At 68.5% G+C, this 57671-nt stretch carries 43 protein-coding genes and 2 pseudogenes (2 of these 45 only partly in view); 15 read left to right on the forward strand and 30 right to left on the reverse strand.

Features of this window, described 5'->3' with window-relative positions:
- From LJ657_RS35935 to LJ657_RS35945, 4 genes are all read right to left on the reverse strand, one after another.
- A protein-coding gene (locus LJ657_RS35935) for a ketopantoate reductase family protein (RefSeq protein ID WP_232653106.1) crosses the window boundary here: on the reverse strand, positions 1-716 show its 5' portion. The gene continues 232 nt to the left of window position 1, outside the view; the window shows 716 of its 948 coding nt (coding positions 1-716); it begins with the start codon at positions 714-716; the stop codon falls past the left edge of the window.
- Positions 713-1189, reverse strand: a complete 477-nt coding sequence (locus LJ657_RS35940) for a hypothetical protein (RefSeq protein ID WP_232653107.1) — start codon at positions 1187-1189, stop codon at positions 713-715. The genes LJ657_RS35935 and LJ657_RS35940 overlap by 4 nt, the downstream gene beginning before the upstream one ends.
- A gap of 179 nt (positions 1190-1368) precedes the next feature.
- Entirely contained in the window at positions 1369-1788 is a 420-nt protein-coding gene (locus tag LJ657_RS49155) for a 2Fe-2S iron-sulfur cluster-binding protein (RefSeq protein ID WP_372488019.1), read from the reverse strand.
- Positions 1703-3211 (reverse strand): RraA family protein, encoded by a 1509-nt coding sequence (locus tag LJ657_RS35945; protein WP_232653108.1) that lies wholly within the window; start codon positions 3209-3211, stop codon positions 1703-1705. The genes LJ657_RS49155 and LJ657_RS35945 overlap by 86 nt, the downstream gene beginning before the upstream one ends.
- A gap of 162 nt (positions 3212-3373) precedes the next feature.
- Between LJ657_RS35945 and LJ657_RS35950 the strand changes: the two genes are divergently transcribed.
- Entirely contained in the window at positions 3374-4294 is a 921-nt protein-coding gene (locus LJ657_RS35950; protein ID WP_232653109.1) for a diiron oxygenase, read from the forward strand.
- A gap of 70 nt (positions 4295-4364) precedes the next feature.
- On the opposite strand, the gene LJ657_RS35955 is transcribed toward LJ657_RS35950, so the two are convergent.
- The 5 genes from LJ657_RS35955 to fdxA all read right to left on the reverse strand — a co-directional run bounded on the left by LJ657_RS35955 (position 4365) and on the right by fdxA (position 8796).
- Entirely contained in the window at positions 4365-5324 is a 960-nt protein-coding gene (locus LJ657_RS35955; protein ID WP_232653110.1) for a quinone oxidoreductase family protein, read from the reverse strand.
- The gene (locus LJ657_RS35960) at positions 5321-6481 is read right to left on the reverse strand and encodes a pyridoxal-phosphate-dependent aminotransferase family protein (RefSeq protein ID WP_232653111.1); all 1161 of its coding nucleotides are present in this window, start codon (positions 6479-6481) and stop codon (positions 5321-5323) included. The genes LJ657_RS35955 and LJ657_RS35960 overlap by 4 nt, the downstream gene beginning before the upstream one ends.
- Before the next feature lie 133 nt (positions 6482-6614).
- Positions 6615-6995 (reverse strand): cupin domain-containing protein, encoded by a 381-nt coding sequence (locus LJ657_RS35965; RefSeq protein ID WP_232653112.1) that lies wholly within the window; start codon positions 6993-6995, stop codon positions 6615-6617.
- 31 nt (positions 6996-7026) lie between these two features.
- Positions 7027-8460, reverse strand: coding sequence for an AmmeMemoRadiSam system radical SAM enzyme (amrS, locus tag LJ657_RS35970; protein ID WP_232653113.1), 1434 nt, complete (start codon positions 8458-8460; stop codon positions 7027-7029).
- 6 nt (positions 8461-8466) lie between these two features.
- Positions 8467-8796, reverse strand: coding sequence for a ferredoxin (gene fdxA, locus LJ657_RS35975; RefSeq protein ID WP_232653114.1), 330 nt, complete (start codon positions 8794-8796; stop codon positions 8467-8469).
- 244 nt (positions 8797-9040) lie between these two features.
- Between fdxA and LJ657_RS35980 the strand changes: the two genes are divergently transcribed.
- Positions 9041-9862: a type 1 glutamine amidotransferase gene (locus LJ657_RS35980; RefSeq protein WP_232653156.1), complete on the forward strand. Its 822-nt coding sequence runs from the start codon at positions 9041-9043 to the stop codon at positions 9860-9862.
- Here the strand turns inward: LJ657_RS35980 and LJ657_RS35985 are convergent.
- From LJ657_RS35985 to LJ657_RS36050, 14 genes are all read right to left on the reverse strand, one after another.
- Entirely contained in the window at positions 9795-10580 is a 786-nt protein-coding gene (locus LJ657_RS35985; protein WP_232653115.1) for a ParB/RepB/Spo0J family partition protein, read from the reverse strand. The two genes, LJ657_RS35980 and LJ657_RS35985, sit on opposite strands and share 68 nt — an antisense overlap.
- Before the next feature lie 307 nt (positions 10581-10887).
- Complete coding sequence (locus LJ657_RS35990) at positions 10888-11505, reverse strand: LysE family translocator (protein ID WP_232653116.1); 618 nt, start codon at positions 11503-11505, stop codon at positions 10888-10890.
- Between the two features lie 1724 nt (positions 11506-13229).
- Positions 13230-13658 (reverse strand): coenzyme B12-dependent isobutyryl CoA mutase small subunit, encoded by a 429-nt coding sequence (icmB, locus tag LJ657_RS35995; RefSeq protein ID WP_232653117.1) that lies wholly within the window; start codon positions 13656-13658, stop codon positions 13230-13232.
- Positions 13659-13678: 20 nt separating this feature from the next.
- Positions 13679-15265: an acyl-CoA mutase large subunit family protein gene (locus LJ657_RS36000; protein WP_232653118.1), complete on the reverse strand. Its 1587-nt coding sequence runs from the start codon at positions 15263-15265 to the stop codon at positions 13679-13681.
- A 19-nt stretch (positions 15266-15284) separates the two neighbouring features.
- Positions 15285-16994: a type I polyketide synthase gene (locus LJ657_RS36005; RefSeq protein WP_232653119.1), complete on the reverse strand. Its 1710-nt coding sequence runs from the start codon at positions 16992-16994 to the stop codon at positions 15285-15287.
- 77 nt (positions 16995-17071) lie between these two features.
- A complete protein-coding gene (locus LJ657_RS36010) occupies positions 17072-23320 on the reverse strand; it encodes a type I polyketide synthase (protein WP_232653120.1) in 6249 nt (2082 codons plus the stop codon).
- Positions 23321-23366: 46 nt separating this feature from the next.
- A complete protein-coding gene (gene fabD, locus LJ657_RS36015) occupies positions 23367-24221 on the reverse strand; it encodes an ACP S-malonyltransferase (protein ID WP_232653121.1) in 855 nt (284 codons plus the stop codon).
- Between the two features lie 9 nt (positions 24222-24230).
- Positions 24231-25226, reverse strand: coding sequence for an aldo/keto reductase (locus LJ657_RS36020; protein WP_232653122.1), 996 nt, complete (start codon positions 25224-25226; stop codon positions 24231-24233).
- 38 nt (positions 25227-25264) lie between these two features.
- Complete coding sequence (locus LJ657_RS36025; protein ID WP_232653123.1) at positions 25265-26788, reverse strand: FAD-dependent monooxygenase; 1524 nt, start codon at positions 26786-26788, stop codon at positions 25265-25267.
- A gap of 34 nt (positions 26789-26822) precedes the next feature.
- Positions 26823-27527: an SDR family oxidoreductase gene (locus LJ657_RS36030; RefSeq protein ID WP_232653124.1), complete on the reverse strand. Its 705-nt coding sequence runs from the start codon at positions 27525-27527 to the stop codon at positions 26823-26825.
- 37 nt (positions 27528-27564) lie between these two features.
- Positions 27565-28800: a beta-ketoacyl-[acyl-carrier-protein] synthase family protein gene (locus tag LJ657_RS36035; protein WP_232653125.1), complete on the reverse strand. Its 1236-nt coding sequence runs from the start codon at positions 28798-28800 to the stop codon at positions 27565-27567.
- Positions 28797-29063, reverse strand: coding sequence for an acyl carrier protein (locus LJ657_RS36040; protein ID WP_232653126.1), 267 nt, complete (start codon positions 29061-29063; stop codon positions 28797-28799). Before LJ657_RS36040 ends, LJ657_RS36035 begins: the two co-directional genes overlap by 4 nt.
- Before the next feature lie 50 nt (positions 29064-29113).
- Entirely contained in the window at positions 29114-29776 is a 663-nt protein-coding gene (locus LJ657_RS36045) for an HAD-IA family hydrolase (protein WP_232653127.1), read from the reverse strand.
- The gene (locus LJ657_RS36050; protein ID WP_269787301.1) at positions 29773-30774 is read right to left on the reverse strand and encodes an AfsA-related hotdog domain-containing protein; all 1002 of its coding nucleotides are present in this window, start codon (positions 30772-30774) and stop codon (positions 29773-29775) included. Before LJ657_RS36050 ends, LJ657_RS36045 begins: the two co-directional genes overlap by 4 nt.
- Before the next feature lie 158 nt (positions 30775-30932).
- Here LJ657_RS36050 and LJ657_RS36055 point away from each other — a divergent pair, with 158 nt between their 5' ends.
- Positions 30933-31766: a helix-turn-helix transcriptional regulator gene (locus LJ657_RS36055; protein ID WP_232653129.1), complete on the forward strand. Its 834-nt coding sequence runs from the start codon at positions 30933-30935 to the stop codon at positions 31764-31766.
- A 228-nt stretch (positions 31767-31994) separates the two neighbouring features.
- A complete protein-coding gene (locus tag LJ657_RS36060; RefSeq protein ID WP_232653130.1) occupies positions 31995-33479 on the forward strand; it encodes an FAD-binding oxidoreductase in 1485 nt (494 codons plus the stop codon).
- A gap of 92 nt (positions 33480-33571) precedes the next feature.
- On the opposite strand, the gene LJ657_RS36065 is transcribed toward LJ657_RS36060, so the two are convergent.
- A complete protein-coding gene (locus LJ657_RS36065) occupies positions 33572-34258 on the reverse strand; it encodes an SDR family oxidoreductase (RefSeq protein WP_232653131.1) in 687 nt (228 codons plus the stop codon).
- A 234-nt stretch (positions 34259-34492) separates the two neighbouring features.
- On the opposite strand from LJ657_RS36065, the gene LJ657_RS36070 reads away from it, so the two are divergent.
- From LJ657_RS36070 to LJ657_RS36080, 3 genes are read left to right on the forward strand one after another with little or no spacing between them, the layout of a single operon-like run.
- Entirely contained in the window at positions 34493-35518 is a 1026-nt protein-coding gene (locus tag LJ657_RS36070) for a phosphotriesterase family protein (RefSeq protein WP_269787303.1), read from the forward strand.
- Complete coding sequence (locus tag LJ657_RS36075) at positions 35508-35876, forward strand: hypothetical protein (RefSeq protein WP_232653133.1); 369 nt, start codon at positions 35508-35510, stop codon at positions 35874-35876. Before LJ657_RS36070 ends, LJ657_RS36075 begins: the two co-directional genes overlap by 11 nt.
- Positions 35873-36664, forward strand: coding sequence for a thioesterase II family protein (locus tag LJ657_RS36080; protein WP_232653134.1), 792 nt, complete (start codon positions 35873-35875; stop codon positions 36662-36664). Before LJ657_RS36075 ends, LJ657_RS36080 begins: the two co-directional genes overlap by 4 nt.
- Positions 36665-36694: 30 nt before the next feature.
- On the opposite strand, the pseudogene LJ657_RS36085 reads toward LJ657_RS36080, so the two are convergent.
- From LJ657_RS36085 to LJ657_RS36105, 6 genes and pseudogenes are all read right to left on the reverse strand, one after another.
- Positions 36695-37507, reverse strand: a pseudogene (locus tag LJ657_RS36085) (helix-turn-helix transcriptional regulator); the annotation flags it as partial.
- Positions 37508-37518: 11 nt separating this feature from the next.
- Positions 37519-38268: an AfsR/SARP family transcriptional regulator gene (locus LJ657_RS36090; protein WP_232653135.1), complete on the reverse strand. Its 750-nt coding sequence runs from the start codon at positions 38266-38268 to the stop codon at positions 37519-37521.
- A 162-nt stretch (positions 38269-38430) separates the two neighbouring features.
- Complete coding sequence (locus LJ657_RS36095) at positions 38431-39708, reverse strand: MFS transporter (RefSeq protein ID WP_232653136.1); 1278 nt, start codon at positions 39706-39708, stop codon at positions 38431-38433.
- Between the two features lie 124 nt (positions 39709-39832).
- A complete protein-coding gene (locus tag LJ657_RS36100; protein ID WP_232653137.1) occupies positions 39833-40348 on the reverse strand; it encodes an AfsR/SARP family transcriptional regulator in 516 nt (171 codons plus the stop codon).
- Positions 40349-40372: 24 nt separating this feature from the next.
- Positions 40373-40603: pseudogene (locus LJ657_RS49160) on the reverse strand (AfsR/SARP family transcriptional regulator); the annotation flags it as partial.
- A gap of 191 nt (positions 40604-40794) precedes the next feature.
- Positions 40795-41616, reverse strand: a complete 822-nt coding sequence (locus LJ657_RS36105) for an SDR family NAD(P)-dependent oxidoreductase (protein WP_232653157.1) — start codon at positions 41614-41616, stop codon at positions 40795-40797.
- A 273-nt stretch (positions 41617-41889) separates the two neighbouring features.
- Here LJ657_RS36105 and LJ657_RS36110 point away from each other — a divergent pair, with 273 nt between their 5' ends.
- The 8 genes from LJ657_RS36110 to LJ657_RS36145 form a co-directional block, all read left to right on the forward strand.
- Positions 41890-42597 (forward strand): SDR family oxidoreductase, encoded by a 708-nt coding sequence (locus tag LJ657_RS36110; protein WP_232653138.1) that lies wholly within the window; start codon positions 41890-41892, stop codon positions 42595-42597.
- A gap of 1590 nt (positions 42598-44187) precedes the next feature.
- Positions 44188-45294, forward strand: a complete 1107-nt coding sequence (locus LJ657_RS36115; RefSeq protein WP_232653139.1) for an IS701 family transposase — start codon at positions 44188-44190, stop codon at positions 45292-45294.
- Positions 45291-45455 carry a hypothetical protein gene (locus LJ657_RS36120; protein WP_232653140.1) on the forward strand — a complete coding sequence of 55 codons (165 nt, stop codon included), beginning with the start codon at positions 45291-45293 and terminating at the stop codon, positions 45453-45455. The genes LJ657_RS36115 and LJ657_RS36120 overlap by 4 nt, the downstream gene beginning before the upstream one ends.
- Positions 45456-47154: 1699 nt before the next feature.
- Complete coding sequence (locus LJ657_RS36125; RefSeq protein WP_232653141.1) at positions 47155-48435, forward strand: glycosyltransferase family protein; 1281 nt, start codon at positions 47155-47157, stop codon at positions 48433-48435.
- A 149-nt stretch (positions 48436-48584) separates the two neighbouring features.
- The gene (locus tag LJ657_RS48755) at positions 48585-49868 is read left to right on the forward strand and encodes a glycosyltransferase (protein WP_232653142.1); all 1284 of its coding nucleotides are present in this window, start codon (positions 48585-48587) and stop codon (positions 49866-49868) included.
- Complete coding sequence (locus tag LJ657_RS36135; RefSeq protein WP_232653143.1) at positions 49865-51073, forward strand: MFS transporter; 1209 nt, start codon at positions 49865-49867, stop codon at positions 51071-51073. The genes LJ657_RS48755 and LJ657_RS36135 overlap by 4 nt, the downstream gene beginning before the upstream one ends.
- A 537-nt stretch (positions 51074-51610) precedes the next feature.
- Complete coding sequence (locus LJ657_RS36140; RefSeq protein WP_232653158.1) at positions 51611-56875, forward strand: type I polyketide synthase; 5265 nt, start codon at positions 51611-51613, stop codon at positions 56873-56875.
- Between the two features lie 289 nt (positions 56876-57164).
- A protein-coding gene (locus LJ657_RS36145) for an ArsR/SmtB family transcription factor (RefSeq protein WP_232653144.1) crosses the window boundary here: on the forward strand, positions 57165-57671 show its 5' portion. It continues 366 nt past the right edge of the window; only the first 507 of its 873 coding nucleotides appear in the window; its start codon is at positions 57165-57167; its stop codon lies beyond the right edge, outside the window.

A 57671-nucleotide genomic window follows, 5' to 3' on the forward strand; every position in this document is an offset into this window, starting at 1 on the left:
AGTGCCTCGGCACGGGCGGGATGCCCGCAGGCGGCGGCGACGGCCGCGCACTCCGCGACCACCCGCCCGGCGAAGTCCGCTCCGCCCGGGGCCGCGACGACCTCGCCGACCAGGCCGCGCATCAGACAGGTCACCGCGCCGACGGCTGCCACGTACACCCACTTCTCCCACATCTCCTGCCGGATGCCGGGCGAGGGCCGCGCGGTGAAGCCCACGCCGTCCAGCCAGGGACCGAGTGCGGGGAGCGCGGCCGGGCCCGGGGTCTGCCAGGGGCCATAGCGCAGTTCCTGCTGGCCGCCCAGCTGGCGGACGCCGCCGTCCGGGTCGAGGGTGGTGGTGATCAGGCAGACCCCGCCCGCGACCCGGTGGCCCCCGTACTTCTGCTCCAACAGGTGCGCGTGGCGCAGGCCGTTGAGCACGGGCAGTATCACCGTGCGGGGGCCGACTGCGGGCGCGATGTCCTCGACGGCCTGTTCCAGGGTGTACGCCTTGACCGTGAGCAGCACCAGGTCGTACGGCTCGGTCAGGTCCCGGGCGGTGACCGGCTTCGGGGCCAGTCGCACACTCCCGTGCGGGCTGCGGATCATCAGTCCGTGGGCGCTCAGCTGGGCGGCACGTCCCGGCCGTACCAGGAAGGTCACGTCACGACCCGCTTCGAGCAGCCGTCCCCCGAAGTAGCCGCCGGTGGCGCCGGCTCCGACGACGAGTGCTCTCACACCACGGCCATTCCGCGCTCGTCGCGTCGCTCCACCGGCGGCCAGGGGGCGCGCCGGGAACGGCTGAGCGTGTCGGCGGCATCGGCGACGATGTCGTCCGCCATCCGCGCCAGGAGCAGCGCGTCGTCGGCGAAGCGCTCGGGGTCGTCGATTCCGCCGACCTTCAACAGGGCGACGGCATCGCGCAGTTGCCGACCGAGCCAGTCCAGTGGATCGTGCGCCAACTCGTCGTCGTACAGGCGCTTGCGGCCCTCGCCGTTCGGCATCTCCGGGTGCCAGTGCATCCGGTCCTGGGCCCCGGGTGCTGATTCCAGCAGGTCGAAACGGCATACGCCCCGGGTGATGGAGAAGGCGCGCGAAGCGTAGATCGAACCGGGGAGCGTATCGGGCTCATTGATCCGCAGTTCGAGGCGGACGCCGCATTCACGGCCGTCCTGCAGTCGATTCGGATTGAGGAAGTCCAGCCCTTCCACACTCACACACAGCCTGTTCGCCATATGAATTCGCATGACATACAGAACAGCAGAGCAGCACCGAAAGTGTCAACGACGGCCCAGGGAAATGGAATTGGCCGGAAAATTGGAAGGCCGGTGGCGCGGCCGTGAATTCTCCACGGCCGCGCCACCGGCAGTAACTCACACCGGACATACCTTCAGGCGCGCGGTACCGGTAGCCCGTTCCGGATGCGGTGTTCCCGGAAATCAGCGTGCTGGCCCGCCACCACGCTCATCGGTGACAGCGGTCGCGCCGAACACAGCAGTGCGAAGCCTGCCGCCTCGTCGACGGGGTAGAAACGGCGCGCCGTGGAGTGCTCGGCGCTTCCTTCCTCGATGCGGGCCGCACAGGTCGTGCACCATCCTTGGCGGCATGTCCGGGGGAGTCGCATGCCGTACCGTTCGGCCGCATCGAGAAGAGATTCCCCCCGATGCGCATAGATGGTCGAGACCGTCCCCCCGTACTGGATACGTATCTCGTAACCGGGTTCGTCAGGGGTGGCCGAAGGGCTTGTTCCGGCTCCAGGGAGCGTCACCGATCTCACCTCGCTTGAAATGTCCGGACGGGCGTGCCACACCGTCCCGTTCCATGCTGAGCAATTCGATGAACCAGGCCTCGTGCTCGATCTCCTCGTTGAGGATGCGCATGGCAAGCTCGTACGTCCTGGGGTCCTTTCCGAAGGTCATGTCGCAGATTTCCCACCACGAGCGCACTGCGCAGCGCTCGGCTTCGAGAAGTACCGTGAGGATTTCCACGGAGTTCGCCGGACTCGTCGCGTCGTCACCGTCGTTCCCCCAGGTCATCCGCCCGTTGTTGGTGTTGGGCAGATAGGCGTCCGGGCAGCCGGCCCGGTCGGCGAAGTCCCGGATGTCGAACGGGATCGTGCCGCCCAGCTCGAAGATCCGAGGGGTGATCAGCTCGAAGTGCGAGCGGTCCTCCAGGCGCGCATCCTCGGCGATCGCCTTGTAGTCCTCCTTGCCCGCCAGGAAGTGGCGCAGCACGGTGTAGTAGTAGTACGTCGTGAACTCGGCGGCGGCCGCGTCGATCAGCTTCTCGCGCAGCGCGATGACGTCCACGCCGCGCTCCTCCAGTTGCTCCACGCCCGCACGGCGGGTCAGGTCGCCCTCCGCCACCCGCCCCTGGTACGGGCGCGCGCCGGCCCTGACCCCGGCCGGGCGAGCCGGGGTCAGGGCCGGAGCCGACACCTGTGCGCGCTCGGCCTGTTGGGCGGCCTTGCGCTCCCCGCAGCAGCCACTGTCGCCGCTCTGCACAGCGCGGGCCCCGCCCGGTGAGGAGCTGAGTTCGCGCTTCTCCCCGTTGACCAGGTACCGGTCGAAGGCCTCCAGCGGGCTCATGCCCGAGCGCACTGCGTCGCGCAGTGCCTCCTCCTTGACCGCCACCTCGACCGCCTCGTCCGCCACCTTCGCGGCGACCTCCCGGGGCACGATCACCACGCCCGAGGCGTCGGCCACCAGATAGTCGCCGGGGGCGATCCGCACGCCTTCGATGTGCACCGGCTCCTTGCCCCAGGTGACCCAGTCCCCACGCTGGATGAACCCCTGGGGCCGGACGAACCGGGAGATCACCGGGAAGCCCATCTCGTGCACCGAGTGCAGGTCGCGGGCACCGCCGTCGATGACCGCGCCCGCCGCGCCCCGGGCCTGCAGCGCGGTGATGGACAGATCGCCGAATATGGAGGCGTCGATGCCGTTCATCTGCACCACGGCGATGTGGTCGGCCGGCACCGAGCTCAGCATCTCGAACAGGCCCCGCGCGCTCTTGCCGTGGGACACCGCCAGCGGATTCGGCACGCACTCGACGGGGTACGCGGGCCCGACCATCCGCATGCCGGGGTCCTCGAACAGGAAGTCGCCGGAAAGGCTCTGTTTCACATAACCGAGTCCGTCGAGAATGTCGGTCAACGCCCCGGTATAGGCCTGGCGCAGTTTGTCCACAATCTCCGAGTCGACGGCCCACTGTCCGTTGGTGACATCACCCATCTTCATCAACCCCTTTGGTTCCGTAGCGGATTCTGTCGCATTTCTCGCGGACCCGGCAACATCCAGTGAGCCTTGCTCTGAATATCGACGGGCATTACTGTTCGATACATCCGAATCTCAGGCGGGAGGATTCTTATGCCTGCTGAACCTGGTTCACAACAGATGTATCGATCGAGTTTCTCCGGCTGGGAGAGGAGGTCGAGCGTCCGCGTAAAGCCCCAACGCGCCCTCGACGAACTCGAAGAGGGAAAAGTGTTCTTCCCGCCCGAGCTCGTCCCGGTGCTCTACCACCCCCTGGTCAGGGAACAGGACCAGCGGGTCATCAACAGTCTGCTGCTCCAACGGCTGCATGTGTACCTGGACTTCACCGCCGATCTGGAACAGCTGGTGGTCACGCCCGTCACCCAGCTGGTGAGCCGCCGGCGAAGCGGCTTCGAACTCCCCACGGCCATGCTCCGCGACGCCTACAAGATATGTACGGACGAATCCTGGCACGCCCAGTTCTCAGACGACCTGCAGTGCCAGTTGATCACGGCGACGGGAGAATTACCGGAGGCGGCCGGGGAGCCCTATTTCCTGACCCGCCTCGGCACCGTGAAATCGGAACTCGAACCGTCGATGCGACCGCTCGCCGACCTCTTCTTCACCGTGGTGTCCGAGACGCTGATATCCAGCATCCTTTCCGGTATTCCGAAGGACCAGCGGGTGTTCACGGCCGTACGGGAGACGATCGCCGACCACGCCGAGGACGAGGGCCGCCACCATGCGTATTTCGCGCGGTTCTTCGAATACGCGTGGCCCCAGCTGACGCCGGGCCAGCAGGACCTGGTGGGCACGCTGCTGCCCGAGTTCATCGTGGCGTTCCTGCAGCCCGACCTCGCGGCGACGAGCGTCGTGCTACGGGCCACGGGCCTGGGCCCCGAGGCCGTACGGGGTGTGATGGAGGAGACATATCCGCTCGCGCGGGTACGGGCGGACATGCGGGCGGACTCGGCAGCCACCCTGCGGCTGCTGGATCGCCAGGGGGTCTTCGAGTCGGACAAGGTGGCTGACTCCTTCTTCCGATGCGGACTGCTGGAGTGAGACGAACCGGCCGTGCGAGGGCGCGCACGGCCGGTCTTCCGCTGGTCAGGACCGCCCCGCACGGCACCGGTCACGGTGCCGTGCTCCGTACGTCGAGCAGAATCTTTCCGACCGCGGTGCGGCCGATCAAGGCGTCCAGTGCAGCGGCGACCCGGGCGAGCGGATAGGTCTCGCACACCGGGATCACCAGGTCCCCCTCGCGCAGTGCGCGCAGCGCCAGTTCGGTGCCCGCCCTGATGCGGTCCGGCGGTTCGGCGCCCCCTCCGTAACCGGCGATGACGAGGTTCTTGCGGTAGACGGTGCGCAGGGACAGCATGCTGTCGGCGCCGGCGCTGGTGCCGTACGAGACCAGCCGCCCGTACTCCGCGAGGACATCCACCGCGGCGCCCGTGAAGGCTCCCCCCAGGGCGTCGAAGACCATCGTGGGCACGAGGGGGTCCGCCGCCGCGGCGAGCTCTTTCGCGGACGCGGCGAGCAGCGGGGTGGCCCCCGTGGCGGCGACGGCCTGCAGCTTGTCGGCGCTGCCGGTCTGTCCCCACACCTGTGCGCCGGCCCCGCACGCCAGGCTGCAGACCGCCTGGCCGACCCCGCCCGCCGCGCCGAGCACCAACACCCGGTCGGTGTCCTCGATCCGGCCGACGTCCACAGTCGCCCGGATCGCGGTGGTGCCGACGACGGCAGCGCACGCGGCCGCTTCCAGGCTCACCCCGTCGGGCACCGGCACCAGCGCGTCCGGGTGCGCCACCACCTGCCCGGCCCAGGTGCCGTCCCGGACGATGCCGAGCCCCCGGCCGTGCACGACGACCGGCCGGCCTTCCCACATTCCCGCGCCCTCGACGCCCAGGACACGAGGCCGGGCGGCCTGCCCGCCGACCGCACCCTTGATGACGTAGGTGTCCAGCGGGTTGAGGGCGGCATAGTGCATGTCGACGACGACCTCGCCGTCGGACGGCTCACGCAGTTCCGTTTCGGCGACCAGGGGCGCGGCATCGAGGTCGACGAGCTGGGCGGCCAGGGTCCGTACTGTCACAGTCTCCTCCGGGAACGCGTCAGTCCTGCCCGCAGTGCGGCGATCGTCCTGGTGATGTCCGCCTCGGTCACCGAGCCCAGGTGCCCGATGCGAAAGGTGTTGCGGCCCAACGGCCGGAAGGTGCCGGCCTGCAGGAGTACGCCCTGCTCCGCGACGGCACTCAGCAGCGCGCCCTCTCCGAGCCCCTGCGGCACCTCGCCGACGGTGACGCCGTACGCCCGGTCTCGCTCCTGCGGTACCAGCAGCGGTACGCCGATGTCGGCCAAGCCCTCGTGGAGCAGGTCCCGCAGCGCGCGGTGCCGGCCGACGCGGGCCTGTCGGCCCTCCTCCAGCGCCAGCCGCAGCGCCTCGGACAGACCGAGTACGAGGTTCCCGGCCGGTGACTGGAAGTAGCCGAACTCGCCCCGCTCGGTGGCCGCCATGACGGGGAGCCAGGGGGCCAGGTCGAGGGAGTACGTGTGCGGTCGCCAGGCCCGCTCGCGCAACCGCCGCGCCGCCCGTGCGCTGAAGGCGTAGGTCGCCAGCCCCGCCGGTCCGGCCAGGCCCTTGGGCGGTCCGCCGAGATAGACGTCCAGGCCCCAGGAATCCAGTTCGATGTGTTCCGCGCCGATCGCCGAGACGCCGTCGACGAGGATCAACGCGTCGTACTTCCGTGCCAGCCGGGCCAGTTCGGGAAGGTCGGCCCGTACCCCGCTGCTGGAGTCGACATGCGCGACCAGCAGCGCCTGGTGCTCCCGGCGGGCGAGGAGCTTCTCCAACAGCTCGGGGTCGGGTGCGCGCCCCACCGGGAACCGCGGGGCCCGGACCGGGATGTCGTGCCGCAGGCAGATGTCACGCCAGCGGTCGCCCCACATACCGGTCGAGGCGACCAGGACGGGGACACCGGGCTCCAGCAGACTCGCGGCGATGCTCTCCATGCCGTGCGTGCCACTGCCCGGCACGACCGCCACCTCGGCCGACGCGGAGCCGACCAGCCGGCGCAGCCGGGCAAGGCAGCGGCCGAACTCGGCGATGAACTCCCGGTCGGTCAGCGGCGGGGCCGGGGCGCTCATCCGCTGCAGCACCGAGGCGGGCGGCCGGGTGGGGCCGACCACCATCGCCAGCGGCGCCACCGGGCTGGTGCGGCCCGCCTCTTCTCGGGTCGCGGTCCGTGTCACCGGTCTCCCCCTTCTGGGTCGGGTGTACGTTCCGGGCCGGCCGTCCCACGTGCGGAGGCCAGGGTGGGTGTGCGGCCCGAGCGCCGGGGCGGACAACTGCCCCGGCAGCCCGAGCCTGTTGGCGACGGGCGGGTCACCCGACCTCGTCGATCCACTCGGCGTAGTCCTCACGGAAGGGGGTGAAGATGTCCAGGGCGACCGACCGCTCGATCGCGTGCACCTGGTGCTCGACGCCGCCCTTCACCACGAAGCTGTCGCCCGCGACGGCCTCGAACTCCTCGGCGCCGGCCCGCACCCGGATGTGGCCCGACACGAGATAGGCGAGCTGCTCGTGCGGGTGGCTGTGCAGCGGGAACACCGACCCCTGCTCCATCACATGCTCGACCAGCATGAGCTTGTCGTTGTACGAGAGCACGCGCCGCGTCAGGTTCGGGAACGCCTCCCGGCCCTTGACATCGGCCCCCTTCACGATGACGACGTCTGCGAATTCCTCGGTCTTACCGGCCGCGGTCATGGTCATCCCTCCTTGTCGGTTCGGGCCCGGGTCAGCCGCGCGTCTCGAACAGCGGCAGGGGCGTGACGTCGGCGTTCAGTGATCCGCTGTCCGCCGCTGTGGTCGGGAAGTGCGCGCGGTCGAAGACCTGGTGCAGGGACGAGGTGCAGCCCGGCGGGATCGCGACGGCCACTCCGCGCTCGTCCAGCTCGGACTTGGCGGCGATGAACCGGTAGCTCTCCTGCGGCTGCAGTTCGAGGACCGCCCAGGGGGCCTCCTTGGCACCCAGGTGGGTACGCCGGTGGTAGACCCGTCGTACGTCGGCGGAGTCGTTGCGCACCTGCACATGCAGGGCCCGGACGTCTCCGTACCAGTCGAAGGTCGCCGTGTCGAAGCTGCCCGAGGCCGGTAGCGCGGGAACCGTGGCCGGCCGTGTACTGCCCCCGGGAATGCGTCGGATGTTGGCGTCCGCACCGCACTTGGTGCACGTGCCGTCCGCGCTGACGGCGAGGATCTCCGCGTTCAGGCCGTACCGGGTGATCTGCAGTTCCTGGCAGTTGTGGCACCGGGTGCTGGTCGAGTCGGTGTCGTAGACGTTGCCGAGGTACACATGGCGCAGCCCCATCCCGAGCCCGACCTGGCGGGCGGCCTCCAGCCGGTCGACGGGGGTACGGATGGTGTCCGTCATCTTGTAGTCCGGGTGGAATCGGACGTAGTGCGTGGGAACTTCGGGACCGAGCCTGTCGAGTACGAACGCGCCGATGTCGTGGGCGGTCTTCTCGTTGTCGCTCAGGTCCGTGACCATGAGCGTCGAAACCTCGACGTGCTTTCCCGCGCGGTACACCTGCTCGGTGCCGTCCAGAACGGGTTCGAGCCAGCCCTTGGTGATTTTCCGGTAGTACTTGGGGTCGATCGATTTGATCGAGATGGAGAAGATGTCGATGACCGGGATGAGTTCGTCGATGGCCTTTTCGGAAATAAAGAAGGCCGACTTGTAGAGGTTGACGATTCCGGCCTCTTTGGCCAGGGCCGCTGTCTCCACAACGAACTCGTGCCAGACGACCGGGTCGTTGTACGTCCAGGAGATGACGCCTATGTCGTGCCGCTTGGCGATGTCGACGACCTCTTGTGGCGTGTAGTAGAAGACGTCTTTGTCCTCGACATAACGAGCCTGCGACGTCTTCCAGTTGTGGCAGTAGTCGCAGTTCAGCATGCACCCGATGTTGCCCATCGAGAGGATGCGGGCACCCGGCTCGTAATGGAAGACCGCCTCCGTTTCGATCGTCTCCTCCGTGGCGTGCACGGAGCGGCCGTAGTTCAGACTGACCAGGCGCCCGTCGCGGTTGGCCCGCACCATGCAGAAGCCATGCTGCCCCGGCCTGATACGGCAGTTTCGGGGGCTCAGATGGCAGCGGACCACGTCGTCGGGGAGGCGCTCCTCAAGGCGTGCCGGATAGCCGAATTCCTGCCATTTCTTGTCCGCCATCTCTGTCTACCTTCCGTCCTTGGCCGTTACGGGGAGAGCGCTGACGGCGGAGTGATCGGCACCCGTGGGTCCCGTTCCCGCGGCCCCGCCGGGGGTACCCAGGTCGGCGAAGAACTCACGGTTGACCTCCGCATAATGCGACCACTTCTCCGGGAGTTCAGCCTCCGGGAAAATAGCCTCGACCGGGCAGACCGGCTCGCAGGCATGGCAGTCGATGCATTCATCGGGATGGATGTACAGGGTGCGGTCACCTTCATAGATGCAGTCCACCGGACAAACATCCAGACAGGCCTTGTCCTTGATGTCCACGCACGGTTCCGCGATCACGTAAGTCAATCGAGTTCTCCCACGAGACGGAGGGATTGAATGTGCGAGATGAAGCGGCACGAAGCGGGACCGACGCTACAGCGAATAAATTCAGCAGGCAACAGAATCCGTACGGTCATTGGCGAGCGCCCGGACGGACGTCTCTGCCACACCCGTTGGATGGCGACTAGCATGACGATTTCCTGCTCCCACCGGCTTTCCTCGTCTCACCTCGGCGAATTGAAAGAAAGACAGAAGGGATTCGGACTTGCCTGTGAACAGCCGCACGCATTTCCACCGCCCGCCGCGTATCGCGGTGCTGCAGCACGCGGGCTGGGAGAAGCCCGGCACGTTCGGCCGGCTGCTGGCCGAACGCGGCGCGACGCTGGTCCCGGTCCGGGTCGACGAAGGGGCCCTGCCGCCCCCACCGTCCTCGGTCCACGGCATCCTGGCGATGGGCGGGCCCATGAGCGTCAACGATCCACTGCCCTGGCTCGCACCGGAGAAGGACTACATCCGCACCGCCGTACGACTCGGCGTCCCGTTCTTCGGAGTGTGTCTCGGGGCCCAGCTGCTCGCCGCCGCCTGCGGTGCCACCGTCCGGCCGGCCGATCCGCACTACGGCATGCACCAAGTGCGCCTGGAGCCAGGGGCCTTCGACGACCCCCTGTTCGGCGGGCTGTCACGGAACCTGCCGGTGTTCCAGTGGCACGGCGAGAACTTCGACCGCCCGGCCGGGGCCACCGCCCTGGCCGGATCACCCGGATGCCCCTACGAGGCCATCCGAGTCGGGGCGTCCGCCTACGGGGTGCAGTTCCATCTGGAGCTCGACCCGCGGCTTCTCGCGGAATGGCTGGCCATCCCCGGCTGCGCGTCCGAGCTGATCGACCGGTGCGGGGCGGACGCGCCGCACCGGATGACCGAGGATCTGCTCAAGACGGCGGTGCGCATGGAGCGGTACGCGCGGCGGATCTTCGGCGGCTGGGCCGACCTCGTGGCCCAGCGCGCCGAGTCCCGCAGCGGGCGCTTCAACAGCGCCCGCCTTTCCGCTGTTCCAGGAGTGCGGACAACCGGTGGTAGTCCTCTGCGCACTTGAGGGCAAGCTGCGCGATCCTGCTCAGGCAGTGTTCGGGCAGGACTTCGGCGATGTGGTGCAACTGGTCGGCCGCCGCCACGTGCGCGTCCATCGCGCGCAGTACCAGGCGGCCGGCTTCGCTGTATCTCAGGGACGGGTCGGTGCGCAGGCGTTGGAGATTCGCCTTCCAGTCCGTATCGATGCGGGCGAAAGGTTTCGTCGGCACCACCTCCGGCGCCGATGGGGACACCACGTCGTTCGCCGCGGCAGGCACGATCTGGGTTGCGGTCGACGCGAAACCGTTCCGCTGATGCCGGTGTACGCCCGTTTCCCGGTGCGCGGGTGCCGCTTCGGCGCTGGGCTCCCCCACGGGCAAGGGAGAGGCCGCCCGCTCGTCCCGGCCGGAGCGCACCACCGACCGGACCCGGCCGTCGCGCCCCACCCGGGCCGCCAACTGGGGAATTTCCCCACTCGACCTGCGGATCGCACCGACCGTCTTGTGCGCGAGGCCGACCTTGGCCGCCACCGCGCGATCGGACAGGTCCGGGCGTGCCGTGACGATACGCAGTGCGGCCGCTTTGCGGTCGGCCAGTGTCAAAGGCAGGCCGTGTTTTGTATTCGTCTCGACAGCGAGGATGAAAGCCTCCTCCTCGCTGCCCTCGAAAAACCGCGCACGCACCGTACGTTCACCCCGGATCCTGGCAGCCTCCAGCCGATGCATACCGTCGATCACACGCATGGTGGGCCAATGCAGAAGGATGGGCGGTAATTCTGCGTCGGTTCCCGCAAGGAGTTGCGCATGGGTGCTGTCACTGCCCGCACTGCGCGGTGAATCAGCGGGGAGTATCACTGGGATCGGAACGTCGGTGGTCTCATGACCAGGAGGGAGCGAGAATGGACACGTCTCGGACGGATGGGGCATCTCAGGCGCGTGGACGCTACAGCCTTCAGGGTCTTTCATGGAATCCCCCTACTACTGCGGGTCCGAAGCACCGACCCGCCCCGCGATTTTCAGATCATGAAGAGTTCCCAAAGAGCTGTGCGCGTCAGGCGAGAAAGAGACGCGCAGCGAGGAAGAGGATGACGCCATTACCGATGAGCGCCGTCCACAGCCGCCCCTTCTCACTGGTGAGCACCCTGCTCACCAGGGCCCCTCCGATCGCGAGAACAGCCTGCCAACTTGCGGAGGCAGCGAATGCCGCAGCCACGAAGACCACGCTGTCCCAGGACGTCCACGCATCATTGCGCAGGCCGAGGACAAGGGCGGAGAAATAGATGATGGTCAGCGGGTTGAGGATGGTGAGCCCGAGTAGCTGGAGATAAGCACGCCCCGGCTTCTTCACTTTTACGGTCTGCGCATTTCCAGAATCTCGGGAACGCCGGATCGCCCCGGAAATACCTTTTGCCGCGATGGCCAGGAGAACCACGGCCGCGGTCCACCTCATCGGTTCTGCGACCGGCTTCAGGATATTGGCAAGAGCTACGCCGGACAACGCCGCAACAAGGGCATAAAGTCCGTCTGCGGTCGCAGTTCCCATCGCTCCGGCTAATCCGACACGCAGGGAGGTCTGAGCCGAAAGCGTAATGATCAGCACAGTGATCGCTCCGACCGGCATAGCAATTCCGTATCCAGCAAGAACGCCGGCAATCAGAGTTTCACCCACACATACCCCCCGCAACAAACCCCATTGGCCAGAAGTCACAGTACCCGCGACCGCCCCGACCGGGCGCACGCGTAACTCACTATTTACACGCGTCATCCGCGGCACCCGCCATGCGTAGATACGCGAATCACCGGAACAGCCCGACATACGAATCGGGGTGCCGACTGTCAATGCCGACGGCCATGGATCCATTAAATTGGCTGAAACTGTGCCGCCCCGAAGCACATCACATCCCTCTGTCCGGCACCTTCAGAAGCCAACAGTGTTTGTGGTCGGAGGACGACGGCCTCTGGTAGCTCGACAAGGAGATCCGCAGACTGCGGTATGCAGTGCTGTGCCCGTATGCCGCTCGTCGTCCGGCACGATTCCAGGCCATGCGCCATGGGGTCCAGGGCGTCGAGAGCACCGAGCCTGAAGAGCTGATCTCGCTCTGACATGGGCCGACGCTCCCGCATGCACCGACGGCGGCCGCTCCCTCGATGCCCTTGCCGGATCGTCTACTGCGTGCGCTCACGGCCAATCATCGCCAGGACCCGAGCCGGGCGTGAGATCTGTCCGGACCGGACAGTCCGAGACGCCTTTCATCCCATCGAAGACCGCTGGATTTCATCCATCACCCCAGCGGCGGCAAGACTCCCCTGACGGAATGTCACGCACGGCTGTCCACCGGAACCCTTTGCGCCAGCAAAATCCATCCCCACGAGCAAGGAAACGACCAGGTCAGAGCGTTAGATCGTCGAGCTCGTCAGAGAACCCAAACCTCCGACCCGCGCATTACGATGCACAGACAGGCAGTGCCCGTTTTGCCGAAATTCCAAGGTCACCCGAACCAAGAAACCCCAGGTCAAAGGCCTGACCTGGGGTTCACCGTGGAGCCGCCTTCGGGATTCGAACCCGAGACCTACGCATTACGAGCCCGACAGGGGTCATGCCGGGTTGTGCTGCGCGGTCGCACCATCTCCCGTTTTCCCAGATCAGAGCGCCTGTCGCGGTCCCGCTCTTCCCACAGGGTGTTGCACCGTCCAAAGGCGTCCGCACTCCCCTCGCGCTCCCCCATACTCTGAGGAGGCGCCATATCCGTCCAGACAGCCCGCTGCTGTCACCATGCTGGCACAGCTTGTGGAGATCGAACAGTCCGGATGGCACCCGGCGGGCGCGGGCACCTCACGCACCATGTACGCACGAGCGAGCACCGCAGCACGCACAGCAGCGGCAGTGCCCCGAGCAGGAGCGACGCTCACGCTCGTGCCGTGTCACGGTGGTCGGCTCCTCGGCTTCGGCAGGCTCCGGCACGCCGATGTGCAGCAGCTGGAGCAAGTCGGCAGTGATCACCGGGTAGGCCTTGCCCAAGCGGAGGACCGTGCACGCATGCCCATGGCCGCACCCCACAGCGCGAGCCGACCACCGCGAGAGCCACCGTGTTGGTGAACACAGGCGCCAGAACAGCTGCGCCCCAGCAGCGCGGCAAGGATCCGGGCACCAGCCCGAGAATCACCCACGCCGCCAAATCAGAGGGCCCGTCGGGAACACCGCCCCCCATGCCCTGCATACCCACCGCATCGGCGCGAACAGCACCCGCTCGGTCAAGCTATCGACCGGCGGGTGAGCACGACCAACTCGACCGCGTCCCGCTTGAGCCCGTCTTGGGCCGTCGCCGAGACACCCGGTCCCCACCTCTGTGCCGGGCCGACTCCGCCCGGAGCCGCCTGTGACGAAGGAGGAGGTCATCGGGACGTACCCTCGAATGAACTGACCGGAAGCACGTTGCTCTTGACCCAGTCGACGATCTCACCCATCGAGGTGCCCGGGGTGAACACGGCGGCGGTCCCCAGGTCCCGGAGAGCAGGAATGTCGGTTTCGGGAATGATGCCCCCGCCGAACACCGTGATGTCCATGGCGTCCGCATCCCGCAGCTCGGCCAGCACGTGCGCGAACAGCGTCATGTGGGCACCCGACAAAACAGACAAGCCGATGCCATGCGCGTCCTCCTGCAGCGCGGTGCTGACGATCTGCCGGGGGGTCTGGTGGAGCCCCGTATAGATGACTTCGAGGCCTGCATCCCGAAGTGCTCGCGCGATCACCTTGGCACCCCGATCATGGCCATCCAGACCCGGCTTCGCGATCACGATGCGGATGGGCTCTTCTGCGCTCATCGTTTCCTTTCCCCTCCGTTTCAGAACACGTCGGACGGCGCATAAGTGCCCCAGACCTCGCGCAGGGCGTTGCAGACCTCGCCGACAGTGGCGCGGGCGCGCAGGGCGTCCTTCATGGGATAGAGAACGTTGTCCGTGCTGGCAGCGGCCTTTCTCAGACCCTCCAGAGTGTCGTCCACCTCTGTCTGCACACGCCATGCGCGGAGTTTGGCAAGGCGTTCCGCTTGCCGGGCCTCGATGGCCGGGTCGACGCGGAGCGGCTCGTAGGGCTCCTCCTCGTCCAGCTGGAAGCGGTTGACGCCGACCACGACCCGCTCGCCGGAGTCGGTCTCCTGGGCGATGCGGTAGGCGCTGCGCTCGATCTCGGACTTCTGGAAGCCGTGCTCGATCGCGTTGACCGCGCCGCCCATCTCCTCCACCTTGGCCATCAGCTCGACGGCGGCCGCCTCCACGTCGTCCGTCATCTTCTCGACGACGTAACTGCCCGCGAAGGGGTCGACGGTCGCCGTCACGTCGGTCTCGTAGGCCAGCACCTGCTGGGTACGCAGGGCGAGGCGGGCGCTCTTGTCCGTGGGGAGTGCGATCGCCTCGTCGAAGGAGTTCGTGTGCAGCGACTGCGTGCCGCCGAGGACCGCGCCGAGGCCCTGGACGGCGACCCGGACCAGGTTCACCTCCGGCTGCTGGGCCGTCAGCTGGACCCCCGCCGTCTGCGTGTGGAAGCGCAGCATCAGTGACTTCGGGTTCTTCGCGCCGAACTCCTCCTTCATCACGCGGGCCCAGATACGCCTGGCCGCACGGAACTTGGCGACCTCTTCGAGGATCGTCGTACGGGCCACGAAGAAGAAGGAGAGACGCGGTGCGAAGTCGTCGACGTCCATACCGGCGGCGACCGCCGTACGGACGTACTCGATGCCGTCGGCCAGCGTGAAGGCGATCTCCTGAGCGGGCGAGGCACCCGCCTCCGCCATGTGGTAGCCGGAGATCGAGATCGTGTTCCACTTCGGGATCTCGGCCCTGCAGTACTTGAAGATGTCGGCGATCAGCCGGAGGGAGGGCTTCGGCGGGAAGATGTACGTGCCCCGCGCGATGTACTCCTTCAGCACGTCGTTCTGGATCGTGCCGGTCAGCTTGTCGGCGCTCACGCCCTGCTCCTCCGCCACCAGTTGGTAGAGGAGCAGCAGCAGGGCCGCCGGGGCGTTGATCGTCATCGACGTCGAGACCTTGTCCAGCGGGATCCCGCCGAACAGCACCCGCATGTCGTCGACCGAGTCGATGGCGACACCGACCTTGCCGACCTCGCCGTGCGCGATCGCGGCGTCGGAGTCGTGGCCCATCTGGGTGGGCAGGTCGAAGGCGACCGACAGACCCATCGTGCCGTTGGCGATGAGCTGCTTGTAGCGGGCGTTGGACTCCGTCGCCGTGCCGAAACCGGCGTACTGGCGCATCGTCCAGGGGCGGCCCGTGTACATCGACGGGTAGACACCGCGGGTGAAGGGGAACTTGCCCGGTTCACCCAGCTTCTCCGCCGGGTCCCAGCCCTCCAGAGCCTCAGGCCCGTAGACCGGTTCGATCGGCAGTCCGGACTCCGACGTCCGTCGTGAGGTCATGATGTTCCGTCTTCCCTCGTCAGTGGCGGACGCTGCTGGCGTCGGCCGTCGGCGGGTCAACAGCGAGGTGGCGGCGCTGCCAGGGGTAGGTGGGCAGCTCCACGACTCTGCGCGGCAGCGACTGGTACGGGCTCGGGGTGCTGTCGTCCCCGCCCTCCGTCACCGTCACCACGCCGATTTCGGCGCCGTCGGCGAGTGCGCGCAGTGCGGTGAGCGCCGTCGATCGGTCGGCGGCGGCGACCAGGGCCCGGTGCGGGTGGCGGGCCCGCCCCTCGGTGGCGGTGTAGGCGAAGGCCGCGTAGTCGGCGTCTTCCGTGGCGGCGAGGTGTGCGTGGTAGCGGTGGGCCAGTTCGCGCAGCGCCTGCGGGGTCTTCGCCGAGAGTTCGAACCCGCCGACGGGGACGTCCAGTTGGGGGTCCCCGGTGTTGGCATCGGGGGCGCGCAGGATCACCTGTGCGTTGGTGCCGCTGAGGCCGAAGGAGTTGACGGCCGCGTGGTCGCCGCTCGTTCCGATTTCCCAGCGCTCCAGTGCGGTGGGCATGGTGATACCGGTGCCGGAGATGTCGATGCGCGGGTTGAGGGTGCGGTAGTGCACGAGTTCTGGCACGAGGCGGTGCTTCAGGCTCAGGATCGCCTTGATCAGACCCGCGACGCCGGCTGCGGCCTCCAGGTGGCCGAGGTTCGCCTTGGCCGAGCCGACCCATAGCTTCGCCCCCCGGGCCGGTCGCCCAAGTACTTCGGTGACGGCCTCCATCTCGATCGGGTCGCCGAGGGCGGTGCCGGTGCCGTGGGTCTCCAGCAGGCCTATGTCGGCCGCCTCCAGCCCTGCGTCGTCGAGAGCCGCCTTGATCAGCTCGGCCTGGGCGAGCACGTTGGGCGCGCTGATGCTGGTGGAGCGGCCGTCATGGTTGACGGCGGACCCCTGGATCACCGCGTGGATGCGATCGCCGTCCCTGACTGCGTCGTCGAGCCGCTTCAGGACGACGATCCCGCACCCTTCCGAGCGGGTGAAGCCGTTTGCGCGGGCGTCGAAGGGCTTGCACAGGCCATCGGGCGCGAGCAGGCCGGACTGGGACATCAGTCGGGTCATGTAGGGGGAGACGATGAGGTTGACCCCGCCCGCGAGGGCCACCTCGCACTCGCCCCTGGCCAGCGCCTGGCGTGCCAGGTGCACGGTGACCAGAGACGACGAGCAGGCGGTGTCCACGGACATCGCGGGGCCGCGCAGGCCGAGGGTGTAGGAGACGCGGCCGGCCGCGAAGCACGGCATATTGCCGAGGATCCAGCTGAACTCGGGGTCTTCGTCGCGCCATTGGTCGTAGTCGTGGTTGGTGAGGCCCGCGTACAGGCCGACCTTGGCCGTCGAAAGGCGGTCCGGGGGCAGCGCGGCGTCCTCCATGGCCTCCCAGGCCACTTCGAGCAGCAGCCGGTGCTGCGGGTCGAGGCTGCGGGCCTCGTGGCTGCGGATGCCGAAGAACTCCGCGTCGAAACCCATGACGTCGTCGAGGAAGCCGCCGCGGTGCGGCAGGTCGGCCCACTGGGCCGCGAAGGGCTTCTTCCGTTCCTCGGACAGCGGGCGCACCAGGTCCCGGCCCTCGCTCAGCGCCGCCCAGTAGGCGTCGAGTCCGGTGATGCCGCCCGGCAGGCGCAGTCCGATGCCGACGACGGCGACCGGGCCGTTGCCGCGCTGCGCCGCGAGTTCCGCCTTCAGGCGCTTTATCGTCTCCATTGCCCGGGTCAGAGGTGTGGTCCCCTTCGCCGGTGCGGGTCCGAGCGAGGCGGACCCGCCGACCATGTCCTGCATGCTCACTCCGTTCCCGTTGCGGCGAGCTCCGCGGCCTGCGCGAGACGCTCGGACAGTGCCACCGAGAGGGCCCGTACGTTTCCGTAGGTCCACAGCAGGGTCGGCGACAACTTCAGTGCGAACACGCCTTCCAGGCGGTTGCGGAACTCAAGACTGAGCAGGGAGTCGAGTCCCAGTTCCTTGAACGGTGCCTCGCGCTCCACGGCCGCGGTCTCCAGGCGCAGCACGCGGCCCGCGAGCTCGCGCACCTGTGCCTCGATCAGTGGCAGACGCTCCCCGTCGGGGACAGCGAGCAGCTCCACGAGGAACTGACCCGCGCCGGCTGTGCGCCGTGTGGCGCCCGGCCCTTCGGCGAGCAGGGTGCTCCAGCTCGCCTTCGAAGCCGTGTCCGGGTAGGAGTCGAGCCACTGGCGTACATCGAGTCGTACGTACGACACCACCTGGTGACCTGTGTCCAGGTACTGGACGAGGGCGGGCCATGCCTCGTCGGTGGTGAGGCCGCCCATGCCGCGCTCCGCGAGCCGCGAGCCTCGCGCGTCCTCGCGGGCGGCCAGGCCCACATCGGAGAACGGCCCCCACTGCACGCTCAGGGCCGGCAGGCCACGACGCCTGCGCTGTGCCGCCAGGGCGTCGAGGTAGGCGTTGCCCGCGCTGTACGCGGCCTGGCCGGCGAGACCGACCAGCGAGGCCACCGAGGAGAACAGCACGAAGAAATCCAGCGGATCCTGTGCGGTCGCGGCGTCGAGGTGGCGGGCGCCGTCGACCTTGGGGGCAAGGACGCGTGCGAGCTGTCCTGCTTCGAGGGTGCGGACTGTCGCGTCGTCGAGGAGCCCGGCCGCGTGCACGACGCCGCGCAGCGCGGGCAGTTCGGCTCGTATCTGCGCAAGGGTCCGGTGCACGGCCTCGGCGTCGGTGACGTCGACGCGATGCGTGTCGACGCGGACTCCGTTTTCGCGGAGGTCCTCGATGCGCGCCAGGGCTTCGGCGTCGGGCGCCGAACGTCCCAGCAGGACCAGTGCCCCGGCGCCCCGGTCGGCCATGAACTCGGCGAGGGACAGGCCCAGGCCGCCGAGACCGCCGGTGATCAGATAGGTCGCGTCGGCCCGCAGGCGGCCCTGCCGCATCGGCTGCGGCGCCACCGCCACGGGGACGTCCGGGTCCACGGCGAGGACGAACTTGCCGATGTGGCTGCCCTGCGACATGGCCCGCATCGCCTCCGCGGCCTGCGCCATCGGGTAGCGCACGACGGGCAGCGGGGTGACGTCGCCGGCCGACACGACGCTCCAGACGTCCCGCAGGAGACGGGCGAAGCGTTCGGGCCGGCGGTCCATCATCGCGGCGATGTCGACGGAGGCGAGGCTGATGCCCTTCTTGAAGGCGGCCAGGCTGACGCGGTGTTCGGAGTAGATGTCACGCTTGCCCACCTCGACGAAGCGGCCGCCTTCGGCCAGCAGGTCGAGTCCGAGCGGGATCGCCGCTCCTGCAAGGGAGTTGAGGAGGACGTCGACGCCCTTGCCGTCCGTCGCGGCGCGCACCTCCTGGGCCCAGTCGAGTCGGCGTGAGTCGAAGACATGGCGGATGCCCAGCTCCTTCAGGTGGGCACGCTTGTCCGCGGTGCCCGCCGTCGCGATGACCTCGGCGCCGGCCAGTCGGGCGATCTGCACGGCGGCGAGGCCGAGGCCGCCGGCCGCGGAGTGGATCAGCACGGTCTCGCCCGCCTGCAGCCGGGCCACGTCCTGCAACGCGTACCAGGCCGTCGCCATGGCGATGGGCAGACTGACTGCTTCCTCGTCGCTCCAGTTGGACGGCACCGGCTGCACGTGGTCGGCCCGCACGGTGATGTGCGAGGCGTGCGCGGGAAGGGCGCAGGTGATCACGCGTCGCCCCACCGTGAGGTCGGTGACTCCCTCGCCGACGCGGGTGACGACGCCGGCGCACTCGATGCCGAGCAGGTCCGCTCCGCGCGGGTCCGGGAAGGTGCCAAGGGCCTTCATGACGTCGAGGAAGTTCAGCGCGGAGGCCGTCACTTCGATCTCCAACTCCCCGGCGGCGGGCGCGCGCCGGACCAGCGGCCGGAACATCAGCCCCTCCCACACTCCGGGGCGCTCCGGGGCCAGGTGGTAGGCCGGGTCGGGGCGCGTCCACGCGGGCAGGACGGGGGACGGCTCGGGCTCGCCGTGCGTGAGGCGGCCTGCGAAGCGGCGGCCGGCGCGCAGCGCGACCTGGTCCTCCGCATCGTCCGCGGTGAGCAGTTCGGCGACGCAGTCCTGCTGCCAGCCGGGGTCGGTGCGTACCACGTCGAGCAGCAGGGAGCGCAGCTCGGGATGCTCCTGGCGCAGCACCCTGCCGAAGCCCCAGTACAGTGCGGCGCCCGCGTCGATCGCGGCGGCGTCCGTCACCGGCTGGGCGCCCGACGTCACCACGACGAGCCGCGGCGGCACCGGCCGGGCGGCGCACACCCGGACCAGTTCGGTGAGCGCGAGCAGGCCACGGCGCTGTGCGGCGAGGTCGTCGCCGGGCGCGAGGAATGCGACGCCCGCCAGCTCGCCGGCACCACGCAGTCGCGCGTACGGCTCGCCGCCGGTCTCCTCGCTGTCGATCAGCAGTGGCTCGGGGGCGCCTGCGGCGATCAGTGCCCCGCTCAGCTCGGGCGCCGCGTCGTCGGCTGCGCCCAGGACGACCGCCCAGGTGCCGGGCGAGGGATCCATCGCGCCCCATGGCTGCTCGACGAAGTCGAGACCGTAGGTGTGCGCGCCGATCTCGTCGGGGCCGCCGGCGGTGACGGCGAGTGCCTCCATCACCAGGCCCTTCATGGTCAGCAGGGGGCGGCGCGCGCTGTCGTACAGGTGGAGGTCGACTTCGCCGTCCTCGCGCAACAGCGCGTGTGACCACACCTCGGTGACTGGTTCGGCGGGCTCCTGGAGCAGCTCGACCCGGCGCACCGACCTGGGTACCACGGTGCTGTCCTGCGGGTACAGGGCGAGGGAGACCTGCAGGGCCGCGTCCCACAGAGCGGGGTGCAGGCCGTGCGAGCGGGCGGCGGCGCGGCACCGCTCCGGCAGCAGCACGTCGCCCAGTGCCTCGCGCCCGTCGACGCGCAGCGAGCGCAGTCCTTGGAACGCCGGGCCGTAGCGGAGGCCGCGTGCGGCCTGGGCGGCGTAGAATTCCTCGACACCGACCGGTTGCCCGCCGGCCAGCCGCTCGGGGAAGTCGGGGGCGTGGTGCCCGGCAGCGGGCGGCGCGGTGTAGAACACGCGCGACCTCGCGTGGGTCGCCCAGCTCGTCGCGCCCTCGGCGAGCGACAGCAGGGTGTACGTGCCGCCGTCCTTGACGTCCTCCTGCCAGCGCACGGAGAGCCGGTGCGGCTCGTCGCCGAGGGTGAGGTCCTGGCGGAAGTCCACGTCGGACAGGACGCGTGGCGTCGCCCCTGTACGGGCGCGGGCCGTGTCGAAGGCGAGCGCCGTCATCGCCGTGGCGGGCAGCACCACCGCCTCGTACACCTGGTGGTCCTTGAGCCAGGGCGTGTCGTCGCGGCCCAGCTCCCAGCCGCCTTCCCAGCTGTCCTGCTCGGCCACCGACGGCGTGAGGGTGAAAGCCATCTCGCCGTTCGGGGTGCCGCGTCGGCGGCCCTGCTCCACCCAGTACGGGCGCCGCTGCCAGGGGTAGCCCGGCACTGGTTCCCAGGAGTGCCGGGGCAGGTTGCCGAACGGCTCGAGCCCGGCGACGTACGCCCTGGACAGTGCCGTCCTGAGGTCGTGGACGGTGCCGTTGTGGCGGCGCAGGGTGGGCAGCACGCGCGCGGGGTCGCCCTGCGACTGCGCGAGCTCCTCCACGGCGGGGACCAGGACGGGGTGGCCGGAGACCTCGATGACATGGGTGACCCCGTCGGCGAAGAGCGCCTGCATGGCGTCCGCGAACACCACGGGCTGCCGCAGGTTGTCCACCCAGTAGGAGGCGTTCATCTCGGGCCCCTCCAGGACGGCGGCCCGCACCGTGGACATCAGCGGGACGGAGCCGGCCCGCGGCTCGACCGTGCCGAGGGCGGCGAGGAGGTCGTCCTCCAGCTCGTCCATCTGCGGGCTGTGCGAGGCGTAGTCGACGTTGACGAGACGGCAGTAGACGTCGTCCGCCTCGAGGAGTTCCTTCAGAACGAGGACGGACTCCTTCTCGCCCGACAGGACGCAGGAACGCGGGCCGTTGTTGACGGCCAGGGAGACCGACTCCTCGAAGCCCTCCAGGGCCGCCCTCGCACCCTGGACGTCCAGGTCGACCGCGAGCATCAGACCCCGGCCGGAGGTACGGCGGGCCAGTGCGCTGCGCCTCGCCACGATCATCGCGGCGTCCGGGTAGGAGAGGATGCCGGCCACCGTGGCGGCGCCGACCTCGCCCTGGCTGTGGCCGACGACCACATCGGGCTCCACGCCCGAGGCCCGCCACACCTCGGCGAGGCCCACGGACACCGCCCACAGCGTCGGCTGGAGCATGTCGACGCGGTCGAGCCAGGTGTCACCCGCCTCGCCGGAGACGATGCCGATCAGGTCCCAGTCGACGTAGGGGGCGAGCGCGTCGGCGCAGCGGTTGACGGTCGCGGCGAACACCGCGTCCCGGGCGAACAGCTCGCGCGCCATGCCCGCCCACTGCGTGCCCTGGCCGGGGAAGACGAAGGCCGTGCGACCGGCCTTGCGGGCGCGCCCGGTGACCAGGCCGGGTATCTCCTCCTCGGGCTGCTCGGCGAAGCGGGCGAGAAGTTCGGCGGCCTGCTGCGCGTCGTCGGCGACGAGCGCGACCCGGTCGGCGAAGTGGTCGCGCCGCCGGGCGAGCGTGCCCGCGACCCCGTGCGGGTCGCCCGCGCCGGGGAGCGCCGCCCCCACCTCGCGGGCCCGCTGGGTCAGGGCCTGCCGTCCCTGCGCGGACAGGAACACGCTCAGCGTGTCCCGCTGCGCGGGCTCCTCGGCGGTCGTCTGCAGGGCGGGCGGCGTCCGCAGGATGACATGGGCGTTGGTGCCGCCCCACCCGAAGGAGCTGACGCCCATGTAGTACTCGGTGTCCTGCGGCAGCGGCAGCGGCTCTCGTACGACGGTGACGTTGAGGTCCTCGAAGTCGATCGCCGGGTTGAGGGTCTCGGAGTGCAGGCTCGGCGGCACCACCCCGTGCTTCATCGACAGCAGCGCCTTGACGACCCCTGCGAGTCCCGCGGTGGCCTCCAGGTGGCCGACGTTCGACTTGACCGACCCGATCGGCAGGGGGCCGCTGCCGGGCCGGCGGGCCCGGCCGAGGACACGGCCGATGGCGGAGGCCTCGACCGGGTCCCCGCGGCCCGTGCCGGTGCCGTGCGCCTCGATGTAGGCGATCTCGTCGACGGGCACGGCCGCGCTCGCGTAGCCCTGCCGCAGCAGGTCCTCCTGGCCGGCCGGGTCCGGGGTCACCAGGCTCTCGCCGCCGCCGTCGTTGTTCACCACGGAGTGCGCGATGACGCCGTGGATGCGGTCGCCGTCCCGCAGCGCACGCTCCAGCGTCTTCACACAGAGGGCAGCGATGCCCTCGCCGCGCACATATCCGTCGGCCGACACGGAGAACGCCTGGCAGCGCCCGATGTCGGACAGACCGCCGAAGTGGGTCAGCCCCACGGTGAGGTCGGGGGTGAGCATCAGGTTGGTGCCGCCGACGATCGCCGCGTCGATCTCGCCCGCCAACAGGGCTTGCGCCGCGAGGTGCAGGGCCACCAGGGACGCCGAGCAGCCCGTCTCGACGGTGAGGCTGGGGCCGCGCAGGCCCAGGAAGTAGGAGAGGCGGGTGGCGATCATGTCGTTGGCGTTGCCGAAGGCGCTGTGCTGCGTGGCCGGGGCTCCGCGGTCCTTGCGCAGCACTTCGTAGTCGTGCCAGAGCGCGCCGACGTACACCCCGGTGCGGGAGCCGGCGAGGTCCGCGGCCCGGATGCCCGCGTCCTCCAGGGCACGCCAGCCGATCTCCAGCATCAGCCGCTGCTGGGGGTCGATGCTCGCGGCCTCGCGCGGGGAGATGCCGAAGAAGGTGGGATCGAAGTCCTGTACCCCGTCGATGAATCCGCCCACGGACTGCACGGGCAGCTCGGGGTCGAGTGGCACGGAGGTGTCCCACCGGTCCTCGGGCACGGGCCGGATGGCGTCGCCGCGCTCCATGAGGAGCTTCCAGAAACTGTCCAGGTCGGGGGCGGAAGGAAAGCGTCCCGCCATGCCGACCACGGCGAGAGGCAGGTGTGGTGCGTCGGTCACGGAAGTCTCCCGTAGATCATGGGGGTTGCGGGCGGTCGTACGGCGGCTACAGCGGCGCCGCGACGGCCCGGCGGATGCGCTGCACCATTCCGGTCAGGGTGGTTCCGGGCCCGAGTTCGACGAACGTGAGATCGCCGTCCGCGAGGAGGCGTTCCACGCTCTCCCGCCACAGCACGGGCCGGGTGATCTGGGCGACGAGTGCGTCGGCCACCCGGCCCGGCTCGTGCGGCAGGGCCGTCGCGTTGGCCACGACGGGGATGCGCGGGGCGGCGATTTCGATCCGGGCGAGTTCCTCGGCGAAGCCCTGCGCGGCCCGCCGCATGTACCGGGAGTGGAAGGGGCCGCTCACATTGAGCCGCACACACCTCACGTCGGCCGCCGCGGCCACGTCGACGAGCCGGTCGACGGCCTCCTCGGGCCCGGCGAGCGCCACCTGGCCCGGCGCGTTGTGCAGCGCGACGTCGAGCTCGGTCAGTTCGCTGCGTTCCAGAAGGTCTTGGACCTCGGGCAGGTCCAGGCCGAGGAGGGCCGCCATGGTGCCCGGGGTGCCGTCGGCCATGAGCTCGCCGCGCCGCCTTACCAGGCGCAGCCCCGTGGCGAAGTCGAAGACGCCGGCCGCGAAGAGGGCAGCGTACTCCCCGACGCTGTGGCCCATCAGCACGTCGGGTTCCGGATGATCCTGCCGGTGCTGCAGGTAGGCGAGAGCCTCGACCACATAGAGGGCGGGCTGAGCGAGCCGTGTGTTCCGCAGTTCTCCCCGCGGGTCCTCGATGCAGCATCGCTCGATCGAGTAGCCGAGCTCTTCGTCGGCCTGCGCAACCAACTCCGGGTAGCGGGCGAACAGTTCACGCCCCATCCCCTTGGCCTGGGAGCCCTGTCCGGGAAAGCCGATCACCTGCACGACGGCCTCCTACTGGTCGACGGTGGAGAGCATCGGCGCGTGGAAGCGGTCGCCGGCGAAGGCGCCCTCCGGGGCCAGCTCGTCCAGTTCGGCAAGGGTCTGCGGGTCGAGAACGACGTCGGCCGCGGCCCGGTTCTCGTCCAGTTGCCCGCGGTCCATCGCGCCGGGGATCGGCACGGCGCCCTGCGCGATGACCCACGCCAGGGCCAGCTGAGCGAGGGTCAGGTCGCGGGCTCGGGCGAACTCGACCAGGCGCTCGACCAGTTGGAGGTTGCGGGTCAGCGCGTCGGGCGCGAACCGTGGCAGCACGCTCCGGATGTCGTCGCGTCCGAACTCGGCCGCCGTCAGCTTCCCGGTCAACAGCCCCCGGCTGAGCGGACCCCAGGCGACGAACCCGATACCCAGCTCCCGGCACACCGGCAGCAGGGTGCGCTGCGGCTCCCGCGTGGACAGCGAGAACTCCGACTGGAGCGCCGCCATCGGATGGGTGGCGTGCGCCCGGCGCAGGCTGTCCTCGCCGGCCTCGGAGATGCCGAGCAGCCGCGCCTTGCCCGCCGCGGCCAGCTCGGCCATGGCGCCGATCGACTCCTCCACCGGCACCTCGGGATCCACCCGGTGCAGATAGAGGAGATCGACATGGTCGGTGCCGAGGCGCCGCAGGCTCTCGTCGACGGCCGCGCGAATACGATCGGGTGTGCCGTCGATCCGTACGCCCGTATCGGTGCGTTCAAGGCCGCACTTGGTGGCGAGCGTGACCCGTTCGCGGCCGATCCGGGCGAGCGCCTTGCCGACGATCTCCTCGCTGCGTCCGCCACCGTACATGTAGGCCGTGTCGATGAAGTCGACACCGTGCTCGACGGCCCGCTCGATGGTCGCGACGGACTCCTGCTCGTCGGACGGGCCGTAGAACTCGGCCATGCCCATGCAGCCGAGGCCGAGCGCGGAGACGTCCAACCGCTCGCTCAGGGCGACCCGGCGTACGTGGGCCGGCTGTGTGGTCGTCATGGTCTGTGCCTTCTCCCTTGCGTCGTGTGTGGCGAGGGTCAGCGCGCTCGGCTCGCGGCAGGCGCGGGCGCGACAAGAGTCAGCAGCCGGGAGCGCAGCGCCGCGACGCCCGACCGGTCGGAGGGGGTGGCCGCGGCGGCGACCACCCCGTCGGGCCGGACCAGGCACAGGGCCTGGCGCGGCGCACCGAGGGCCGACGCCCCGTGCGAAGGCACCGTGACGATCCGCAGCACGTCCGGGTCGACGTCGTCCGGCAGGCCGAGGCCGGTGAGCGCGGCGGCGCCGGCGTTGCCGACGGTGAGCAGCACGTGTCCGCCGCCCAGCAGCTCGTACAGGTGTTGTCCCCGGCCGGCCGGCGGTACGTCCGGGATGCGCGAGCCGGGCCGCAGCCGTCCCGCCGCGGGTCCCTGGGCGGGCAGCACCAGGTCCAGCTGGGCCATGCGGCGCGGCAGCACCCTCTCGATGACGCCGGTGCGTACGCCCAGCGTGATACCGATGTCCCGCAGCCACCGCCGCCAGCCCTTGAGCATCCACATCCGGGTCTGCTGGTCGGCCTCGGCGACGACCTTGCGGGCGACGAAGAGCCGCTCCTCCTGCCAGGCGTCCAGTTCGGCCTCGTTCAGCCCGCGCCGTACCACTCCGGCCAGCCGCCAGGCGAGGGAACCGGCATCCTGGACACCGGTGTTGAGGCCGAGGCCGCCGGCCGGGCTGTGGATGTGCGCGGCGTCGCCCGCCAGCAGCACCCGGCCGACCCGCATCCGGTCGGCGAGCTTGCGGTGGATCCGGAAGACCCCGCTGCCCGCCACCTTCACCGAGTCCGCTCGCAGCGGGGAGTTCTCCGCCACCGCGCCGGCCACGGCCGCCTCGGCGTCCTCGACCTCCACTCCGGGCGGCACGCTCGCGAAGAAGCGGTAGAGCCCGCCGGGCAGCCCGGCCACCACGATCACGCCGGTCCGCCCCATGACGTAGTACGACTCGTCATGGGCGTATTCGGTGTCGTACTCGCCGTCGACCAGGACGAAGGACTGCGGGTAGGTGGCCCCCTCGAAGGACACTCCGGCGCCCTCACGCACCGTGCTGTGCGCGCCGTCGCAGCCCACCAGCCAGCCGGCCCTGATCTCCGTGCCGTCGGTGAGCCGGGCGGTGACGCCGTCGTCGTCCTGGGTGAACGACTCCAGGCACCTGCCGAACTCGATGCGGCCACCGTGGCGTTGGACCACCTCGCGCAGCACCTCCTCGGTGCTGGCCTGCGGCAGGGAGACGGGCACGGGGAAGCGGGTGCCCGCCAGCGGGCGCATGCGCAGCCGCCCGATGTGGCGGTCGCCGGTGTAGTAGTTCGTCGCCGCCAGCTTCACGCTGCGGTCGTACAGCTCACGGCCGGCGCCGAGCGCCTCGAACACCTCGAACGCCCGCGGCCACAGCGTGATCGCCTTGGAGTGCGGGCTGGCCCGCTCGGCCCGGTCGATGACTCGCACCCGCACGCCCCTGCTCAGCAGCCCGCCGGCGAGGGTGAGCCCACTGGGGCCCGCCCCTACGATCAGTACGTCGGTTTCCTCGGTCACAGTTCACCTCGTAGGTCTCGTGATTTCACGTGGCTCACGCCCCCATCGCGAAGCCGCCGCTGACCGGGACGACGGCACCTGTCACGAAGCGGGCCTCGTCGCCGGCGAGGAAGCGCACCACCGAGGCCACGTCCTCGGGTGCGCCCATCCGTCCCAGGGGGCTGGCGCGCAGCACCCAGTCCAGGCGCGCCGGGTCGACGGCGGCGCTCATGTCGGTCTCGACCGGGCCGGGGGCCACGACGTTGGACGTGATGCCGCGGCTGCCCAGCTCCCAGGCCAGGGAGCGGGCGAAGCCGACGAGTCCGGCCTTGGAGGCCGCGTAGTTGGCCTGTCCGGCACCGCCCATGGCGGCCACGGCCGAGGACACGAACAGCAGGCGGCCCCAGCGCTGTTCGAGCATGCCGCCGACGGCGCGGCGGGCCATCCGGAAGGCGCCCATCAGGTTGGTGTCCACGACGTCGAGGAAGTCGTCGTCGTCCATCGCCAGCACCAGACCGTCGCGGGTCGTCCCGGCGTTGGCGACCATTACCTCGACGGTGCCCTGCTCGCGTTCGACCGTGTCGAAGGCCGCCTCGACGCTCTTGGTGTCGGTGACGTCGCAGGGCACGGCGAGGAATCCCTCGGGGGGCGTGCCGGAGCGGTACGTGATCGCCACCCGGTCTCCGACCGCGGCGAACGCCTGCGCGATGGCCAAACCGATCCCGCGGTTTCCGCCAGAAATCAGAACGGACCGGCTCATGGAGGGGGGAGTCCTTCCTGGGACATGGCCCGGTGCCTCAAGCCCGGGTGAAGGCGACCACGGCGTTCTGTCCGCCGAAGCCGAACGAATGGGTCATCGCCGCCTGGAGTGCCAGCTCGCGCGGCTTGCCGGACACCACGTCGACCGTGATCTCAGGGTCCTGCTCGACCAGGTTGGCCGTCGGTGGCACCAGGCCGTTCTCCAGCGAGAGGACCGTGTACACGGACTCCAGCGCGCCGGCCGCGCCGAGCGCGTGTCCCACGACGCCCTTGGTGGAGGTGACCGCCGGTGATCCGTAGAGCCGGTCGATCACCTGGCTCTCCGTCAGGTCGTTGAGCGGGGTCGACGAGCCGTGCGCGTTGACGTGTCCGATGTCGGCGCCGGACAGGCCCGCGTCCGCGAGCGCCATGCGGATGGCCCGCTCCGCGCCGATGCCCTCCGGGTCCGGCGCCGTCATGTGATAGCCGTCCGCCGAGGCCCCGTAACCGGCGACACCCGCGCGGATGCGCGCGCCCCGCGCCCGGGCATCCGCAGCACGCTCCAGGACCAGGACACCGGCACCCTCTGCGGGCACCATGCCGTCCCGTCCCACGTCGAACGGGCGGCACGCGGTGGCCGGATCGTCGACCCGCCGCGACATCGCACCCATCTGGACCAGGCCGCTGATCACCAGCCCCGTCAAGGGGGCCTCGGCTCCGCCGGCCAGGACCACGTCGCACAGGTCGGCCTGCAGCAGCTGACGGGCCGTGCCGATCGCGGCCGGGCCCGCTGCACAGGCCGTGTTGACGACCATGTTGGGCCCGTACGCATGCAGCGCGGCCGCAAGGTAGCCGGCCAGGAGGTTCATCGGGGCCGTCACGCCGAACAGCGGCGACACCCACTCGTGGCCCTCCTCGACGTACCGGAGGTGCTCTGCCTCGTAGCTGTGCGCGGCGCCGATCGAGGTGCCCATGACGATGCCGACGCGTGCGCCGTTCCAGTCCAGCGGGTCGAGTTCGGCGTCGCCCACCGCCTCCCGGGCCGCGGCAAGGCCCAGCTGCGTGGTGCGGTCGGTGCGCCGGGCCTCCTGGGCGCCCACGACCTCGGCGGGCACGAAACCGGGTACCCGGCAGGTGATGTTCACCGGCAGCTCGGGCAGATCGGGGTCCGGTGCCGCGGTGGAGAGGCCCGCGCAGACGCGGTCCCAGTTCTCCGCCACTCCGAGGCCGGCTGCCGAGACCGCGCCGAGGCCGGTCACCACGACGTCGGGGCGGCCGTTTGCGGTGCTGCTCACGAGGCCGCCGCTTCGAGCTCGCCGAGCTTCTCGCGGGTCAGCTCCGCCACGTCGGTGACGGTGAACTCCACCCCGATCTCACCGGCGATGAACTGGACGCCGTACTTCTTCTTGATCGTGAGGCTGAGCTCCACGCCGCCCAGGGAGTCGATCCCCAGGCTCTTGAGGGTGGCCTGCTCGGTGAGCTTTGCCTCGGGCACGTCGAAACGCGTCCGGAGCATCTCGAGGACGAACAGCTCGATCTCGTTGTTCTCTGCGGTCATTGCACGTCACCTCTCGGTCAGTTGCCTGGATTGCGTGGTGGTCACCGCCGTCACGTGGTCCCCGTCGCCGTCAGCCGCGCCACCTGGGCAACGGCCGCACGGGTGTCGTTGAACTCGACCGCCCGCCAGCCCGCGGCGACGGCCCCGGCGCAGTTCGCCGCCAAGTCGTCGACGAGCAGACAGGCCTCAGGCGGTACGCCCGCGACGGAGGCCGCGTGGTCGAAGATCTCGCGCATGGGTTTGCGCACTCCGACCTGGTACGACATGACCAGTGCGTCGAAGACGCCGTCCGGTGGCACCATGGCCCGCCAGTGCCGCTCCCAGGTCGGGACCATGTTGGACAGCAGGCCGACGAAGACGCCGTGCGTCCTGAGGTCCCGCAGACACGCCACCCACGCGGCATTGGCCGGGCGGCCGCCGAACCACGCCTCGCCCGGGTCGCCGAGATCCGCGCGGACGCCGAACTCCTCGGCGAGCACCGCCTCGACGCGGCGGGCCCACTCGTACTCGGTGATCAGTGGGGTGTCCAGCAGCTCCATCGAGTCGCTCACGCCGGCGTCCTCGGTGACCCGTGCGATGGCCTTCTGCAGGAGGGCCTGCTCGACGCCGACCCGCTCGCTGAACACCCGCATCGTGTCCCGGACCGGCGGCGTGCACACGCCACCGAAGTCCGTCCACACGGCGCGCACCGGCTGTCCGTCGCCCGTCCTCATGCGGCCACCGCCTGCCACGCCGCGGACCGGTCGGCGGCGTGCAGTTCCGCCCTGACACGCACCTCGGTGAGCACGGCGCCGTTCTGCCGGAACAGCACGCTCGCCGCAGCCGGTCCGCGGCGGCCGTCGTCCGGGGGCCACTCAGTGACCCTCGCCGTGATGTGGACGTCGGCGTCCACCTCGGCGAACCGGACGAAGTCCGCGTCCAGCGCGACGATCCGCACGTCGGCGCCGTCGGCCCGGCCGTCGAGCCGGACCGCAAGCGAGGTGGCCTGCGCGGCGGCCTCCAGCAGGGCCATCGCCGGATAGTGGTCCAGCGGATGGTCGAAGATCGTCGCATGCCGTCCGGAGACCCACAGCCGGGCGGCCACGCCCTCCGCGGTGCTGTGGCCGTCCACCAGGAGCACGTTGCGCAGGTCGCGCCGCCCCACCAGATGAGGAGTGACCTGCACCCCGGTCGGATCGGCGGTGAGCGCCGACGACAGCGGCACCTGCCCGCTGCGGCCGCCCTGGCGCAGCAGCCCGTACTCCTCACGGGTCAGATAGCGTCCCTCACCCTCCATGGCGCCGACGCGCTCGCCGCCGATCGACAGCTCCAGGCGGGTGCGGACGCTGCGCAGCTGCCCGCCGCGGAACGAGGGCCGGGACTGCACCTCCAGGGTCAGCTCGCCCGGCCTGTCGCCCACCGCGAGGATGTCGGTGTGCTCCAGTTCGATGGCGGTGGAGGCCGCCAGGAACACCCAGTCGCGTGCCACCCCGTACTGGGTGTGCGCCACATAGGTGCCCGCCTGCCGGCAGCACTCGGTCAGCAGCAGCGCGTCGTAGTGGGCCGTCGGGGCGCGCTGGTCCAGGAAATACGGGTGCGCCAAAGGCAGTTGGGCGCCGATGACGCAGGTGTCGCGGTCGATCGGCACCAGGTCGGTGAGAAACACTTCGTTCACCGCATGCCGATGGACCAGAAGGCGATCGACGGTTTGCTGGAAGGAGAGATCCTCCATCGGTCCGGCCCTTCGGTCGGCGCACTGTGCGCGGTCGGTGGGAACCGGGGAGAGACTGACCCAGGGGGCGTCATGGCACCGTCATCGCCCCGTCACGCCCGTCCCGGCAGAGGCACCGTCTAGGCTGGCCGACGGGTACCAATGAAGAGGGGGATCAGGTGGCCACGCAGGAACAGCGGCGCGAGTTGGCCCAGTTCATCCGCAGTCGGCGCGAGCGTCGCAAGCCCGAGGCCGCGGGGCTGCCTGTCGTCGGCCACCGGCGCACACCGGGGCTGCGGCGCGAGGAGGTCGCCACACTCGCCGGCCTCAGCATCACCTGGTACACGTGGCTGGAGCAGGCAAGGGAGATGCGGGTCTCCCGGCAGGTGCTCGGCAGCCTCGCGACGGCACTGGGCCTCGATCCGGTCGAACGCGACCACCTGTTCCGGCTGGCCGGCGAGGTGCCGCCCAGCGACGCACCGTCGCGCCCCGAACTCCCCAAGCAGTACGAGCTGTTGCTCACCCACCTGAACCCGAATCCGGCGTTCATCGTCAACCGGCGCTTCGACATCCTGGCCTGGAACCAGGGGTGCGAGCTGCTCTACGGCGACCTGAACGCACTGCCCCTCGAACGCCGCAACGTCCTGTGGCTCACCTTCACCTCCCCCGACGTCAGGGCGATGTCGCAGAACTGGGAGGAGGAGGCCTCACACACCCTCGCGCTGTTCCGGACCCAGGTGGGCGAGCGCATCCTCGATCCCGACGTCGTCGAACTCCTCGACGCTCTGGAGGAGTCCAGCCCGGACTTCGTCCGGCTGTGGCAGCTCAAGGAGCTGGCGCCGTTCGTCCCGAAGCCGCGCACGGTCAACCATCCGAGACTCGGTGTGATCGAGCTGGAGTACATCAAGATGCATGTCGCGGACGACGACAAGACCCTCGTGTCGTATCTCGTGAAGCCGGGTTCCGATCTGGAGCAGCGCCTGGGCGAGCTACTGCGGGAACGCGCGGACTGATCCGCCGCTGGCGTGGCTCTGGCGGGGATGCGCCACGCTTCTGGATCGCATTGCCACACTCGGGACCGTCCATGATCCCTTCCGGTCCGTGACGTGCGGCCGACCGCCGGGGCGGACCGCACGCACGATGGGTGTGCTGCGCAAATGGCCGGAATCCTCGATGGCACGACTGCCCCGAACATCTCCCCGTACCCGCATGGTCACAGGGCCCCGGCGCCGCCCGGAAGGGTGACCGTCACTCCGGACGACCCCCGGTACGACTACCTCGGCGACCGCGGCTGCAATCGCCGGCTCGTCTCCCGTCCCGAGGTGATCCACCAGGTGTTCACGGCGCAGCAGACGGAACAGGCCGTGGCCGAGTCCGTCGCTGCGGGCCGGCGCATAGCCGTGCGCAGTGGCGGACACTGTCTGGAGTCCCTGGTGGACCGCCCCGACGTAGCCTCCCTCATCGACGTCTCACGACTGAACTCCGTGTACTACGACCCGGAGCACGCTGCCTTCTCGATCGACTCCGGGGCGCAGCTCGGCGACATCTACAAGCAGCTGTACCTCGGCCACGGGGTGGTGATACCCGGGGGCACCTGCCCGACGGTCGGCATCGCGGGGTACACGCAGGGCGGCGGCTTCGGCGCGCTCTGTCGCGAGCAGGGGCTGATCGTCGACCACCTGTACGGCGTCGAGGTGGTCGTGGTGGACGGCACGGGCCGTACCCGTACGGTCCTCGCGACCCGGGAACCCGACGACCCGAACCGGGATCTGTGGTGGGGCCACACGGGCGCGGGCGGCGGCAACTTCGGCGTGGTGACCCGGTTCCTCTTCCGGTCGCCGGACGCCACGGGCAACGACCCACAGGCCGCGCTGCCTACGCCGCCGCGCAGCAGTCTGGTGGCGACCGTCCGGTGGTCCTGGGACGGCATGTCGGAGCAGGGCTTCACGCGCCTGGTCGACAACCACGGTGCCTGGCACGCCGAGCACAGCGGGGTCGGTTCTGCCTACGCGAGCCTGTACTCCTCACTCGTGCTGTCGTCGCGCGCCGCCGGGACGCTGTCGCTCGTGGCCGAGATGGACGGAAGCTCGCGGAACGCCGCGGCGATGATGGACTCATATCTGGACGCCGTCCACGCGGGAGTTCGTGCCCCGCGCACGGTCGACAAGAAGACCATGCCGTGGATCACGGCCGTCTACTCCGACCTGTTCGGCAGCGTCTCCCTCACCGACAACCGCTACAAGGGCAAGGGGGCTTATCTGCGCCGCCCCTACTCGGCGGAGCAAGTGGCCACCATGTACAAGCACTTGGCGGATCCCTCCTTCGCCGGGCGGGGAGCGGTGAACCTGCTGTCGTACGGCGGACGGATCAACGCGGTCGACCCCGCCGCCACCGCCGTGGCCCAGCGCGACTCGATCCTGAAGGTCTATACCGGCGCCGCCTGGGCCGACCCGTCGCGGGACGAGGAGAACATCGCCTGGGTGCGGAACATCTACCGGGAGATGCACGCCGCGACCGGAGGCGTGCCGGTGCCGGACGAGACCACGGACGGCTCGTACATCAACTACCCGGACATCGATCTGGCAGACCCTGCTTGGAACACCTCGGGCTTACCGTGGCAAGCCCTCTACTTCAAGGACAACTACGCACGGCTCCAACAGGTCAAAGCCGCGTACGATCCGGGCGACGTCTTCCGGCATCCACTGTCGGTCGGTCTGCCGGACTGAGACGCTCGGACAGCACAGCGCCCCACCGGACAAGTTCCGGTGGGGCGCTGCCGGGCCCAGGGGATACGGCCCGGTCCTCATGACGCCGCTGGTCAGGCGACGGTGAACCCGCCGTCGACCGGAAGGATCGTGCCGGTCACATAGCTCGCGCCGATCAGGTAGGCGATCGCGTCCGCCACCTCGCCGGGCTTCCCGACGCGCTTGATCGGCAGGTCCTGGGCCATCGCGGTGAACTGGCCCTCACGTGCCTCCTCGGGCACGAACGACCACCAGGGCGTGTCCACGGCACCCGGCGCCACGGCGTTGACGCGCACCGGCGACAGCTCGGCGGCCAGCGGCGAGATGACGCGCTCGATCGCGCCGTTGACCGCGGCGAACGTCACCGTGCCGGGGGCCGCGGCTCGTGCGGTGGCCGCGGACACCACCGTGATGGAGCCGGTGACCTGGGCCTGCTGGATGGCGTACAGGTAGGCGAAGAGCTTGCCCTCGAAAGCGCTCTTGATGTCGGCGAGGCCCAGAGAGGCCAGCGGGCCGAGGCCGAGCGCGCCCGGGCTGAAGGCGAGCACCAGATGGTCGAAGGAGCCGACCCGCTCGAAGAACTGGGCGACGGCCTGCTCGTCGGTGCCGTCCACCTGCTCGGCGCTGGCGACCCGGTCCTTCACCGCAGCCAGCTTCTCGGTGTCGCGTCCGGTGACGATCACCTCGGCGCCGGCCGCCGTCAGCTTCTCCGCCGCCGCCAGGCCGATGCCGGACGTACCACCCATGATCACAACACGCATCATTGCCTCCAGTCGTTCACTGCTTGCCCCACCGATCCTGAGGGGTCCGGCAGGAGCCATCCAGATGCGCGTTGTGCTGGTGGCATCGCTACCAGGCAGTCCGGAGCCGGGCACCGACGCTATTGCTTTAAATACCAGGATGGACTCCTTGCGCGGCATTCTTCGAGCCCCCTAGCATTTTTATCGAGTACTGATTCAGCCAAACGTTGGACCAGGGATTTGAGGGAGCAAAAAATGCCCGCTCACCATAGCCGTACCGCACCGTCGAACCGGATATCAACGGTCCGCGGTGAAATCAGTGCCGACGCCTTGGGCATGACGCTGGCGCATGAGCACCTCTTCGTCTGGAACCCGGAGTTCCATCGAAATCACCCCACCCTGTGGGAGCCCTCGGTCGGCGTCGAGCGTGCCGCTCAGGAGCTGGAGCGCGCCTATGAGCTGGGCATCCGCACCATCGTCGATCTGACGGTGCTCGGCCAGGGCCGCGATCCGCAGCTCATCGCACAGGTCGCGGAGAAAACTCGGGTGAATATCATCCTGGCGACCGGAATATACGCCCTCGAAGGCCTCCCCCAGATCGTTCGCTATCGCGGTCCCGGAGAAATACTCGACATGCCGGACCCGCTCGTCGACCTCATGGAGTCCGACATCCGCGACGGTATAGCGGGAACCCGGGCAAAGGCTGCCCTGCTGAAATTCGCCTGCGAGCACCAGGAGGCCGATCCCACCTTGCGCAGGGTGGTGGCTGCGATCGCCGAGGTGCACAGCCGCACCGGAGTGCCGGTCGTCGTCCACACCGACCCGGTCCGTCCCAACGCCCTGCTTGCGCTCGATCTGCTCGCCAAGCACGGGGTCGACCCCGGCGACGTGGTCCTCGCCCACGCCGGCGACATCACCGACGCCGGCTACCTGCGCGAGGTGGCCGGATCCGGCGCCTACATCGGGTGCGACCGGTTCGGCATGGTCATGGTCCCGGAGGGGCAGCGGATCTCCAACGTGACCGACCTGGTGGGACGGGGCCACCTCCGGCAGTTGCTGCTCTCGCACGACTGCGCGTCCTTCATCGACCATTTCCCGGAAGACGTACGCCAGGCGATGATGCCGGACTGGAGTTACGACCATCTCCCGCTGCGCGTGATCCCCGCGCTTCGCCGGGAGGGCCTCAACAACGGCCAGCTCACCACTCTCTTCGAGGAGAACCCCCGACGGCTGCTCACCGGCCGCACGGACACCGCTCAGGGGGCGACCCATGCGGGATGAACCGAGGCCGGACGAGCCGTGGTCGGTACTTGAGCCCTGGGAGGCGGTGGGCGCACGCCTGGTCGTCGACGAGCCCGCGGTCAAGTGCTGGATCGAGGAGGTTCTGCCCGGCGAGAGCCGCCCGCCGCACACCCACCGCCACCCCTGGATCACCGTGGTCCTCTCGGGCGCCGACGGCGAGTCGCGCACCCCTGACGGCACGCTCATCGCCGCGGGCACGGCGGTCGAGGGCACCGTGCGGTTCAACCAGCCGCAGCTCCCCTTCTCACACTGCATGACCAACACGTCGGACAGGCTCCTGAAGCTGGTCGCCATCGAACTGCGCACCGCGCCTGCCGCCGAGGAGGACGGCCGATGAGCATCCATGGCGCCGCCTCGAGCGCTCCCTCCTGGCTCACCGAAGTGCACCGTCCTTCAGGGCAGCCGCGGCACCGGGTCGTGGTCTTCCCGCACGCCGGTGCCGGGCCCCATGCGCTCACCGGACTCGTGGACCTGCTGCCCGCCGGCACCGAGGTGCTCGCCGTGTCGCTGCCAGGCCGGGAGCGGCGCCTCGCCGAGACGCCCCAGACCACCCTGACCAGGGTGCTGGCAGCCCTCGCGACGGACCTTGCGGCGCATGAGCCGCTCCCGACCACGGCGTTCGGCTGCAGCGTCGGCGCGCTGCTGGCGGTGCGCGCCGCTCACCGGCTGCCGGAGCTGTTCGACGGCGTCGTGGCCGCTTCCCAGGCTCCCGGCCCCGGACCGCGCTGGCCGCTGCACGTCACCAGCGAACAGGACCTGCTCACCGTCGTGGACCAGGCTGGGGACGTCCCCGAGACGATCCTCGCGGACGCGGACATCAGGGCGTCCATCCTGTTCAGGCTCCGTGCTGACATCCGGCTCGGGGCCGAGGCGGAACAGGACTTCGCCGACGTCCGGTTGTCCGTGCCGCTCACCGTGCTGGGCGGGCTGAGCGACCCGCTGGCCCCGGCGCACACCTTGTCAGGCTGGGTACAGCACAGCAGCGCCGACTGCCGGGTGGTACTGCTCACCGGCGGGCACTTCGCCTTTCTCGCGCCCGACCACCATCGCGTCGTGTCGGCGGTGCTCGGCGACCACGTCGCCGCTACGACCATGCGGGGCACCGGCGAGGCGGACGCCGCCTGAATCCGCCTCCTCCAGGAGGAGGGCTGACAGCCGCTCCGCCAGAGCCGAGCCCGGTGGCGCCAACGAGGCGATCACCGTGGCCTCCCCGCCGTCCGAGACCGCGAGCTCCATCGTCTCCAGCTCGATACGGCCGAGCCGGGGGTGCAGGATCGGACGGCGCCGGGGGCGGGCGGGCGCCACGGCCATGATCTGCCACAGCCTGCGGAAGTCCGCGCTGGTCTCGTCCAGCCGGCGTATCAGGGCGCGCGTGGCCGGTTCGGTGACGCGGTCGCCGAGCCGGTCGCGGAACTGGCCAAGGATGGCGGCCGCCTCCGTCTCCCACTCCGGGGAGAGAGCCCTGACCTGCGGATCCATGAAGGTCAGCCACAGCAGGTTGCGGTTGCTGCTCGGCAGGCTCCCCAGGTCCCCGCACAGCATCTCGTAGCCCCGGTTCCAGGCGATGACGTCGAGACGCCGGTTGGTGAGCACCGCCGGGTTGGGGTCGAGCTGCGCCAGCAGGATCCGGTGCGGCGCCCCGCACTCGCTCGCCCGCGCGGTGTCGCGGGCCGGCGGTACGTGGCCCGCGAGCCGGAACAGATGGGCCCGCTCCGCCGGGTCCAGCCCGAGGACTCCGCTCAGCCGCGCAAGCACGCTACGCGACACACCGATCTTCCGCGCCTGCTCCAGCCAGGTGTACCAAGTCGCGCTGATGCCCGCGAGGGTGGCGACCTCCTCCCGGCGCAGGCCCGGTGTGCGGCGCCGGCCCAGGGTGCTGATGCCTACGTCCGCCGGCTGCCGCCGGGCTCGCCGGTTGCGCAGGAACTCGGCCAGCTCGACGCGGGCCGGGCCGGTCGTCCGTGCCATGTCCACGGGGCTCACCCGGCCAGGGCGCGGGCCGATTCCGGCAGGTTGACCAGCGCCGCCCTGAACGGGGCCGGCTCGACACCCAGTTCGTTCCTGAACCGCGTGGCGTGGAACTCGTAGTGCCGACGGGCCTGGACCGTGTTGCCCTGCAACAGGTACGCCTGGATGACCCGTTGGCAGGAACTCTCCCGCAGCGGGTCCGTGCCCAGCGCCGCCAGCGCGTTCTGCAGACCGAGTCCGAAACTGCCGCGCGCCAGCAGCCGACCGGCCAGCGCGTCCAGCGCGTCGAGCCGGAGCTGGCGCAGCCGCTCACGCTCGACCACGATCCATTCGTCGTGCCAGTCCGGCAGGAGCTCGCTGTGTCGCAGCAGCAGAGAGCCGTCCGCGGGAACGTACGTGTCGCATTCCAGAACCGCACGTGCCACCTCGACGAACTCGTCGACGTCGGCCGCGGCCCGGTCGGTCAGGGACAGCAGCGCCCGGCGGGCATCGATGAGGCCGGGCAGCTCCCGCTGGATTCGCCACACCCCACTGCGCAGACTGCCGAGGGCTCGTTCCTGGGTGGCATCGGGCCACAGTTCCCCGGCGACCCGGTGTCGCGCCGTAGGTCCGTACAACGCCAGGTAGGCGGCGACCCGCCACACGCTGCCGGGCGTCGGGGACGGTACGAGCGAGCCGGCTCCGAAACCGTCCAGGAGCCTCACCATCACCGCGCCCGTCCGGTTCTGCCCGGTTATTCGTTCGCGAGCGATTGACTGCATCAGACTGCGTGCCACGCTGGATCCCCCGTATGCGGTGGTTGGAAGCCGTCTGCCCGGCTGGATACTTGCCGCGTCAACAGTCGCAACAAGGTCCAGCGGCTTGTCCCAGCACCGCCAGAGTCCGTCCAGCGTCTCGGTGAAATTCGCCTGCCGCGCCGCCGGTCAGGGCCGTACGCCGTCCGCCCCACCCGTGCGTATGCGCCCGAGCGCGGCCCGCAGCGCCGCGACGACCAGCGCGCATGCCCCCATCCCGGCGCCTACCAGGCACGTGGCGCCCCAGCTGCCACCCTGCCCCCAGACGGATGCGGCCACGGCCGAGCCCAGCGTGCCGCCCACGAAGTACATGACCATGTAGGTCGTCGTGATGCGGCTGCGCATAGCCGGGTTGCCCGCGTAGATCACGCTCTGATTGGTGATGTGGGCGACCTGGATGCCCATGTCGAGGACGACCGTCCCGACGATCAGCAGGGCGAGCGACCCCGGCCAGGCGCCCAGCACCAGGAAGGTCACCGCCACGGTGGCGAAGGCCGCGAGGGTGGTCGGCGTCTGAAGCCCTCGGTCCGCGAGCCGCCCGGCGGCCGAGGCGCCCGCCACCCCGGCGCCGCCCAGCAGCGCGAAGAGTCCGATCTCAGCCGGCCCGAACGAGAACGGACGCGCCTGAAGATGCAGCGGCAGGACGGCCCAGAAGGCACTGAAGGCGCCGAAGCCGAGCGCCCCGTAGAGGCAGCGCTCGCCGACACCGGGCGTGCGCAGCAGAATCCGCGGCAGGGAGCCGAGCAGGCGCAGATAGCCCTCGCCCTGCGCGTCTTGGGGCTGACGCGGCGTGGGAACCGTCGCCACTCCGCTCGGCAACACCCAGTTCAGGGCGACGATGCACAGGGCCATGAGCACGGCGGAGGTCCCGTACACGAAGCGCCAGGAGGCGAGTTGGGCGAGAGCGCCGGCCACCGTGCGGCACAGCAGTGTGCCGAGGATGAGGCCGGTCATGATGGTGCCCACCACCCGGCCGCGCGCCGCGTCGTCCGCGAGGTCCGCGCCCCACGGGACCAGCACCATCGCCGTCACGCTGCACAGCCCGAGCAGCACGAAGAGCACCGGGTATGCGGCTGCGGGCGCCCAGGGGACGGCCACGCACACCAGGCACGCGGCAGCCAGCAGCAGCGTGCACAGCCTGCGCCGGTCCACCCGGTCGCCCAGGGGCACGACGAACAGCAGACCCAGGGTGTATCCCCCCTGGGTCAGCGACAGCAGATGGGCAAAGTCCTGCGACGGACGGTGGTGGGACGCCGCGATCTCGGGAAGCAGGACGATGACGTAGTAGAGGTTCGACACGCACAGGCCCGCCACCACCGCGAACACACGCACGGTGCGGCTGTTGTGGCGCAGCGGTGCGGGGCCGGATCCGGCGCTTTCGGGCCGGTGCTGCGAGAGTTGGCTCATGACGACCGATGTTGCCGCCGCGGCGCGGCGGCAACCAGAAAGAGTTGGTACTGGTGCAACCGCTACCAGTGAGCGTCTCTCGTTGTGAGGCCGGCGGCCGTGAACGGATCCGGCGGCACCCGGGTCACCCCGCGGACGGCTCGAGGATGGACTGGCGCAGCGCCATGACCTCCGGGGAGGGGTCGAGGCCGAGTTCCTCGTTCAGGCGGCACCGCAGCACATGGTAGATACGCAGGGCTTCCGCCCGCTGCCCGCTTTGGTGGAGCGCGCGCATCAAGAGCGCGTGAAAGTTCTCGTGGAAGGGGTTCGTCTCCACGATTTCGGACAGCGCGCCGATGACTTCGTGATGGCGCCCCATCCTGAGATTCAGCTCGTAGCACTGCTCGGTCACAGCAAGCCTCAGTTGCTCGATCCGACGCGCCTGAGCCTCTATTACGGAGCCATGCGGAACGTTTTCCAGGACCGATCCGTTGAACAGTTCCAGAGCCTTGTTTAAAAGCATGCCAGCCGCCTCGGCATCCCCTTCACCGAGCGCAGCACGCCCTTCCCGCACCCTTTCTTCGAAAGATGTGAGATCGAGTTCAGGAATTCCCACCTTGAGGGAGTAGCCGCCTGACTCCGTCACGAGCACGTCATTCATGATCCGACTGACGGGTTCTCCGGAAACCCTCGCGAGGAAGCGTCTGATCTGGGCTATGTAGGCCTGCAGCGTGGCTCCGGAGGTCTTCGGCTGAGCGTCCCCCCACAGTTCCCTGGAAAGCGAGGAGGTGGAAACGAACCTATTTGCCTGGAGCAGCAGAAGAGATATTGTCTGTTGCTGCTTCGGTGCCCTGGGAACATGCCATCCATTACCTGCGGACGAAATACCCAAAGACCCCAGAACGCGGAATTCCATGTCGACTCCCCCACGGACATGACTCCAGCGGACCGCGCCATTGCAGCCGCACTACACTCCTCATCTTTGCGCCCTACATATAAACAACAGGTTTCAACCGTGCCAAATGATCTTAAACCTTACCGCCTGGCGCCGTCGACCGCACACGCGAACCCGCCTCTCCGCATACCGGACAGTAAGCAGTCCGACTTTCAGAGAAATTCGACCAACAAATCCTCGGTAACCTGTCGGAGTTCCTGGCGGATCGCTTTCTTGTACGTCTTCGAATGCGCCCGCTTGGAACGCGTTCCGTCGAAATAGTGACCGGTCGACTCACCGCCCCGGCCGATGGCGAGGTTGAGTACCGGTTCCACTCCGGCGGCCGCAGACGTCCACGGGGCAATGCCCGCCTCGCGCACCTGATACGTGTCCATGAAGTTGGCCGGATGCACGCAGTTGACGTGCACATCGGTCGCCTGCAGCTCGTCGGCCAGGTCGAAGGTGAATGCGGCGAGGGAGAACTTGCTGCGGAAATACGCGTCGGCGCCGTCGTAGCGCCGCTCCATGTGGATGTCGTCGAAGTCGGGCGGCGCCTGCCCCACCGATCCGACATTGACCACCCGCGCGGGCGCACCCGCAATGAGCTGCGGCAGAAGCAGACGCGTCAGCAAGACCGGAGCGAGATAGTTCACAGCGAACCGCAACTCATAGCCGTCGGTGCTCAGTTCCCGCTTCTTGTGCGGCGGCGGGCCACCGCCCACTCCGGCGTTGTTGACCAGAATCGTCAGTTCGGGATGGTCCGCGCTCACCCGTTGAGCGAGTGTGCGCACCTGCGCCAGATCGGCCAGATCGGCCAGATAGGTCTCCGCCTGACCGCCTGCGGCCCGCACTTCGGCACCGACCGCTTCCAGACGCGCCACATCGCGGCCGTGTGCCAGGACACGAATCCCGCGCGAGGCCAGGGCCAAGGCCACCTCCCTGCCCAGTCCGGCTGTCGCACCGGTAACCAGTGCGACCCTCTCGTTTCCAACCATCTCGGCCACCTCCAAGGACGCCACCACAACTGCCTCACGCGGTCCATCGCGCTGGGATGGTGTGCCTTCCACTCTGGCCGAAACCGGCTCCCCGAGCGAGGTCGATCCCTGGTGCTCTTTGCACCAGTGTCGTCCCCAACCCCCATTCCTCCCATGGTGGTAGCGATGCCACCAGTACCCCACCTCTCTGTACGCCGCCCACCCGCTGTGAATAGCTGGGGTGTTGGGCAGAGACGGCCCTCCGAGCAGTCAGAGACGAGGTCAGGGGACACCATGGAAGGCACTCACGTCGTCGTCATCGGCGGCACCTCGGGAATCGGCCTCGCCATAGCCCGCGGCGCGCTCCGTGAAGGCGCGCAAGTGACGATCGGAGCGCGAGGAGCGGTCCGTCTGTCCAAGACCGCCGCCGAACTCGGGCCCGCTGCATCGACTGGAATCCTCGATGTCACAGATGAGTCATCCGTGCGAAATTTCTTCGAAAACAAGGAAGGCATCGACTACTTGGCGCTCTGTCCCGGCACCCAGCCCATGGGTTCCATCTACGACATCAAAGCGGACGACGTCTTGCGCTGCCTCTCCACCAAACTCGTCGGCCAACTCCTGTGTGTCCGCCACGCCGCCCCCAGAATGAACCGCCACGGCGCGATCGTGCTCCTCGCCGGCTCAAGCGGATTCAGGCCTGTCATGGGCATGAGTGTCAGCGGTGCGGCCAACGCGGGCGTAGCCGCCGCGGGCCGCACCCTGGCCCTGGAACTCGCCCCGATCAGGGTCAACGTCCTCGTCCCCGGCATGATCGCCACCCCGGGAAGCTTTCACGTCCCCCACCATGGCCGTAGCGCGCTGCATGACTCCGCCGCTTGCCTCACTCCCTTGGGCCGCATCGGAAGCCCGGAAGACGTTGCCACGGAGGTGCTTCACCTGTTCCGCAGCCCCTACACCACTGGGCTCGTGCACTTCGTCGATGGCGGCGCCCTCCTGTAAACGCCCCAGGCAGTTGGGCTGTTCGGGGCGGGTCACCGGACGTGCCGCGATCATCGGGGCCAGCTGATCACGGGTCTCTCGCCAGGCTTGATTGCTGAACTCGTCGGTGAGATTCATCGGCTGTGGGCATGAACGGCGTCAGGCCGCACCGGCGGTCGGGACCGACGCCATGGACATCGAGCGAGACGTCGGCCGTCTGGACGAGGCCGCCGAAGGCGAGGGATTGTCGGCGGCGAATACTCCACCAAGGTCCCACTGAGCGCAGGCCTGACCGAATGCGTCTGCACCGCTGCAGGCCGCTCGCACGGACCGCTGTTGGCATTCCCCGGACCACAAGTCCAGGGGATCCATGAGGAGAGAGTTGGAGAAAGACACCTCCCCGATCCCCCGTCAGGTCGATGACACCGCCGAGGCCAGCCCCGCTCTTGTCGTCCGACATCTACAACCTCTGCGCGCCAGCAGGTTCCGCTTGGCCGAGTGCAGCGTCTCGGCACCCGCCGCGCTTCTGGTGTACAGATGCGCTCCCCTGGCGCACGCCGGTCAGCAGCGGCAGCTGACCAGGCCTAAGCCGCCTGGGAAAACACCAGCTCAGGGCATACCTGCACACTCTTTTCCGGAGACCGCCCATAACCGTAAACCTCTGACCCACGCAGCGCGATGCAGAGACCGCACATGCCCGATTGACCCGAATTCCAAGGTCAACCAAAAACAAGAAACCCCAGGTCAGAGGACATAACCTGGGGTTCACCATGGAGCCGCCTTCGGGATTCGAACCCGAGACCTACGCATTACGAGACCATGAGCGTTCATGTTGCGTAGTGCCCCGCCGTGCCGCCCAGTGACGTTTTTCCTGATCAGAGCACGTACAGCAGGTTGACCCGTGCCAAGCCGTGATGCACCGTCCAAAGGCGTCTGTCCACCGGCTGTCCACCGGCGGGGCAGTCGGATGAGGTCAGCGAGGGCACCGCATGGCTGCATGCATAGCCCCTGACGAGGCCAGACAGGCACATGAGAGCGCTTGGCGGACCACGACAAAAGCGCCTTCCTCGCTGCCGGCCGGATGACGGCCAGCGCCCAGCAGGGCAGCCCATGTGCGGTCGGCGCTCCCTGGCCGTGTCGCACGCAGCACGGGGGGGGCAGCGCCGGTGTGCAGTACGACCAGCCATGACGCCTGCATATCGCCTGCACATCCGGTCGATTCGGATGGGCAGGCCGGCCTATTCCATCCATGCGACGACCTGGCGGCGGTCGGCCGCGCCCGCGTCCGTCGGGCCCGACACGTCGTCCGTTCCGCCGGCGCGCGACCACACGATGCGGGGCCAGCCGACCAGACATAACGCGGGCCCTGATCATCTTCGGTCGGAGCCCGCGGCATGCCCTGGTCCCGGCGGGCCGATTCCGAACAGAAGTCTCTGTGAGCCGCAGCGGCCGTTGGCAAGCGCCCGCCGTTCGGCCTGCTAGGCGGCGTGCGCGTGGTGCCGACATGACAGTGGTCTTGCAGTACCGCCGCACCTGGGGTGCCCCGTACTACAGCCTCAGATCTTGTGACTGCTGATCGGTGCTGATCGTTGTCCGGTCATGCTGATGGATGTGAGTGCAGAGCACGTTGAGGGTTGGGCGGAGGAACTGGCTGTTCTGACAGGCGAGTTGGGGCATCTGTTCGCCCGGCCGGAGCCGCGGGAGGTTTTCGCCGATCTCATCGAGGGGCTGCTGTCGGACCTGGGCCGAAAGAACGGCTGGACGATGGCCGGTCGGGCCGGGCATGCCACCCCGCACCGGATCCAGAAGTTCCTTGGCGAGGCGTCCTGGAGCGCGGACACGCTGCTGGCCGAAGTGCAGGCTTACGTGGCACGGGAGTTGGGAGACCAGGACGCGACGCTGGCGCTGGACGACACCCAGGTGATCAAGAAGGGGGACAAGTCCGTCGGGGTCGCCCACCAGCACTGCGGGACGACCGGCGACGTCCGCAACTGCCAGGTCATGGTGATGCTCATCTACGCCGCAGCGAGCGGCCACACCTTCTACGACCGGCGCCGGTACCTGCCGGAGTCCTGGACGAAGGATCGTGAGCGGTGCCGGGCGGCCGGGGTGCCCGACGAGTTCGCCTTCGCCACCAAGCCGCGGCTGGGCATCGCTATGCTGGCCGGTGCGGCGGCCGACGCGCTGCCGATTTCCTGGGTGGCCGCGGACGCGGACTACGGCAAGGACCCCGCCCCCAGGTCCTGGCTGCACGATCAGCAGATCCGTTATGTGCTCGCGGTGCCGGTCACCCTGCCGGTTCAGGGCCCGCCGGGCAAGCCGCGCCTGCTGAAGGGCGCGGCGGCAGGTGATCTGCTGCACTACGCCACGGTGCGCGGGCAGTGGGAGCGCCGCAGCCAGGGCGAGGGCTCCAAGGGGCAGCGCAGTTACGACTGGGCCTGGTTCGATGTCACCCTGCCCGGACAGATGCCGGCCGACGGCTTCGCCCACTGGCTGCTGATCCGCCGCAGCACCGACAAGAAGCAACTGGCCCGCGGCCGCGTGGACTTCGAGTACGCGTACTTCCTCGTCCACGCCCCCTCCACCGACCCGGTCACCGAGGCGATCGTGAAGGCCGGAGTCCGCTGGAGATCGAGGAGAACAACGAGCTTGCCAAGCAGATCACCGGGCTCGGCCAGTACCAGGTCCGCCGCTGGATCTCATGGCACCGGCACGTGACCTGCGCGATGCTCGCCCTGGCCTCCCTGACCGTCCAGCGCGCCCGCCATCCCGACCCGGAACCAGAACCCGTGGACGAGCCCACCGGGCAGCCCACCGGCCCGGACCCGGCAGACGAGGGAAAAGCGCAGGAGACGGCGGGAAGGAGCACCTCCCGCTGATCCGGCTGACCATCCCGGCCCTCGACTGTCTTCTCGCGGCCACCGCCCTGACCGCCCACCACAGCGACGACTACCACCTCAAGCAGCATCACTGGCGAGCCCTGCACCAGACCCGGGCCACCGTCAGCCACTACAAACGGCGCGGCGACCCTTTGCCCGCCCGCCTCCGCCCCTGGCGACAACCCGAGCAGAACCGATCACAACATCAAGATCTGAGGCTGTAGTACCCGCCTGGAACCGGAGGTACCCACACACGCTGTGCCAGTCCGGCGCCGGTCTGTTCCAAACGCACCCACGCCCGGAACTCATGCATGACCTGACCCCAGCTCAGCTCGGGTACGTCCGGCGGGGTCGTGGGCGAGGCAGCCACGGCCTGGCGGTAGGCCGCGAAGCCCGCCTCTCGCCGATGCCCTGGCCTGACTGTCCACCACGCCGCTGACCTGGCACAAGAACATCCGTAATGTCGCCATCGACATGTCGGCCACCTACCGCGCCGCGATCCGCACCGGCCTGCCCGAGGTGGTCGACGTCGTCCAGCTCGGCGAAACCTGCAGTGCCATGCTCTCCGAGCAACCGGACCAGACCGGGATCAACGTGATCGGCGGGAGGGCTGCCGCACGCCACGCTGCGGGCCAGCTCCAAGGACATACGCATCGTCACCGACACCGCGCGCCATCGGTGCCGCCCTCGATGCCGTTGCTGCGCAGCTCATGTCGTCGGCCGTGGCCCGTGGAGAGACGGCTCTCGGCCACTTCGCCCTGCTTCGCGGCGTCGGACTGCTCAGCGCCTACGACCACGAGTAGACGAGGCCCTCATACCACGCTTGCAGGATGGGAGGAAGCACCGTGCGCCCGCCCGCATACCCGACACCCGACGCGCACTGCCCTGACCCCTCACGGCGGTTCTGGCCGCACGCGTGACGAGAGATCTTCCATGACTGAAACAGGACGACCAGCATGTGACGTACGACACATTAATCACCGAGCCTGCAAGCGCTTTCTAGACAATCGGCAATCGGAGGTTTCGGCCGTCGCGAAGCCCAGCGGAGGCAAGCAATGTACCGATCCGGCCACAGATGCCAGCAGTCCCAAGGGATGTGGACGCTTCGCGGGTTGCGACTCGCGGAGTCATGACCCACCGGACGACCCATCGGACCACACCCGACCGCACCCATCGCTGGCCAATTTCAGTCACCTTGTGCCGCCTCAGACATCCCTGAGCGTCGCCGATACGAGGTTGACGCTGCGCACTGCTTCGGAGACAGTAATTCGCGATCACCGGCTCACGCAGCCCGAGTTCACCTTTGCCATCGACTCGTTCAACCAATGGCAAAGGAAATGCTAAAAGATGCTTGAGCGACGACACCCTGTCGCCTGCTGTCGGTGACTCGATATGGGCGCCGTGTGCGAACCACACGGAGCGCAGGGGGAGAACCACCTCACCTCCCCCCTTGCGGGCCCCGGCCACTGTATTCAGAAATCGAACGGTAAGTCATGGCCTGCAGTTCCATCCTGTGTGTGGCAATAACACACAGGATGGAATCGGGCGCCCGAAATGCCGAGGAAATTCCGCAGGGTTTTCCTGCACTGCCCCTGTCCAGTGGACTGCGGTCCCGCCACTGCAGCCCGCTCTGCCCGGCGCAGACTTAAATTCGCAACATCTTACGTTTCCCGGGATTAACAGCGCGAATTGAGGGAAAATGAAAAATAACGCCATCGTGGTTGCCTCGATCGACGGGTTGGCAACACTCGAGTGTGGTATTGCCAGCATCGTCCACTGGTTCTTCGAAGAGTTTGACGACATCCGCGCACAGTCACCGACCCTCCAGACGTCCGACTGGTCGCTGTATGCGCTGAGCCCGGAGCTCGACGTGTCCTCGTCGGACTACTCCGAGACCGTCCATGGCATTGTTTCCTCGGTTTGCAAGAAGTACGGCGGCAGCTTCGAGTGGTTTCCCGTCGCGGACAGCTCCAGTCTCCGCTCCGTATGGTCTCTGGACAAACCGCGTCGCTGGGACGAGATGTGCCAGTCGCTGGCTGCTTCGGTACGACAGCTGTGCGCACGCCACGAACGCGTCACAGTACTCGTCCACGGTGTCATGCTGACAGCCCTTCGAAGCTATCTACTCGACATCGACAACGTGCAGGTGGTGTTCATTGCACACAGCCTCGGCCGCGTTTTCTCGGACAAGGCGTCGGACAACAGGACCCAGTTCGAGGACCGGGCTTTCGCGGACATGGCCCGGTTCCCGCAGGATCGCATCGGCTATATCGGTCCTTACTTCAAGGACATCCTCACGCAGAGCTACGACAGGACCGAGAGTCAGCTCGCTCCCTTTGTGAACGGGATACCCAAGAACTCTTTCCGTTTCCCCGCCGACACGGAATCGGCGGACCGAAAGAGTTATCTGGCATCTCAAGGCATCCCCTTGGAAAAGCAACTCATCTTCTCATGGGGAAGATGTACGGGACAAAAGGGGTTCGATGCACTCATCCCGGCGTACCGGGAGTTCCTAAAGCGCGCACCTGACACTTGGCATCTCGTTCTGCTGATGCCGCAGGAGGTCTCGCCGACCGAATACGTGGCACTCCTCGACAGGCAACTCACGGAACTGCCCGCCTCATCATACACCGTTATACGCCACTTCGATGCGAAGCTCCCCTATTATCTACTGCGCGAGGAGGCGTTGAAAATTGTCGCGTTCGCCTCACGCTTCGAGGGTGCGCCTCTGAGCGTTCTGGAAACCCTTCAGTTCGGCCACAGTGACCTCAAGATCGTTTGGCACGACATCCCCTCGATCTCCCAGTTCATGGGCGGTCTACAGCAGTCATTCCCGCTCGAATCCCTGGAGACGCGTTACGTGCTAGACACCTTGCTGCGCGCCAGCCGAGCGGACGTGACCTTCAGTACGCGGGGAGAGTATTCCTACAGCGGCAACACCGCGATCGGACTCGAATCCGTACTGGCTTGGTGGAAATAACATCTGGACGCAGCCGGCATTCATGCCAGTAGCCGCCGTTTCGGCAGAGTTGGGACCGCCCCTCGGACGGACCTAACTCTGCGGTGTCCGAGGAAACTGATCGACGGCTACTCCTGTTGTCGAACTTCCTTCAAGATTGGCTGTGCAGAGTGCGTACGAAGAACGCTATTGCGGTCGCATCCATCGACGGACTGGCGACGCTGGAAAGCGGAATCGCCAGTGTCGTTCATTGGTTTTTCGAAGAGTTCAACGACATCCGTGCGCAAACGCCGGCGCTTCAGAGGAGCGACTGGACGTTGTATGCGTTGAGTCCACAGATCGACGTGTCGTCGCCAGACTTCTCGCCGACCGTCCACGGAATCGTTTCGTCGGTGTGCAAGACGTATGGCGGCAGCTTCGAATGGTTCCCTGTCGCAGACAGCTCAAGCCTTCGAGCGGTTTGGTCTCTGGATCAGCCGCACCGGTGGGAAGAGATGTGTCAAGCCCTCGCAGCTTCTGTTCGTCAACTGTGCGCACGGCATGATCAGGTCACCGTCCTGGTCCACGGGATCATGTTGACGGCTCTGCGGAGCTACCTGCCTGACGTGGACAACGTTCAGGTGGTCTTCGTCGCTCACAGCCTCGGACGGGTCTTCGAAGACAAGGCTTCCGATCACCGCACACGGTTTGAGGATCGAGCCTTCGCGGACATGGCTCGGTTCCCCCAGGACCGCATCGGCTATATCGGCTCGTACTTCCAAGGGATTCTCACGGAGAGATACGGTCGCACCGCTGAGCAACTCGTCCCGCTCATCAACGGGATACCCAGGAATTCATTCCGGTTTCCCCCCGATACCACCTCGACTGAGCGAAAGGACTACCTGTCCCGTCACGGAATTCCGATGGAAAAGAATCTCATCTTTTCATGGGGGCGCTGTACGGGCCAGAAAGGATTTGACACTCTCATCCCGGCCTACCGGAAACTGTTGCATGACATCTCGAATGACTGGCATCTCGTCCTGCTGATGCCCCAGGAGGTCTCGCCGCCCGAATACGTGGCACTGTTGGACGATCAGCTGGAAGAACTTCCCGTCGGCTCGTACACCGCCATCCGCAACTTCGACGGTACGCTGCCCTACTATCTGCTGCGCGAACAGGTGCTGAAGGTCGTTGTATTCGCCTCCCGCTTCGAAGGAGCGCCCTTGAGCGTTCTGGAGGCGCTCCAGTTCGGTCATCCGAACCTCACGTTCGTCTGGCACGACATCCCCTCCATCAGCCAATTCCTGGGAAATCTGCAAGAGTCCTTCCCATTCCCATCCCTGGAACCCCGGCACATCGCAGACGCGCTCTTGCGTGCCACCCGCGCGGATCAGGTCAACGGTGAGCGGGTGTGCGACGGATTCAGCACCAATACCTCGGCCGGCCTCCAGAGCGTTCTGGAATGGTGGGAATGAAGCAGGAGGCACGTATTTCAGTGACGTCCAGCCATGCGGTCGATTCCTCGCGGGAAATACGCACAATCCGCGCGGCCTATTTGCTCACGAGCTTCCCGCTCACGTCGTGGTACAGCCAGGTTGACGCGGTCCAGAGCCGACTGGGGGTGGATGACGGACGCTGGGGCCTGCTGCTCCTGGTTGCTCCGCTCGTCACGCTCTGCAGTATGCGGGTGTATGTAAGTCTCGTCCCGAGACACCTGGCGCACATCATGTTGAACGGCGCACTGGTCGGCATAGCCGTCGACGTCTTCTTCATCGGCCGGAGCCGGTCGCAATTTGCCCTGGTGGTATGCCTAGTCGCGCTCGGCCTGCTCAACGGCGTCTGCCAGGTCGAGTCGAACAGTCGAGCGCACGCCGTGGAAGTGCTGTCCGGTCGACAGATCTTCACCTCCTGTCACGGGTACTTCTCCATCGGGGTCCTAGCCGCTGGGCTCACCGCGTTCGGTACCGCTCAACTGCACATGTCCTTCGTGGCGCACTTTTCCCTGGTCCTGATCGTCGGGATGGCGGGGGTATGGATGTTCCGCGTGCGGCCGCTGCCGCCGGCCTCCGAGGTGCAGGTCGGTTCCTCGTCGGAAACCCTCACAGCTGCGGCCACTCCCCGATCACCGCGTCTGCCGCTGGTGGCGCTGATGGTTCTGGCCTTCGTTCTGCTTGGCATCGAATCGTCGGTCAACACCTGGCACGCCAAGTTCGTCGAAACCGGACTTCACTTGCCCGGCTACGGGGGAGCCGCCTACGCCGCCTACGCAGCGGGGGGCCTCGTCGTGCGCTTCAGCGGTGACGCCATCCGCAGAAGGGCCGGTGCTCTGACGCTGTTCACAGTTGTCGGACCACTCTCCGTCTGCTGCCTGCTCTGGGCGCTGCTCGACGCCAACGCGGTCAGCGCGCTCCTCGCCTTCCTGACTCTCGGTATCGCGCTGGGCATCGCCTATCCCGATGTCCTCAAGCTGGGCGCCGAGTTGAGCACCGATAAAGCGGCCGAGCGTGTCTCTAAGATCATTACAGCCGGGACACTCGGCGTGCTCCTTTCGAATCCGTTCATGGGCGCAGTGAGTGAATGGCTTTCGGTTGAAGCCGGCTTCGAGTTGCTTGCCGTGCTCCTGCTTGTCACGGCCGCCACGTTGGCCGTGCTGCGAGTGCATAGGAAATTCGAAGGCTGATGTGTAAGAACGCAGCACGGCGTTGGATCGTGCCGCGTTCGAGAACACTACCGCCCATTTTTCGCGTTCATCACCCTTTCTCCATCATCGTCATGTCCTTGACCGTCGGTTGATGCGGCCCGTGCGGGCGGCGCATACGACACCTCCGCAGAGGCGTTCGTGTGCGACGCCTGCAGCCCGGTACCACGTCTTTGGTGCCGATGCTGTGGAACGCAGTACCGAAACAAGCGACGGCCCTGAGTGACCAGTTCCGGCGTCGCAACCGGTCACTCAGGGGCCTGGGGTTGTCTGCTGTGCGGCGCCCTGGCCGAACGTGGCGTCCGTACCCACGAGCGCGTTCGGCATGCGGTCGGCGCCGACCTGAACGACTGACTGCCCTCAGATCTCTGTACTGCCTCGGTGGGCTCGCCGCGTCGCTGTGACGCGCTCCTTCAGAGTCCAACTTCCTTGTCCTGAACGGGAATTCGGTGCCGGTTCGCGCCCCGGTCCCACCCCTGGCCACACATCGCAGTCCCCATGGAGGGCCGTGTGAACAACATGATCGAGGAGTTCAGCGACACCACATCACCACTGGAACCGGTTGCCGTCGTCGGTATGGGCTGCCGATTCGCCGGCGGTGTTGATTCACCCGAGTCGTTCTGGCGCCTTCTGACCAGCGGACAGGACGCGATCAGCGAGGTACCACCGGAGCGATGGGCTGCCTACGCAGACGCTTCGCCGCGGAACGCCGCGGCCCTGCGCCGTGTCACCCGCCATGGTGGTTTCCTGGATGCCATCGAGGGATTCGATGCCGAATTCTTCGGCATCACCCCACGTGAGGCCGAGTTGATGGATCCGCAGCAGCGGGTTGTGCTGGAAGTCTCCTGGGAGGCACTCGAGCACGCCGGCATCCCCCCTCACACACTCGCCGGCAGCGACACCGGGGTCTTCATCGGTGTCGGTTCCGACGACTACGGCCGGCGGATGCTGGAAGACCTCCCGGGTATCGAGGCATGGACCGGCATCGGCGCGGCATTCTGCGCGGTCGCCAACCGGGTCTCGTACACACTCGATCTACGCGGGGCAAGCATGGCCGTCGACACTGCCTGCTCGGCCTCCCTCGTCGCCTTTCACCTCGCTCTTCAGGCGCTGCGCGCGGGCGAGTGCCCCATCGCGCTCGCGGGCGGCGTCAACATCATCGCGGGACCGGGCCTGACGATGGTCCTCGATGCCGCCGGAGCTATCTCGCCCGACGGGCGCAGCAAGTCCTTCGATGCGGCCGCCGACGGATACGGCCGGGGCGAAGGCGCGGGAGTGGTGGTGCTCAAGCGGCTGTCGGACGCCCAGCGCGACGGCGACCGGATCCTTGCCGTCATCAGAGGCAGCGCGGTCCACCAGGACGGCCGCACCGACGGCATCATGGCTCCGAGCGCCGAGGCCCAGGCGTACCTTCTGCGTCAGGCATACCGCAACGCGGGCGTGGCCCCGCACACCGTCGACTACGTCGAGGCGCACGGCACCGGCACGAGGGCGGGCGATCCCATCGAAGCGACGGCGATGGCCGAGGTTTTCGGTGCCGGACGTCCCGCAGACATGCCGTGCCTGATCGGTTCGGTGAAGCCGAACATCGGCCATTTGGAGGCAGGCGCCGGTGTCGCCGGTGTGATCAAGACCGTGCTGGCCCTCCACCACGCGCACATACCGCCGCAGGCGAACTTCGAAGAGCCCAATCCGGCCATCCCCTGGGATCGGGCACGGCTGCGTGTCGTCGCCGAGGCGGTGCCCTGGCCAGCCAGTGACCACCCTCGCCGGGCAGGCGTCTCCGGCTACGGATATGGCGGCACCATCGGCCACATCGTCCTGGAACAGGCGCCAGGGACCGCCGGGCCGGAAGCTGCCGAGTCGACGCCGGACAGCGATGCGGTCAACCTGTTTCCGATCTTCGCCGCCACCGAGGCGGGCGCCCGCGCCAACGCGGCCGCGCTCGCCGAGTGGCTGGTGGCCGATGGTGCGAACACACCCCTCGACGACATATCCCGAACTCTCGCCGTGCACCGCAGCCCGGCACCGGTCAGGGCCGTGGTGCGGGCAGACAACTCCGACCAGCTCGTCACGCGCCTGCGGGCCTTCGCCGAGGGCGAAGCGGTTGACGGCACCGAGTCGGGGACGGCACTGCCCACCGCCGAACGGGGCGCGGTATGGGTGTTCTCCGGGCACGGCTCGCAGTGGACTGGCATGGGACGAGAACTGCTAGGTGTCGAACCGGCGTTCACGAAAGTCCTGGACGAGATCGAGCCAGTCTTTCTGGACGAGATGCGATTCTCGCCCAGACAGGTCCTGGTCGACGGCGCTCTGCACGACGTGGACCGCATCCAGCCGATGATCTTCGCGATGCAAGTCGGGCTGGCTTCCGTATGGGGCGAGCGCGGGCTGGCACCGGCGGCCGTCATCGGTCACTCCGTAGGCGAGATCGCGGCGGCAGTCGTGTCCGGCATGCTCGGGCTGAGCGACGGCGCACGCCTGGTTTGCCGTCGCTCCGCGCTGCTGCGCCGTGTTGCGGGCAAGGGCGCGATGGCCATGGTCGACCTTCCCTTCAACGAGGTGGTGGACAGGCTCGTCGACCGCGTCGATGCGGCGGCCGCCATTTCGTCTTCTCCGACGTCGACCGTCGTTGCCGGCGACAACCATGCGATCGAGGCCCTGGCCGCACAGTGGGAGAGCGAGTCGTTGGTCGTGCGTCGAGTGGCGTCCGACGTTGCCTTCCACAGCGTTCATATGGACCCGTTGCTCCAGGAACTGTGCGAGGCCGCGGAGGGGCTCGCGATATCCGAGCCCCGACTGCCCGTCTACAACACCTCGCTGGACGATCCCCGGAGCACCGTCCCTCGCGACGGCGCCTACTGGTCCGGAAACCTCCGTAACCCGGTTCGCTTCACCCAGGCCGTGACCGCGGCTGTCGAGGACGGCTTCCGGGCCTTCGTCGAGGTTTCCGCCCATCCCGTGGTGGCCCATTCCATCAGGGAAACGCTGGACGAACTGGGCATCGAGGATGCCGTCGTCGCCCACACGTTGCGCCGCAACAGGCCCGAACGGGACACCCTGCTCGCCAATCTGGCGGCCCTGCACTGCCACGGTGTCCCCATCGACTGGGCTGCGTCCACCCGTGGCCGCCTCGCAGACCTGCCGCACACCGCCTGGCAGCACCGGCGCTTCTGGTACGAGCGAGCCGGCGGATCCACCGGCGGCGGCACCCAGCACGACATCGACAGCCACACCCTGCTCGGTGGTCAGATCGCCGTCAACGGCATCACCCCCGCCCGGCTGTGGCAGACCTATCTGGACGCTTCCTGCCGCCCGTACCCGGGCGACCACCCGGTACAGGGAGTCGAAATCATCCCGGCAGCGGTGCTGCTGAACACCTTCTTCACGGCCGCGGCCGAGGGCGGAGACGTTCCCGGACTGGCGGATGTGACGCTGCGTGTGCCGGTGGCGGTCAGCACGCCGCGCGAGGTCCAGGTTGTTCGGCAGGAGGGCACGGTGCGTCTGGCGTCCCGGATTCTGACGCCGGGCGCCGCCGACGCGGATGACGCGGACGCCTCGTGGCTGACGCACACCACAGCCGTGGTCTCACCCGGCATGGCGGTGGGCGAGCAGACCTTGGATGTCCGAGCACTGCGGGACCGACTCGTGGAGGTCCTCGAGAACGATTTCGTCATCGACCGGCTCGCGGGCGTGGGAGTGGCCGCCATGGGCTTCCCATGGGAGGTCCGGGAACTGCGGCGCGCCGACGGAGAACTCTTCGGAATCGTGTCGGCGCGGCCCCATGCCGGGCCGCCCGGCTCCTGGGCCTCCGTGCTCGATGCCGCCCTCTCCGCCGCCTCGGTGGTCTTCCCCGGCGAGCCCGTTCTCCGGATGCCCGCGCACATCCGCGAAGCCGCCGTCCTGGGCAGCTGTCCGGCGGAGGTACTGCTGCATGTGAAAACGGTCGACGACGCCACCGCGGCCGACAGTGTCGATGTCACCATCGCCGCCCCGGACGGACGGGCACTGGCCCGGCTGAGCGGGCTACGTTACTGCATGCTGGACAGCGACCTCGGGGTCACGGCCAGTCCGCGCCGTCTCGTCAGCGAATTGGCCTGGCGCCCCATGCACATAGCGGACGACCAGCCGCGCGACCGTAAACCGGTGACATCGGCCGTCATCGTGGGTGACCGCGTAACGGGCCCGCTGCTCGGCGAGGCCCTTTCCGGTGCCGGTCTGCCGTGGACCGTGCTGGACTCACCCGAGGAGTTGGCCGACCTGCGTGAGACGCTCACCTCCGGCACGGCTGTGCTCGTGGTGCCGGAGCGGGCTGGCGGCGACGGGACGATAAGCGGCGCCGCGGTCGACGCGACCTGGCTGCTCACGCGTACGCTCAAGTTGCTCGCGGCTTCGGGGGCCGCCGTACAACCGCGCCTGTGGTGCATCACCCGCGGTGTGCGGGAGTCCCTCGGGGCCGCTTCCCTGGGAGATGCCCCGTTGTGGGGTCTGGGCCGGGTCATCGGCGGTGAGCATCCCGAACTGTGGGGCGGCATCGTCGACTTGCCCGAGGTGCCTGAACCGAAGACGCTGACGGCACTGATCGAGGTCATACGGGCCCAGCCGACCGAAGATCTCGTCGCTCTGCGTGGAACCCACGCAGAGGTTGCTCGACTCGCGCCGATCGATCGGGAGCCGACGCGTGCTTCGCTGGAGTGCCGCCCCGACGCCACTTACCTGATCACAGGTGGGCTTGGCGCCCTCGGTCTCGAAGTAGCTGCCTGGCTGGCGGGACGCGGTGCCCGCCGACTGGTCTTGGCCGGTCGCCGCAGGCTGCCGCCGCGTACGGCGTGGGATGGGCAGACCGACCCCGGAATCCGCCGGCAGATCGAGGCGGTGCGAGCCCTGGAGGGGCTCGGTGTCACCGTCCGGATCGTGGCGGTCGACATCGCGGACGCCGAGGCAGTGGCAGCGGCGCTGTCTCCGCAAGCCCTCGACCTCCCTCCGATCGGTGGGGTGGTCCATGCCGCCGGCGTCTTGGACAACCGCATGGCTGTGACCCTCGACGAGCAGTCACTGGTCCAGGTGATGCGGCCGAAGGTGGCGGGAGCGCTGGTACTGCATGAACTGTTCGCACCCGGCAGCCTGGACTTCTTCACGTTGTTCTCCTCCTGCGGCCAGTTGCTCGGCCTCACCGGCCAAGCCGGCTACGCGTCCGGAAACGCGTTCCTGGACGCACTGGCCACCCACCGCAGAGCACTCGGCGACAACATCGTCAGCTTCGCCTGGACCTCGTGGCGCGGGTTGGGCATGTCCACATCGTCGCAGGTCATTGACGCGGAGCTTGAGGCTCGCGGCACCACGGACATCTCCGCCGAGGAGGCGTTCCGCAGTTGGGAGTTCGCCTCTCGCTACGACTCGCCCTACTTCGCCGTCCTGCGCACCGTTGGACCGGCGCCCTCGGCGGCCCGTCCCCTGCTCCTTGCCGAGCTGGTCTCGGAGAGCGGTGAGCCCGCCGACGAGCAAACGACGGAAGGGGGATGGACGTTGCCGGCGCCGGAGAAACTGCACGACGTGCTCGTGGACAAGGTGCGGGGTCTAGTCGCGGCCGAGACGAAGTGCGCGCCGCTGGCCTGTGACGTACGGCGCCCGCTGCGGGAGATGGGCCTGGATTCGGTGATGACCCTGGTCATCAGGCGCCGACTGGAGAAACTCTTCGGTCTCTCCCTGCCGGCCACCCTGTTGTGGGACCGACCCACGGTGACCGATATCGCCGACTATCTCGCACAGCGTCTCTCGCACTGACCGCATCGCCGATTCCGGCGGAAGATCCGTGGGCGGCGCGTCACGGCGGGATTTCGACGGAATCCTCGCATGCATTCCGGCAACTGGTACCCGCAATTGGCCCAGGACGAACTGAGCGACCGGAGGCCGGAGTTCAGTGACCGTCGGCGGCTGCGGGTTCAGGTACCGCCAGGAGTCATGAAAGTCAAGGAGAGGACTACCACACCGTATGTCTGTTACGGCTCTGTCCCCGTCGGCTCGTCAGCGCGGAGCGGACGAGGTGCCGACTCCACCGGATCACAACGGGCAGGTGACGCTGAGCGTTTCCGCCGGTGAACTGTCCCGTTGCCGTTTCCTGGTCTCGCCGCTACTGGAGGTGCTGGCGGCGGGTGCGGTCTTGTGCGGGCAGCATGCAGCCTCCAGCGGGTGGCGCCGCCGCAATCCGCTGCTCGAAAAACGGCTTGCGCCCAAACTCCCCCAGGCCGTGGTGCAGCACCGGATCCGGCTGGTGGCAGAAGAACTACTCCATATGAGAACCGCCCGAAGCCAGCGGGACGCCGACTTCTCGGCCCTGGGGCCACTGGAGGAATCAGCGCGCGAGTTCTTCGAAGACTGTCTCCACCACGACTGGCCAAGGATCCGGACGGCCCTTGAGTCCGACGTCGCACAGCGCGCCCACAGCCTGGCTGCGCGCGGCGTCCGTCAAGTCGTCGACAGCCTGCCCGGCCTGACCCTTCGTGAAGTCCCCAGGGATTCTGGTCGCAACGAACGCGGGCTGATCCTGGTGCCCTCCGTCTTCCAGAAGACGCGTGCGATC

The sequence above is a fragment of the Streptomyces guryensis genome, assembly GCF_021261325.1.
In the GTDB taxonomy this organism is placed as follows: Bacteria; Actinomycetota; Actinomycetes; order Streptomycetales; family Streptomycetaceae; genus Streptomyces; species Streptomyces guryensis.

Coding starts and splice junctions, on each gene's coding strand:
- amrS (WP_232653113.1), bottom strand. CDS start 8,460: ATGGCGGACAAGAAATGGCAGGAATTCGGCTATCCGGCACGCCTTGAG.
- LJ657_RS36090 (WP_232653135.1), bottom strand. CDS start 38,268: ATGCAGTCAATCGCTCGCGAACGAATAACCGGGCAGAACCGGACGGGC.
- LJ657_RS35965 (WP_232653112.1), bottom strand. CDS start 6,995: ATGACCGCGGCCGGTAAGACCGAGGAATTCGCAGACGTCGTCATCGTG.
- LJ657_RS36100 (WP_232653137.1), bottom strand. CDS start 40,348: ATGAATGACGTGCTCGTGACGGAGTCAGGCGGCTACTCCCTCAAGGTG.
- LJ657_RS36075 (WP_232653133.1), top strand. CDS start 35,508: ATGCGGGATGAACCGAGGCCGGACGAGCCGTGGTCGGTACTTGAGCCC.
- LJ657_RS36140 (WP_232653158.1), top strand. CDS start 51,611: ATGATCGAGGAGTTCAGCGACACCACATCACCACTGGAACCGGTTGCC.
- LJ657_RS36125 (WP_232653141.1), top strand. CDS start 47,155: ATGAAAAATAACGCCATCGTGGTTGCCTCGATCGACGGGTTGGCAACA.
- icmB (WP_232653117.1), bottom strand. CDS start 13,658: ATGAGCGCAGAAGAGCCCATCCGCATCGTGATCGCGAAGCCGGGTCTG.
- LJ657_RS35945 (WP_232653108.1), bottom strand. CDS start 3,211: ATGGGTGATGTCACCAACGGACAGTGGGCCGTCGACTCGGAGATTGTG.
- LJ657_RS36070 (WP_269787303.1), top strand. CDS start 34,493: ATGCCCGCTCACCATAGCCGTACCGCACCGTCGAACCGGATATCAACG.
- LJ657_RS36005 (WP_232653119.1), bottom strand. CDS start 16,994: ATGGAGACGATAAAGCGCCTGAAGGCGGAACTCGCGGCGCAGCGCGGC.
- LJ657_RS36045 (WP_232653127.1), bottom strand. CDS start 29,776: ATGAGGACGGGCGACGGACAGCCGGTGCGCGCCGTGTGGACGGACTTC.
- LJ657_RS36135 (WP_232653143.1), top strand. CDS start 49,865: ATGAAGCAGGAGGCACGTATTTCAGTGACGTCCAGCCATGCGGTCGAT.
- LJ657_RS36080 (WP_232653134.1), top strand. CDS start 35,873: ATGAGCATCCATGGCGCCGCCTCGAGCGCTCCCTCCTGGCTCACCGAA.
- LJ657_RS36000 (WP_232653118.1), bottom strand. CDS start 15,265: ATGACCTCACGACGGACGTCGGAGTCCGGACTGCCGATCGAACCGGTC.
- LJ657_RS36110 (WP_232653138.1), top strand. CDS start 41,890: ATGGAAGGCACTCACGTCGTCGTCATCGGCGGCACCTCGGGAATCGGC.
- LJ657_RS36095 (WP_232653136.1), bottom strand. CDS start 39,708: ATGAGCCAACTCTCGCAGCACCGGCCCGAAAGCGCCGGATCCGGCCCC.
- LJ657_RS36050 (WP_269787301.1), bottom strand. CDS start 30,774: ATGGAGGATCTCTCCTTCCAGCAAACCGTCGATCGCCTTCTGGTCCAT.
- LJ657_RS36065 (WP_232653131.1), bottom strand. CDS start 34,258: ATGCGTGTTGTGATCATGGGTGGTACGTCCGGCATCGGCCTGGCGGCG.
- LJ657_RS35985 (WP_232653115.1), bottom strand. CDS start 10,580: ATGCGTGTGATCGACGGTATGCATCGGCTGGAGGCTGCCAGGATCCGG.
- LJ657_RS35950 (WP_232653109.1), top strand. CDS start 3,374: ATGTATCGATCGAGTTTCTCCGGCTGGGAGAGGAGGTCGAGCGTCCGC.
- LJ657_RS36105 (WP_232653157.1), bottom strand. CDS start 41,616: ATGGTTGGAAACGAGAGGGTCGCACTGGTTACCGGTGCGACAGCCGGA.
- LJ657_RS36030 (WP_232653124.1), bottom strand. CDS start 27,527: ATGAGCCGGTCCGTTCTGATTTCTGGCGGAAACCGCGGGATCGGTTTG.
- LJ657_RS36020 (WP_232653122.1), bottom strand. CDS start 25,226: ATGACGACCACACAGCCGGCCCACGTACGCCGGGTCGCCCTGAGCGAG.
- LJ657_RS36040 (WP_232653126.1), bottom strand. CDS start 29,063: ATGACCGCAGAGAACAACGAGATCGAGCTGTTCGTCCTCGAGATGCTC.